The organism is Streptomyces sp. NPDC006923 (assembly GCF_040635655.1).
GTDB lineage: Bacteria > Actinomycetota > Actinomycetes > Streptomycetales > Streptomycetaceae > Streptomyces.
On sequence record NZ_JBEYIF010000011.1, the window covers coordinates 1 to 57,492 of the forward strand.

General features: G+C 69.9%; 52 protein-coding genes (1 of these 52 only partly in view). 20 read left to right on the forward strand and 32 right to left on the reverse strand.

All coding sequences use genetic code 11. The features are described 5' to 3' along the window. Nucleotides 1-212 precede the first annotated feature (212 nt). The 4 genes from ABZ707_RS22035 to ABZ707_RS22050 form a co-directional block, all read right to left on the reverse strand. Nucleotides 213-2,099, reverse strand: a complete 1,887-nt coding sequence (locus tag ABZ707_RS22035) for an alkaline phosphatase family protein (RefSeq protein WP_360177485.1) — start codon at nt 2,097-2,099, stop codon at nt 213-215. Between the two features lie 185 nt (nt 2,100-2,284). Next, a complete protein-coding gene (efeB, locus tag ABZ707_RS22040) occupies nt 2,285-3,502 on the reverse strand; it encodes an iron uptake transporter deferrochelatase/peroxidase subunit (protein ID WP_360178146.1) in 1,218 nt (405 codons plus the stop codon). A 137-nt stretch (nt 3,503-3,639) separates the two neighbouring features. Further along, entirely contained in the window at nt 3,640-4,929 is a 1,290-nt protein-coding gene (locus ABZ707_RS22045) for an EfeM/EfeO family lipoprotein (protein WP_360177488.1), read from the reverse strand. A gap of 113 nt (nt 4,930-5,042) precedes the next feature. Then, complete coding sequence (locus ABZ707_RS22050; protein ID WP_360177491.1) at nt 5,043-5,891, reverse strand: A24 family peptidase; 849 nt, start codon at nt 5,889-5,891, stop codon at nt 5,043-5,045. Between the two features lie 325 nt (nt 5,892-6,216). On the opposite strand from ABZ707_RS22050, the gene ABZ707_RS22055 reads away from it, so the two are divergent. Beyond that, on the forward strand, nt 6,217-6,588 hold the full coding sequence (locus ABZ707_RS22055; protein ID WP_360177494.1) for a DUF192 domain-containing protein: 372 nt from the start codon (nt 6,217-6,219) through the stop codon (nt 6,586-6,588). Here ABZ707_RS22055 and ABZ707_RS22060 read toward each other — a convergent pair. The 18 genes from ABZ707_RS22060 to ABZ707_RS22145 all read right to left on the reverse strand — a co-directional run bounded on the left by ABZ707_RS22060 (nt 6,581) and on the right by ABZ707_RS22145 (nt 23,304). Continuing rightward, nucleotides 6,581-7,384 (reverse strand): hypothetical protein, encoded by an 804-nt coding sequence (locus tag ABZ707_RS22060; RefSeq protein ID WP_360177497.1) that lies wholly within the window; start codon nt 7,382-7,384, stop codon nt 6,581-6,583. The genes ABZ707_RS22055 and ABZ707_RS22060 overlap by 8 nt on opposite strands. A gap of 123 nt (nt 7,385-7,507) precedes the next feature. Further along, complete coding sequence (locus ABZ707_RS22065) at nt 7,508-8,545, reverse strand: phosphotransferase (RefSeq protein WP_360177500.1); 1,038 nt, start codon at nt 8,543-8,545, stop codon at nt 7,508-7,510. Next, complete coding sequence (locus ABZ707_RS22070; protein WP_360177503.1) at nt 8,542-9,474, reverse strand: hypothetical protein; 933 nt, start codon at nt 9,472-9,474, stop codon at nt 8,542-8,544. Before ABZ707_RS22070 ends, ABZ707_RS22065 begins: the two co-directional genes overlap by 4 nt. Continuing rightward, the gene (locus ABZ707_RS22075) at nt 9,471-11,192 is read right to left on the reverse strand and encodes a Hint domain-containing protein (protein ID WP_360177506.1); all 1,722 of its coding nucleotides are present in this window, start codon (nt 11,190-11,192) and stop codon (nt 9,471-9,473) included. Before ABZ707_RS22075 ends, ABZ707_RS22070 begins: the two co-directional genes overlap by 4 nt. Nucleotides 11,193-11,317: 125 nt before the next feature. After that, nucleotides 11,318-11,884, reverse strand: a complete 567-nt coding sequence (locus ABZ707_RS22080) for an OmpA family protein (RefSeq protein WP_360178149.1) — start codon at nt 11,882-11,884, stop codon at nt 11,318-11,320. 83 nt (nt 11,885-11,967) lie between these two features. Then, nucleotides 11,968-12,564 (reverse strand): hypothetical protein, encoded by a 597-nt coding sequence (locus ABZ707_RS22085; protein ID WP_360177509.1) that lies wholly within the window; start codon nt 12,562-12,564, stop codon nt 11,968-11,970. A gap of 29 nt (nt 12,565-12,593) precedes the next feature. Then, complete coding sequence (locus ABZ707_RS22090) at nt 12,594-13,229, reverse strand: pilus assembly protein TadG-related protein (protein ID WP_360177512.1); 636 nt, start codon at nt 13,227-13,229, stop codon at nt 12,594-12,596. Continuing rightward, nucleotides 13,226-13,456 (reverse strand): hypothetical protein, encoded by a 231-nt coding sequence (locus ABZ707_RS22095; RefSeq protein WP_360177515.1) that lies wholly within the window; start codon nt 13,454-13,456, stop codon nt 13,226-13,228. The genes ABZ707_RS22090 and ABZ707_RS22095 overlap by 4 nt, the downstream gene beginning before the upstream one ends. A 221-nt stretch (nt 13,457-13,677) precedes the next feature. Then, nucleotides 13,678-14,751 (reverse strand): response regulator transcription factor, encoded by a 1,074-nt coding sequence (locus tag ABZ707_RS22100; RefSeq protein WP_360177518.1) that lies wholly within the window; start codon nt 14,749-14,751, stop codon nt 13,678-13,680. A 19-nt stretch (nt 14,752-14,770) separates the two neighbouring features. Next, the gene (locus tag ABZ707_RS22105) at nt 14,771-16,102 is read right to left on the reverse strand and encodes a histidine kinase (protein ID WP_360177521.1); all 1,332 of its coding nucleotides are present in this window, start codon (nt 16,100-16,102) and stop codon (nt 14,771-14,773) included. Nucleotides 16,103-16,191: 89 nt separating this feature from the next. After that, nucleotides 16,192-17,079, reverse strand: a complete 888-nt coding sequence (locus tag ABZ707_RS22110) for a DUF5936 domain-containing protein (protein ID WP_360177524.1) — start codon at nt 17,077-17,079, stop codon at nt 16,192-16,194. Between the two features lie 15 nt (nt 17,080-17,094). Next, nucleotides 17,095-18,036 carry a type II secretion system F family protein gene (locus ABZ707_RS22115; RefSeq protein ID WP_360177527.1) on the reverse strand — a complete coding sequence of 314 codons (942 nt, stop codon included), beginning with the start codon at nt 18,034-18,036 and terminating at the stop codon, nt 17,095-17,097. A 61-nt stretch (nt 18,037-18,097) separates the two neighbouring features. Next, on the reverse strand, nt 18,098-19,438 hold the full coding sequence (locus ABZ707_RS22120; protein WP_360177530.1) for a CpaF family protein: 1,341 nt from the start codon (nt 19,436-19,438) through the stop codon (nt 18,098-18,100). Nucleotides 19,439-19,506: 68 nt separating this feature from the next. Beyond that, nucleotides 19,507-19,872 (reverse strand): TadE/TadG family type IV pilus assembly protein, encoded by a 366-nt coding sequence (locus ABZ707_RS22125; RefSeq protein WP_360177533.1) that lies wholly within the window; start codon nt 19,870-19,872, stop codon nt 19,507-19,509. 2 nt (nt 19,873-19,874) lie between these two features. Further along, nucleotides 19,875-20,282, reverse strand: a complete 408-nt coding sequence (locus ABZ707_RS22130; RefSeq protein WP_360177536.1) for a TadE/TadG family type IV pilus assembly protein — start codon at nt 20,280-20,282, stop codon at nt 19,875-19,877. A 25-nt stretch (nt 20,283-20,307) separates the two neighbouring features. Further along, a complete protein-coding gene (locus ABZ707_RS22135; protein WP_360177539.1) occupies nt 20,308-21,555 on the reverse strand; it encodes an AAA family ATPase in 1,248 nt (415 codons plus the stop codon). A 7-nt stretch (nt 21,556-21,562) separates the two neighbouring features. Continuing rightward, complete coding sequence (gene cpaB / locus ABZ707_RS22140; RefSeq protein WP_360177541.1) at nt 21,563-22,270, reverse strand: Flp pilus assembly protein CpaB; 708 nt, start codon at nt 22,268-22,270, stop codon at nt 21,563-21,565. Nucleotides 22,271-22,422: 152 nt separating this feature from the next. Continuing rightward, entirely contained in the window at nt 22,423-23,304 is an 882-nt protein-coding gene (locus tag ABZ707_RS22145; protein WP_360177544.1) for a hypothetical protein, read from the reverse strand. Nucleotides 23,305-23,882: 578 nt separating this feature from the next. Here ABZ707_RS22145 and ABZ707_RS22150 point away from each other — a divergent pair. Then, nucleotides 23,883-25,595, forward strand: a complete 1,713-nt coding sequence (locus tag ABZ707_RS22150; protein ID WP_360177547.1) for a glycoside hydrolase family 18 protein — start codon at nt 23,883-23,885, stop codon at nt 25,593-25,595. Nucleotides 25,596-25,725: 130 nt separating this feature from the next. On the opposite strand, the gene ABZ707_RS22155 is transcribed toward ABZ707_RS22150, so the two are convergent. Continuing rightward, nucleotides 25,726-27,159 carry an Nramp family divalent metal transporter gene (locus ABZ707_RS22155; protein WP_360177550.1) on the reverse strand — a complete coding sequence of 478 codons (1,434 nt, stop codon included), beginning with the start codon at nt 27,157-27,159 and terminating at the stop codon, nt 25,726-25,728. Nucleotides 27,160-27,310: 151 nt separating this feature from the next. Continuing rightward, nucleotides 27,311-28,183, reverse strand: coding sequence for a serine protease (locus tag ABZ707_RS22160; protein ID WP_360177553.1), 873 nt, complete (start codon nt 28,181-28,183; stop codon nt 27,311-27,313). Nucleotides 28,184-28,388: 205 nt separating this feature from the next. Between ABZ707_RS22160 and ABZ707_RS22165 the strand changes: the two genes are divergently transcribed. Continuing rightward, on the forward strand, nt 28,389-30,464 hold the full coding sequence (locus tag ABZ707_RS22165; protein ID WP_360177556.1) for a serine/threonine-protein kinase: 2,076 nt from the start codon (nt 28,389-28,391) through the stop codon (nt 30,462-30,464). A gap of 84 nt (nt 30,465-30,548) precedes the next feature. Here the strand turns inward: ABZ707_RS22165 and ABZ707_RS22170 are convergent, their stop codons facing one another. The 4 genes from ABZ707_RS22170 to ABZ707_RS22185 form a co-directional block, all read right to left on the reverse strand. Continuing rightward, a complete protein-coding gene (locus ABZ707_RS22170; protein WP_360177558.1) occupies nt 30,549-32,021 on the reverse strand; it encodes a gluconate:H+ symporter in 1,473 nt (490 codons plus the stop codon). A gap of 129 nt (nt 32,022-32,150) precedes the next feature. Beyond that, entirely contained in the window at nt 32,151-32,561 is a 411-nt protein-coding gene (locus ABZ707_RS22175) for a RidA family protein (RefSeq protein WP_360177560.1), read from the reverse strand. Then, on the reverse strand, nt 32,558-33,319 hold the full coding sequence (locus ABZ707_RS22180) for an IclR family transcriptional regulator (RefSeq protein WP_360177563.1): 762 nt from the start codon (nt 33,317-33,319) through the stop codon (nt 32,558-32,560). The genes ABZ707_RS22175 and ABZ707_RS22180 overlap by 4 nt, the downstream gene beginning before the upstream one ends. Further along, the gene (locus ABZ707_RS22185) at nt 33,316-34,371 is read right to left on the reverse strand and encodes a sugar kinase (RefSeq protein WP_360177566.1); all 1,056 of its coding nucleotides are present in this window, start codon (nt 34,369-34,371) and stop codon (nt 33,316-33,318) included. Before ABZ707_RS22185 ends, ABZ707_RS22180 begins: the two co-directional genes overlap by 4 nt. A 153-nt stretch (nt 34,372-34,524) precedes the next feature. On the opposite strand from ABZ707_RS22185, the gene ABZ707_RS22190 reads away from it, so the two are divergent. Continuing rightward, nucleotides 34,525-35,844: an alanine racemase gene (locus tag ABZ707_RS22190; protein ID WP_360177569.1), complete on the forward strand. Its 1,320-nt coding sequence runs from the start codon at nt 34,525-34,527 to the stop codon at nt 35,842-35,844. Nucleotides 35,845-35,854: 10 nt separating this feature from the next. Continuing rightward, entirely contained in the window at nt 35,855-37,495 is a 1,641-nt protein-coding gene (locus ABZ707_RS22195; protein WP_360177572.1) for a D-aminoacylase, read from the forward strand. Nucleotides 37,496-37,500: 5 nt separating this feature from the next. Here the strand turns inward: ABZ707_RS22195 and ABZ707_RS22200 are convergent, their stop codons facing one another. After that, nucleotides 37,501-37,848, reverse strand: a complete 348-nt coding sequence (locus ABZ707_RS22200; RefSeq protein ID WP_360177575.1) for a DoxX family protein — start codon at nt 37,846-37,848, stop codon at nt 37,501-37,503. Between the two features lie 190 nt (nt 37,849-38,038). Between ABZ707_RS22200 and ABZ707_RS22205 the strand changes: the two genes are divergently transcribed. The 7 genes from ABZ707_RS22205 (at nt 38,039) to ABZ707_RS22235 (ending at nt 45,594) form a co-directional block, all read left to right on the forward strand. Further along, complete coding sequence (locus ABZ707_RS22205) at nt 38,039-38,899, forward strand: helix-turn-helix transcriptional regulator (RefSeq protein WP_360177578.1); 861 nt, start codon at nt 38,039-38,041, stop codon at nt 38,897-38,899. Nucleotides 38,900-39,089: 190 nt separating this feature from the next. After that, nucleotides 39,090-40,301: a pyridoxal phosphate-dependent aminotransferase gene (locus ABZ707_RS22210; RefSeq protein WP_360177581.1), complete on the forward strand. Its 1,212-nt coding sequence runs from the start codon at nt 39,090-39,092 to the stop codon at nt 40,299-40,301. Nucleotides 40,302-40,416: 115 nt separating this feature from the next. Further along, a complete protein-coding gene (locus tag ABZ707_RS22215) occupies nt 40,417-40,821 on the forward strand; it encodes a hypothetical protein (protein WP_360177584.1) in 405 nt (134 codons plus the stop codon). A 199-nt stretch (nt 40,822-41,020) separates the two neighbouring features. Beyond that, nucleotides 41,021-42,097: a hypothetical protein gene (locus ABZ707_RS22220; RefSeq protein ID WP_360177587.1), complete on the forward strand. Its 1,077-nt coding sequence runs from the start codon at nt 41,021-41,023 to the stop codon at nt 42,095-42,097. A gap of 83 nt (nt 42,098-42,180) precedes the next feature. Then, nucleotides 42,181-43,377, forward strand: a complete 1,197-nt coding sequence (locus ABZ707_RS22225) for a toxic anion resistance protein (RefSeq protein WP_360177590.1) — start codon at nt 42,181-42,183, stop codon at nt 43,375-43,377. Next, nucleotides 43,374-44,987 carry a VWA domain-containing protein gene (locus ABZ707_RS22230; RefSeq protein WP_360177593.1) on the forward strand — a complete coding sequence of 538 codons (1,614 nt, stop codon included), beginning with the start codon at nt 43,374-43,376 and terminating at the stop codon, nt 44,985-44,987. Before ABZ707_RS22225 ends, ABZ707_RS22230 begins: the two co-directional genes overlap by 4 nt. Beyond that, the gene (locus ABZ707_RS22235) at nt 44,974-45,594 is read left to right on the forward strand and encodes a hypothetical protein (protein WP_360177596.1); all 621 of its coding nucleotides are present in this window, start codon (nt 44,974-44,976) and stop codon (nt 45,592-45,594) included. Before ABZ707_RS22230 ends, ABZ707_RS22235 begins: the two co-directional genes overlap by 14 nt. A 95-nt stretch (nt 45,595-45,689) precedes the next feature. Here the strand turns inward: ABZ707_RS22235 and ABZ707_RS22240 are convergent, their stop codons facing one another. Together ABZ707_RS22240 and ABZ707_RS22245 are read right to left on the reverse strand one after the other, a co-directional pair. After that, the gene (locus ABZ707_RS22240; protein WP_360177599.1) at nt 45,690-45,854 is read right to left on the reverse strand and encodes a hypothetical protein; all 165 of its coding nucleotides are present in this window, start codon (nt 45,852-45,854) and stop codon (nt 45,690-45,692) included. Further along, a complete protein-coding gene (locus tag ABZ707_RS22245; RefSeq protein WP_360177602.1) occupies nt 45,851-46,222 on the reverse strand; it encodes an ATP-binding protein in 372 nt (123 codons plus the stop codon). The genes ABZ707_RS22240 and ABZ707_RS22245 overlap by 4 nt, the downstream gene beginning before the upstream one ends. A 277-nt stretch (nt 46,223-46,499) precedes the next feature. Between ABZ707_RS22245 and ABZ707_RS22250 the strand changes: the two genes are divergently transcribed. From ABZ707_RS22250 to ABZ707_RS22260, 3 genes are all read left to right on the forward strand, one after another. Beyond that, on the forward strand, nt 46,500-47,375 hold the full coding sequence (locus tag ABZ707_RS22250) for a helix-turn-helix transcriptional regulator (RefSeq protein WP_319680485.1): 876 nt from the start codon (nt 46,500-46,502) through the stop codon (nt 47,373-47,375). Continuing rightward, on the forward strand, nt 47,372-47,623 hold the full coding sequence (locus ABZ707_RS22255) for a DUF397 domain-containing protein (RefSeq protein WP_319680486.1): 252 nt from the start codon (nt 47,372-47,374) through the stop codon (nt 47,621-47,623). The genes ABZ707_RS22250 and ABZ707_RS22255 overlap by 4 nt, the downstream gene beginning before the upstream one ends. A 185-nt stretch (nt 47,624-47,808) precedes the next feature. Further along, nucleotides 47,809-49,299 (forward strand): substrate-binding domain-containing protein, encoded by a 1,491-nt coding sequence (locus ABZ707_RS22260; protein WP_360177606.1) that lies wholly within the window; start codon nt 47,809-47,811, stop codon nt 49,297-49,299. Nucleotides 49,300-49,349: 50 nt separating this feature from the next. On the opposite strand, the gene ABZ707_RS22265 is transcribed toward ABZ707_RS22260, so the two are convergent. Further along, on the reverse strand, nt 49,350-51,185 hold the full coding sequence (locus tag ABZ707_RS22265; protein WP_360177609.1) for a phosphoenolpyruvate carboxykinase (GTP): 1,836 nt from the start codon (nt 51,183-51,185) through the stop codon (nt 49,350-49,352). Between the two features lie 263 nt (nt 51,186-51,448). On the opposite strand from ABZ707_RS22265, the gene ABZ707_RS22270 reads away from it, so the two are divergent. The 5 genes from ABZ707_RS22270 to ABZ707_RS22290 all read left to right on the forward strand — a co-directional run. Further along, entirely contained in the window at nt 51,449-52,162 is a 714-nt protein-coding gene (locus ABZ707_RS22270; protein WP_360177612.1) for a hemolysin III family protein, read from the forward strand. A 496-nt stretch (nt 52,163-52,658) separates the two neighbouring features. Further along, nucleotides 52,659-53,318, forward strand: a complete 660-nt coding sequence (locus ABZ707_RS22275; RefSeq protein ID WP_360177615.1) for a TetR family transcriptional regulator — start codon at nt 52,659-52,661, stop codon at nt 53,316-53,318. 780 nt (nt 53,319-54,098) lie between these two features. Beyond that, a complete protein-coding gene (locus tag ABZ707_RS22280; protein ID WP_360177618.1) occupies nt 54,099-54,377 on the forward strand; it encodes an FtsX-like permease family protein in 279 nt (92 codons plus the stop codon). Between the two features lie 182 nt (nt 54,378-54,559). Next, complete coding sequence (locus tag ABZ707_RS22285; RefSeq protein ID WP_360177621.1) at nt 54,560-56,785, forward strand: glycoside hydrolase domain-containing protein; 2,226 nt, start codon at nt 54,560-54,562, stop codon at nt 56,783-56,785. Between the two features lie 62 nt (nt 56,786-56,847). Further along, a protein-coding gene (locus tag ABZ707_RS22290; RefSeq protein WP_360177625.1) for a M15 family metallopeptidase crosses the window boundary here: on the forward strand, nt 56,848-57,492 show its 5' portion. It continues 69 nt past the right edge of the window; 645 of the gene's 714 nt are visible here — the first part of the coding sequence; it begins with the start codon at nt 56,848-56,850; its stop codon lies off the right edge, out of view.

A 57,492-nucleotide genomic window follows, 5' to 3' on the forward strand; every position in this document is an offset into this window, starting at 1 on the left:
GGACCGGCAGCGACAGGGCCGAGACGGAAAGGCAGTCCCCGTGCGCAGTGTCGGAGTGGAGGAGGAACTCCTCCTGGTGGACATGGAGACCAACGGGCGAGAAGTCGCCACGCCGGGTCGTCACCCACAGGAGCGATCGCGGCACGGAGGGGCGGTGCGTGGACGCACCGCCCCTCCGGTCGTCCGCGGTCGTCCGGTCGCTGTACGAGCCGTCAGACGGCCGCGTGGTCACGGCGGCGACGGCGTATCAGGCCCGTCCCGCCGAGGACCGCGAGCAGACCGGCGCCGACCGCGGCGGGCACCGCCACGGAGGCCGGCATGGTGCTGGAGTCCGCCGCGAGCCGGGCGGAGTCGACGCCGCCGGCCGGGCCGGTGATGGGCAGCTCGACCGGCTTGGTGGTGTTCTTCCTGGGGATCGCCACGATCTTCGACACCGCGCCGTGCTTGTCGAGCAGCACCTGGACGTTGTTCGGCTTCTTGAAGTCGAAGGCGTTCAGCAGGGTGCCGGCGCTGGTGTCCAGCGAGCCGTCACCGATCGTCCCCGTCTTCCAGTTCCGCTCGATGAACGAGGTGATCGACGTCTGCTGGGTGAGCGTGTGGTCGATGTGGTTCACCTTGGAGTACGGCGAGATCACCAGCAGCGGCTGGCGCGGGCCGGGGCCGCAGCGGTCGGCGTAGCCGCCCTTCGCCTTGGGGCCCTGCCGGCACGCCGTGCTGTCGGCGGGCAGGCCGTTGGACCCCTGGGTGGTGTCCTTGGAGCCGTTGAGCACCGGCGGCGAGACATGGTCGTACCAGCCGTCGGAGTCGTCATAGGCGATGACGACGGCGGTGTCCTTCCACTCCGGCGACTTCTGGATCTTGTTGATCGTCGAGATCAGGAAGTTCTGCTCGTCGATCGGGTCCGAGTTGCCCGGGTGGCCGTCCTGGTAGGCGGCGGCCTTGAGGAAGCTGACCGCGGGAAGCCGCTGGGCGGCCAGCGCGGCGTCGAAGTCGGTGAGGTCGTAGTTGTGGTTGGCGCGGCCCTGGTGGCCGATCTCGTCGACGGAGGCCGGCGCCAGGTGGTGCGGGTTCGACGTCGACTTGTAGTACTCGAACGGCGAGTGGTGCGGGCTGTAGTCCACGACCGCGGCGCCGCCCACATTGGTGTGGGTGGTGTCGCACTTGGCGTAGGTGCCCGGCGTACCGTCCCAGGCGGTGCTCGGACGGAAGCCGCCCTGGAACCAGCCCCAGCTCACCTTCTGGTCGTTCAGCAGGTCACCGATGTTCTTGCCCCGCATGGCGGCGAGCGAGCTGGTGCTGGTGTGGTCCTTGCCTGAGCAGTCGTCGTACGCCGGGTCCGGGTCGTTGACGACCGTGCCGACGCCCTTGGCGTCGGGGGAGGACAGCACGGCGGTGTCCGGCCGGGCGGTCTTCTCCGGCTTCTCGGTGCCCGACGCGGGGTCGACGGAGACGGCGCCGTGCGTCTGGCCCGAGATGAGGTTCAGCGCGCCGGGCGTGGAGGGACCGAAGCCGGTGCTGTAGGAGTTGTCGCTCAGCGTGTAGTGCTGGGCGTAGTTCCACAGCGCGGTGACGGTGTTGCCGTCGTAGTAGTCCATGACCAGGCCCGGCTCGCCGAACAGACCACCGGAGCACTGCGAGGACTCAGTGTTCTCGACGAACTTGTCGGCCTTGCCGTTGTTGTACGCGAGCTGCTCGGGGCTGTAGCCGTGGTTCTGCGAGCAGGTCATGGCCTGGGACGGCGAGAGCCGCTTGGGCGCGTACTGGTTCGGGTTCTTCTTCAGCAGCTTCGCGTTGACCAGGTTGTTCACCGATGTGGCGGGGGTCTTCGACGACGCGGTGAAGGGTGTGCCGTCGGTGTTCGCCGCCTTCGGGTAGGTACCGAAGTAGTGGTCGAACGACTCGTTCTCGTCGAAGAGGACAACGAGGTGCTTGATCGGGGTCTCGGTCTTGGCGCTGTTGTCCTTGGCCTTCTCGATGACGGCCGCGGAGGCGGGGGCCACCGAGCCGCCGAGCGCGATCAGGGCCGCGGCGGCGGCGAACACGGCTGCTCGCCCCGTCCCGCGCCGGCCCGGCCGGGCCTTGGCTTCTGCACTGAACATGTGTTGCCTCACGGTGGGGTGCGCACCCACCCGCCCCCCCTCTGGTGTCGGGTCGTGCGCTCTCGGATTGACTCAGCGATGCTCGGCCACCGGTGCGGCCCCGGGCGTGACCCGCCCGTGGATCCGGAATGAACGCTTGGTCAGCGAACTGCCATATGTCCGTATCGGAAAGGTATTGCCGCAGGTCAGGCGAGTAGGGCCCGGCCCAGCCAATCGGTGTCGCCGCGCACTCCCGGCAGCGCGAAGAAATAGCCGCCGCCATAGGGCCTGATGTAGTCCACCAGCGGTTCGCCGGCGAGTCTCCGCTGTACGGCGGCGAACTGCCGGTCCAGGTCCTGCTGGAAGCAGCAGAACACCAGCCCGGTGTCGAGGTCGCCGTTGTCCCGCACGCCCCGGTCGTAGTTGTAGCCGCGCCGCAGCATCCGGCTGTCCGCGGACCGAGGGGTACGGGGGTTGGCCAGCCGGACATGGGCGTCCAGCGGAATGACGTCGCCCTTCGGGTCCTGCTCGAACCGCGGCGCGTCGCTCTCCCGGCGGCCGTCCAGCGGGGCGCCGGTGTCCCGGGCCCGGCCGATCATCCGCTCCTGCTCATGGAGGGAGACCCGGTCCCAGAATTCCACCAGCATCCGGATCAGCCGCACCACCTGGTAGCTGCCGCCCACCGTCCAGTCCGGCTCGCCGGTACCGGCGGGCACCCAGACCAGCGTGTCCATCGCGCGGTCGTCGCCGGTGTCGGGGTTGGCGGTGCCGTCCTTGAAGCCCATCAGGTTGCGGGGGGTACCGGACGGCCGGGGCGGTGAGACAAAGCCCTCCATCCGCCACCGGATCTGCATCGCGCCCCGGGTGTGCCGGGCGATGTCGCGCAGCGCGTGCGCCACGGTGTCGGGATGGTCGGCGCAGAGCTGGAGCAGCAGATCACCGTGGCACCAGGCGTCGTCCAGGTCGTCGTCCGGGAAGACGTCCATCGCCCGCAGCCGGCGCGGGCGCCGCGCCTCCAGCCCGTACCGGCCGTCGAACAGCGAGGCGCCCACGGCGACCGTCGCGGTCAGCCCGTCGGCGGGGACGACCGGTCCCAGGACGCCGGAGTCCGGCTGCGGCCCGGAGATGCCGAGCGGCTCCGGGACGCCGCCGCCGGTCAGAAAGCGCAGCCGCCCGGTCAGCGTCCGCATCAGCTCGGTGAGTTCGCCGCGGTCGCGGGCCGTGATGTCGAACGACGTGAAGACCGCGTGCCGCTGGAGGGGAGTGAGGATGCCGGCCTGATGGGCACCGTGGAACGGGACCACATGACCCTCGGAGGAGCGCTCACCGTCCGCCGCTCCGGCGGTGCCGATGCCGACCGCGCCGGCGGCCGCGCCCGCGGCTCCGGCGGCCAGCGCCCTCCGCAGGAAGGAACGCCGTCCCACCCCGCCCGGCGCGCCGGATCCGAAACCGGCCGGGCAGCCGGCGGAACCGCTTCCGGCCGGGGCGCCCGCCGCGCCGGCACCGCCGGTCGTACCGTCGTCCGCCGGGCCTCCGCCGTCTCCTCGCAGGGTGCCGCCGGTCACGATGTCCTCCGTACGTCGAAGATGACGGCCACCGGTGCCAGGCGCTCCGCCAGCTCACCGAAGTCGGCGTTGACGCGCTCCCGCTGGGCCCGGGTCAGCGAGCCGGGCGGGCGCCAGGCACCGTCGGAGCGCAGGGCGTCGAGATCCTGTCCGGCGGCCCGCAGTCGGCTGTCCAGCCCGGACAGCCCCGGGTCGCGTGGTGCGAGCAGCGGGCGCAGTACCTTCAGGAGTTCCGCCGTGCCGTCCAGGCCGGCGCGTGCCGTCGCCAGCGAGGTGCCGCTGCCGTAGTCGGAGCGGCCGGTGAGGTCGGCCTGGATGCTGTCCTCGGTGATCTCGTGGGCGCGCAGGCCGGTGTCGAGCGGGTCCATCCTGGTGTCCGCCCACTGGTCCCGCAGTGTGCGCAGGTCGTGGGCCAGCCGGTCGGCGGGGCCGCGCAGTTCCCGTGCGGACTGGCCGTGCCAGAGTCCGTACTCCACCCGGTGGAAGCCGGTGAACCCCTGGTCGCGCACGCCGTCGGGCAGGCCCGCGTCGGTGCCGTCCACGGCGGCGCCGAGATCGCCGAACGCGCCGTACGCGCCGCCGAGCCGGGTGTACGCCTCATGGGCGGGGAGCCACGCGGCGCGCGCGGCGGACAGATCGCCCCGGTCCACCGCGTCCCGCAGCGTGTCCGCCTTGTCCACCACGTCCCCGAATCGGTCGGCCACCCAGCGCTGGTAGGCGAGCGTCGGCGGGATCAGGTCGTGCCGGCTGGCCGGCCGCACGGCGGGGCCGCCCGTGGCCGGGCCACCGGTGATCCGCACGGCGGGCCCGGTGACGGCCGCGGTGTCCTCCACCAGACAGCGGAAGGTGTAGCTGCCGGTGCCCAGTCGCGCCTGGATCGGCCGGGTCGTGCCCGGGGCCAGTCCGTCCAGCTCGCCGAGGAGCGCGCCCGAGCTGTCGGTGAGATAGACCTCGGTGGCATCGGTCGTGACGTTGTGTACATCGAAGACCTGGAGTCCGGGCCGGGCGTCGTGCCAGCCCCGTCCGCAGTCGGCAGCCGAGTCGGACGCCTCCACGGCGGTGTGCGGCAGGCCGTCCGCGTACACCCGGGCCGGCGCGGGGCCCCGGTCCCCGTCACCGGTGAGCGCGAGCGCGAGGCCGCCTCCGGCACCCGCCACCACCAGGCACGCGGCAAGCAGCGCCCATCCGCGCCGGGAGCGGCGGCCCGGCCTCCCCGTAGGGGGCGCGGGCGCGGGCTCCGGCGGATGCTCCGAGGAGGAGTGACGGAGGATGCGGCGTTTCGGCACGGTAACGGATGCTAGTTCCGGCCCTTCGGGGCGATGCGGCTGGACGGTGAAGTTCCGCTTAAGTTCTGGTGCGGCCGGGTCCGGCAGGTCTCGCGCACGGACGTGAGCGCGCGCTATCCGGCGGCGAGGCCGCCCAGGACAACACCGAGCAGGGCGCCCAGGATCATGAACGGACCGAAGGGGATCGCCGATGTACGGCTCGCCCGGCGGAGCAGCATCAGGGTGACCCCGTACAGCGAACCCAGCAGAAACCCGGCGAAGGCGCCCGCGAACAGCACCGGCCAGCCGTACCAGCCGAGCACGACCCCGAGGGAGAGCGCGAGTTTGACGTCGCCGAAGCCCATCCCCCGGGGATTGATCACGAACAGCGCGAAGTAGCAGGCGCCCAGCACCACCCCGCCGAGCAGCGCCGTCGGCCAGGAACCGCCGTCGCCGGGCAGCAGCGCGGCCGGGCCGAGCAGCACGGCGGCAGCGGCGGCCAGCGGCAGGGTCAGCCGGTCGGGGAGCCGGTGCACATTGCGGTCGACGAGCGCGAGGAGCAGGGCGAAGGGCGCGAGGAGCAGCCAGACCGCGAGCTCGGGGCGGGGGCCGGTGGCCGCGGCGAGGGCCGCGCAGACCAGGGCGCCGATCACGGTGACCGGCAGGGAGGGGGCGTAGCGGACACGGGCGCCGCCGGTGGGCGCGTCGGCGCCCCGGCCCCCCGGGCCGCGGTCGCCGGTGCCGCTGCCGGGCCGCCACCGGATACGCGCGGGCCCCGGGCCGGCGGGCACGGCCGCGTCGCAGGTCGCGCATCCCGCGCCGCCGAGCCACCCGCGAGCGGGGCCGGTGATCGGGTGCCCGGCCGGGCAGCCGTCGCGCCACTCGTCGTCCGGCTCGACCGAGAGACGGTACGCGGCGCGCGGCAGCAGCCGCCCGGTGACGGCACCCCAGAGGACGGCGACGGCGATCAGCGTGGCGTACACAGCGACGACCCTAGGCGTGTTTCGAAAGGAGCGCCGCCCGTCCCCTGGGGCGGGGCTCGCGGCGCCTGGTGCGTGCGATCGCAAGGCGGAGGATCGTTCGCGTACTGGACATACTGTTACGACTGGGACGACTGGGACGACTGGGACGACCCCGACGACCCCGACGACCCCGACAACGCGGCGAGCGTGCGGGCCAGGTGTCGCGAGCCGGGCGGGACTTTCGCAACACGCCCGAGAGCGGAGGCCGGCCGCGGTCCTGGGTCCTGGGGCCCAGATCCGTCCGCCGGGGCCCGGCGCGGCACGCCGGGCGCTACGGTCTGGGGCCATGGGGAAATGGCGTGACGGACACGGGACGTTGACGGTCGCGGGGCGGGACGGATCGGTGGATCTGGAGATCGCCGCCTCGTACCGGGCCCGCAGGCGGGGGCTGCTCGGACGCGACGGGATCGACGGCGCGCTGCTCCTCACGCCGTGCAACAGCGTGCACACCTTCCGGATGCGCTTCGCGCTCGATGTGGCCTATCTGGACAAGGAGTTGAAGGTCCTCCAGGTCCGGACGCTCAAGCCGGGACGGCTGCCGCCGCCCCGTCTCCGGGCGCGCCATGTGCTGGAGGCGGAGGCCGGGACGATGGCGCGGTGGGGCGTACGGACCGGTGCCCGGCTGGGGCTGAGGGGGGACGACGGGCCGACTAAGTGAGTTTGGCGGCCTGCGCCGTGAGCAGGGCGTCCGGGATGCGCGGAGTCGTGCCGTCCTCCAGGTTGGCGGTGTAGAACGTCGCCACCGTGCCGCCCACCCGCAGGACATGGAAGACCAGCGGCACCGGATCGCCGTCGAAGTCGCCCGTCACCTGGTAGGCGAGCGTGTCGTCACCGGCCCTGGGCGCGGCGAGCCGTTTCACCCCGGTGTATGTGGAGGTGCCCTCACCGCCGGCGCCGCTGAAACCGTCCTCGCAGGCCGTGACCGCCGCGCGCAGCCTGCTGAACAGGACGGCCGCCCCCTGTGCGCCGTGTGTGGTGAGGAATTCGAAGACCGCGGGGCGGCCGTTCTCCGCGCCGATGAGCTGCCGGTACACGGCGGCCTTCGCGAGCGGCTCCGGGCGGCCGTTGATCACCGCCACCAGAGGGGCGCACTCGGACCTGTCGGCGCGCTCACCGCCCGCCGGCGGCGCCTCCGCCGGAGTGACCGTGAACTCCGGTACGTCGCCCGGCGCGAGCACCGCCCGGTCCAGCTCGGCCCTGGTCAGCACCCGCCCGCCGGCGGCGCCCGCGCCCGTCACGGCCGGCTGTGGCGACCGGGTGGCCGGCCGGTCCGGTGCGGGCGCTCCGGACCGGACCGGACCACTCGTACCGGTGTGCTTCGCGGGCCGGTCCCCCGCCGCGCTGCCGCCGGAAGTCTCCGCGCCTCCGCAGGCGGCCACGAGCCCCAGCGTGAGAGCGACCGCCGTCGCGGCGAAGGTGACGCGCTGCCCCATACCCACGGTGCCGGCCCTCATCCGTTGCTCCCTCTCCGCTTCCGCTGAGCGCCGCCGGGGTGACCGGCGGCGCTCAGCGGAAGCTAACAGCCCTTCTCACCGCCGCGCATGGGCCCAGGGGCCCAAAGCCGTCCGCGCTCAGCCCTACGGCCGCCGTTCCGGCACCGGCCGCAGCGCGGGCCAGCGCGCGAGCATCCTGGCCCTCAGTTCCGTACTGAGCCGGCCGAGCCCGCCAAGTGCGGCGCTGTCACCGGTCATCCGCGCGACCACGCCGAGGCGGTGCAGCAGCCGCTGCCGGGCCGTGGCCGTCCCCCACTCCCAGTCCTCGCGCGTGAGCCGGGCGAGTTGGTCCACGGTCTCCCGCTGGGCGCGCTGGACGAGCGCGTCGCCACGGATCAGCCAGCCCGCGCAGGCGTCGGCCAGGTCGCCTTCCGCTTCGAGGCCGGTCGCGTCGCGCCAGGCCGCGCGGTAGGCGGCCTCCGCCGTGTCCAGCAGCGGCTCCGGAGCGGCGGTGACACACCAGCAGGTCGGGAAGCCGATCCGCAGATAGGCGAGTTCCATCAGGCCGTCGCCCAGGGAAGCCTGTTCGAAGTCGACGAACCGGATCCCGTCCTCGGTGTGCAGATCGTTTCCCGGACAGGGATCACCGTGCAGCAGGGCGGGACGGCCCGGCGGCCGGCCGAGGCGCTCGGTCAGCGCGCCGAGTTCGTCACGGACGGCCGACGGTGCGGCGGCGCCGAACGCGCCGGCGAGCGCGAGGAAGGACTCGATGTCGTCGCCGGTCGGCCCCTTCCAGCGCGGCAGCGGCGCGGCACCGTCGGCGGGAGCGGCGGCGTGCAGCCGGGCCAGCGCCGCCGCGTACGCGACCTGCCATCCATTGGCCGGTGGCCGGTGCTCCAGCCACTCCAGGACCAGCACCCGTTCGCGCTCGTCCGTACCGAGCAGCCGCGGTACGACGGAGGGCCCGACCCGGCCCGCGAGCCGCAGCCCGGCGACCTCGCGGGCGTACCGCTCGGCGGCGCCGGGGCCTTCGGTGAGCTGTTTGACGACGGCGGGCGTGCCGTCCGCGAACTCGACCCGCCGGACCAGCGAACGCGGGCTGCTGCTGAGTTCGCGCACCCGCCCCGGGACGCCCAGCGCGGCCCGCAGCTCCGCCCCGAAGGGCACTCCCGCCACTCTCATCCGCCGCTCCCGGGGCCCTCGGGCGCCGACCCGCCGGGCGGTGGTGACGTGCCGGGCGGTGAACCGCCGGACTGCGAACGACCCGGTGATCCGGATCCGGCGGGCCACGGCAGCCGCCGCGGCCGTCGCCGCCACCACCAGCCGCCCCCGCCCGGTCCGGGCGCCCGCGACATCGATCCGGTGTCGTCCACCGTGTACCTGCGGAACAACTCGTCCAGCTCCGCCACGGCACGCAGCAGCGACTCCCGCTCCGGGGACGCGCATTGGCCGATCTGCCGGTCGAACGCGTCGCGCGCCGACAGATCCTCCGCGTACAACTCCGGCAGATAGCGGCCGGACGGCGCCCAGCCGCTCTCCATCCGCCGGCCGAGGCGCTCCCAGACGAAGAGCGACACGGCGGCCGGGCTGTCCGAGCCGAGGGCCTCGGCCACCGGGGCCGGGACCGGCTCGGACCGGAGGATCTCGGCGAGCGGAGTCACCTCGGCGCCGGGAAAGGCGGAGACCGCCGTCTCGACGGCGTCGACGGTGTAACGCGGCGGCTCGTCGTCCGACGCCACCAGCCGGGCCCTGGTCACCGTGCCCCACGGGTCCGCCAGCCAGTAGGTCTCCGGGTCGGCCCGGTCGTCCGGATAGAGGACCGCGACCCCCGTACGCCCGGCGAAGGCCGCCGCCAGCTCCGCCTCGCTCGACGGCGCGCCGGCCGGCCGGGCACCCGGCTCGTCCCGTACCTGGATGTCCAGGCTCATCACCACGTCGCCGCGCACAGAGTGGTACGTACAGAGCACCGGAGCCTGCCAGTCGCGCCCGGCCTGGTCGTCGTCCTCGCGGCGGACGTCCGCCCGCCCGGCCGGCACCCGCGCCGCGTCCGTGAGCCCCGCCGCGAGCTCGGCCGGCTCCAGGCGCCGGCCGAGCAGGAAATTGCAGATCACTTGTACGTTCCCTCGTAGATCTCTCTGGCCTTGGCGACCGCCTGAGGATTGTTGGTGAACTTCGGGTTCTTCTCAAGCTGCTGCAGCGACTTGGGATCACCCTTCGCGATCAACTGGAGCGCGGAGTATTCGACACGGTCCAGATTGACGAGTCCCGGGCCGTCCTTCGGGAAGACCGTGCCGTTCGGCTTCACCTCGTAGGAGCGGCCGTTGATGCGGTACGTGTTTCCGTCGGGGTCCAGTCTGGCCCTGCCCTCGGCGATGCCCTTGATGTCGTCGTCGACCTGCTTCTCCATCCCCCGGAGGATGATCGTGTTCGACGGCTTCACCTCGCCGTGCGCGGCGCCGCCGACCGTGTGGCGTTTGTTGGGCCGTTTGAGAGTCTTGCCCGCGGCGGGGCCCTGCACCCCCTCCGCCACGGACCACTCGCAGTCGTTGTTGTGGACGAGCGCCGCGGCCGTGCCGACACCGACGTAATAGGTGTGGATGCCTTCGACCGCCAGGTCGTAGGTCGTCTGCCGCTGGGTGTAGTGCCTGGTGGCGAGGACCTTCAGCGAGCCGCCGCGCTCGGTCCGCAGGACGTCGCCGGGCCGGATGCCACCGGCGGCGGCCCAGCGGCGCCGGTCGGTGAGCCAGAAGGGGTGGGTGTCCGTGGCGGTGACGAGCGCCGTACCGGAGCCGGTGCGCACCGCCAGCCGGGTGAACTCCTTGTCGGCGTGCGTCACAAAGGTGTCCGTCACACTCCTGGCCGTCGTCCGCCCGGTGACCGGGTCGGTGGCGCTGACCAGATCCCCGGTCCGTACCCGCTCGATGGGCCGGCGACCGCCGTCGGCGAGGAGCACCGGGGTACCGGAAGGGAAGCTGTGGCTGACCGGACAGGCCGGCGGTCTGTCGCCGTTGGCGCCGTCGTCGTCCTTCGGTGTGCCCTTGTGCTCGGCGTCGAGTTTCCGCTTCGCGTCGGCGAGCCTGTCCTCGGCCTCGCCGACCTTCTTGCGGTTCTTGAGCAGCCCGGTGAGTCCGTCGTACAGATCACCGCCGTGCTTCTTGAGCTTCCCGACCAGCTCGACGGCCTTCTTCCACTTCCACGGCGCTCCGTACTTCGCCGCGAGTTTGCCGACCGCGCCGCCGATGACACTGAGCAGCACATTGATCAGGGTTTCCGTGCACGCGCCCATGTCGCCCTGGGTGACACAGTCCAGGGCGTCGGTGATGCCCAGCTCGTCCGCCAGGATCTTCGCCAGCTCCTTGGCGGCCTCGGCCGCCTTGTCGGCGTCCGACTCCTCGGCGGCGCGGGCGTCCTGAAGCGCTTTCAGCGCGGCCTCGTAGTCCTGCTGAGCCGGCGTCCTGCCCTCACCGGCGACAGCGGGATCGCCCGCCGGGCCGGCGTCGGCGGGGCGGTCCTCGGCAGGGCCGGCGTCGGCGGGGCGGTCCTCAGCGGGGCTGTCCCCCGCGGCCCCGGCCTCGTTGGCCCCGCCACCGCCGCAGTCGCCGCCCGTGATCCGGCACACCTGCGTCCTGATGCCGTCCGCCAGCGCGGGGCCGACCCCTGTCGCGACCAGCGCACCGACGATCGCGATGACGACCGCGAGCAGACCCACGTACTCCACCGCGGTCTGCCCCGACTGCGCGCGGCGCAGCCCCAGCAGACGCGTATCGGTGCGCGGCAGGCGCTCCCGCGCGCGACGGCACAACCGGCCCACAACCCCCGTTGGCGACATGACCACGACGCTAGGCGGCGAAGGCCGCGCCGTCGTGGGCCCCAGGACCCAATCCCGGGCTCAAGCGCGGGCGTGGCGGGGGCCCGTCCGCGCCGGCACGCGGAACGGGCCCCTTCATGGATGTCTCAGTTCACGGCGGTCCCGCTCCCGCCCCGGGGGAAGGAGACCTCCACACGGCGGTTCTTCTTGCGGCCCTCTTCGGTGTCGTTGTCCGCGATCGGATACTGCTCGCCGTAGCCGCGGATCTCGTAGGTGATCCCGGCGGATGCCAGTTCCTGTTCCAGAATCCCGTGCACGGCCTCGGCACGTTGTTTGGAGAGCACGTCCCCGTGCGCGGCCGAACCGAGGTCGTCCGTGAAGCCGAAGACCCGGACCCTCGTCGCACCCTGCTGCTTGATCTCGTCGGCGATTGCGGCGATACGGGAGTTCGCGGCCGGGGAGAGCTTGGCGCTGTCCTTGCCGAAGAGGACCTCGGCCTGAAGCGCGAGCTTCACATTCTCGTTGGTGTCCTCGCGTCGCTCCTCACCGCCCTCGGACTCGATGACGGAGACGATGTCCAAGACCTTCGCGGGCGCGAGCGTGGCTCCTTCGGGCAGCTTGAGGTCCGAGTCGTTTGCGTCTACTTCGACGGGGGGCGCCGCGGACGCGGACGGATAGGGGTTGTCGTCCGCCATGGCGTTCGGGACGGCCATGAGCCCGAACACGAGGACGCCGGACAGAACGGCGCTTGCCGTTCGCACTCTGGCCCTTCGGCCGCGGACCGTGACGTCGCTCATCAGGAGATCTCAATCGGCGCGTTGGGGAAGCCGGGGAACTGGAGATCAACCTTGGTCGTCGACTGCGGCGGCGCCGGGAACTGCGCGAAGAAGGAGAGACTCTGTCCCGCCTTGATGCTGGGCGTGAAACCGCTCGTGGTCAGCGGCCGGTTGTCAGTGTCCCGCAGGACGTAGTAACGCTTCTTCTCCTGGGAGTCCACCAGTGTCATGGCGGCCACCGAGCGACCCGTCCCCGCGACGGCCTGTTCCTGGCCGCTCCACTGGACCGGGGTCGTGTAGACGCTGCCGCCGGTGTTCTTCAACTCGCCGCTCACCGTGAGGAAGCCACCGTCGTCACGCTTCGCCCCGTGGATGACCATCTCGATCCCCTGGTCGCCCTTCAGGGTCGCGAGGATCTCGCTGGTGTCCGGCAGTGTGGTGCCGCTGTCGGTGGGAGTCTTGTCCTTGCCGCTGTCCGCGGCCGCGGAGTCACCGGTCTCCCGCTGGGGAGGCTCTTCCCCGCCGCTGCCACAGGCGACCAGGGAGACGGACAACGTCAGTGCCGCGAGGGTGGCCGCCGCTGCCCGACGGGGAGTCGCTCCATGCCACATACTCATGAGTGATGTTCCTTTGCGTTCATTGGCGGTCAGTCCTCGGCCAGTCGAACGGCGAAGAGGTCGTTCATGTCGGGAAGGAGGTCCAGATGGGTCGGGTCGATGATCCAGGGCTTGCCGTCGCAGACGAACGTGCCCGGGGACGGCTTCTCGTCACCCCCTTCCTCGCCGCCGTCCGGCGGCTCTCCGGCGTCCTCGTTGGGCTCGAAGGCGCAACGAGGTTCGACGACGGCGGTCGCCTCGGCCTCCGCGTACATGCTCTCGGTGCCGCTCAGAACGGTGTCGCCGACCGGGTCCTGAGACCGCACACTGACCATGACACCCCAACGGCCGTCGTTCAGTGAGGCGCACCCGGTGACCTGGGCCTCGTTGCTCGCGGCGAAGGCGCCTGCCGCACCACAGCCGGGCGGCCCGGTGACATTTCCGTCGAAGATGCCTTCCAGGTAGCCGTCGTCCAGGATCTTCGAGAGGAAGTCGTCCCGTAGCTGATCCCGTGACTCCTGGGCGGCCGCCAGGGCTGCCGCGTCGGCCGCCGACTGGGCTCCATTGCGGACCACGTCGGCCTGGCCGAAAGCGAAGAAGGCCAGGGCGACAAAGAGCAGGCCCACCACCGTTGTGATGTACAGCGGTGTGGCCTGCCCTGTCTCGCTTTGTGGCGGTCGGCTCACCCGCCGAGGACCGAGTTGATCTGCGTGGTGAACGCGTTCGCGATGGTGGCGCCCAGGTCGGTGTTCAGCAGCGCGACGACGATTGCCACCACGAGGATCGTGATGCCTACATACTCGATCGCGCCCTGGCCCGCGTCCCGGCGGCGCTTCATGTGCTCGACCGTCGTGTTCGCCCAGCGGCCCACATAAGTCTTGGTGGCGGCGGCCTTCGTCGTGATGTTCGACATGGTGTTCCCCTCCAGTGTCGGCCGGCCGCTTGCCGGACGACTCGTATGAGTCTTTGTCGTCACTCGCGCTTCCGGCTTCCTCCCGGCCGGAGTCACTGGCGACATGAGAACCGTACGACGGCAAGGCGCTTCGCATCATGGGTCTCAGGACCCAAGTGCGGACCCAGTCGGCGGGCTGGGCCCCGGGCGGAACTCTTCGGGCCCGCAGGCCCGTTACCCGTTCAGACATTCCTTGCCGACCCCCCTCGGGCCATGCCGTGCCAGAGGGCGATGGCCTCGCCGCGACTCCCGGCATTCAACTTGGCAAAGATGCGGTTGATGTGGTTCTTGACGGTCTTCTGACTGATGAAACAGGCGGCGGCGATCTGCTGATTGGTCATTCCTGACGCGATCAGGTCCATGATCTCCACCTCCCTCGCGCTCAGCTCGGAGTACGGGGCACTGGACGGCAGCTTCCCCTGAGAAGAATGTGCCACGTCTGCTTGCGAATGCGAAGCGAATTGCGAAGATTCTTTTGGCCTCGACGCCGAGTCGACTTCCCTTTGGTGAGAACCTGTTGACCGGATCTGCTCGGAATGGCCCGGCGGCGAAGTATGTGCGGATGCAGATGGTTGCATCGGCGCCACGGGCGGCTGCCCGGGCGCTGTGAACGCCGTGCCCACACCCGCCGGAAGCGTTCCGCTCGCGCCCTCGGGTTCCCGGCCGCGTACGGTCGCCAGCAGGGCGCTGGACGCGGAGTACGTGAAGTGCGGCCGCCCCTGTCTGATGTCCCGCACCGCCGCGACCAGTTCGTCGGCCGTGAACTCACCGTGGACGAGGTAGCCGCCCGCACCCAGGCGCAGTGCCTCGTGGACGATCTCGGTCTCCCGGCTGTACGTCATCATCAGCACGGGCGCCAGACGGACCAGGTGCGGCAGGGCGGAGATCCCGTCGACCCCCGGCATCCGGACATCCAGCAGCACCACGTCCGGGCGGTGCCGGACAGTGGCTTCGTAGGCCTGACGGCCGTCGGCCCCTTCCCCGACGACCTCGATGTCGTCGCGGCCGGACAGCAGGGCCGTCAGGCCCGCGCGGACGACGGGGTTGTCGTCTGCCACCACCACCCGCAGCGGCGGGGCGGGGGTCATGTTGTCCGCGAAGACGGGAAGTTGCGGTGCTGCCGCGGGCGGCACGGGCGCGGCGGGTCCCGGCATGCGATCCGTGCTGAGCGGTGCGGGACGCGAGGACGTGTGCTGTGCACCATGGTTCCGCCGAGTCCGGGGCTGCCCAGAACTGTGCGAGATCTCATCCGTCATGGTTGCGGCCTCCTCTCTGTCAGGGAGCGGCGAAGGGAAGGGACAGTGGGGCGGCGTGCCGGACCGTCGGGCGCGGCTGAGCGGGGCCCAGCGCGGAGACGGGCAGATCCAGTCGGACCTCGGTGCCGTTCACAGCGCGGCCTCTGCCGATCCTGATGCGGGCGCCGATGGACGCGGCACGTTCGACCATTCCCACCAGGCCGAAGTGGCCCGCGCGTCTGAGGTCCGCCAGGGAGGTGCCCGGCGGCAGGCCCGCTCCGTCGTCGTAGACGCTGATCCGGAAGGCGTCGCCGACGACACCGGCCGAGACATCCACATGCGTGGGGTGCCCGTGGCGGTGGGCGTTCTCCATGGCCTCCGTGGCGATGGTCAGCGCGTGCCGGGCGATGACGTGCGGCATCGGCGGGACGGGCCCTTCGCCGAGCCGGCGGAAGGTCGCCTTCAGGCCGTGGCGGCGCATGAAGTCACCGGTCAGGGCGTCCAGCTCGGTCTGGACATCGACGCCGCCGTCCAGGTCCGATTCCCGGCGCAGGTCCGAGAGGAGCTCCCGGGACTCCGCGGCCGCTCTGCGGGCGGAGCGTGCGACAAGGGCCGCCTGGCGTTTGACCACGAGCGGGTCCAGACGGTCGGCCGTACCTGCGAGACCGTCGGCGGCCAGGGCGATGCCGTGCAGGGTCTTGGCCACCGAATCGTGCATCTCGCGTGCGAGCCTGGCACGCTCTTCCTCCACCGCCCCGGTGACGGCCAGCCGGGCGCGGGCCTCGGTCAGAGCGTGGGACGCGGCGCCGAATCCGAGCAGCAGGTTGCGCAGCGTACTGCCGACCGCTCCGGCGATCACGCACAGACCGGCTGTCAGTAAGGACGAGGCGTCCATGTCGACCCGGGCGTTGACCCCGTACGCGGCGCCGATCAGCAGCGCCTGAAGAGGCGCGAACACAGCGGCTCCGCGCCAGCCGTACACGAGGCCGGCCAGCAGCGGAGTGCAGACGGTCACATAGGTCAGCGTCGAGCCGGGAGAGGCGCTGAACAACAGCAGCGCTCCGAAGGTCATGTCGACGGCGAGCAGTGTGGGATGGCGCAGCAGCACCGGACCGAAGCGCTCCCAGTCCCGCAGCAGCGCGTAGGACATCATGACCGTGACAAGCACCGCGGCGCCGACGAGCCAGCCGCCCAACTCGGTGTCGACCCCGGCGAGGGCGAACGGCGCGGCGAGGGCGGTCATGGCCAGACGGAACCCGAAGACCTGCCTGCAGAGCGCCTGGAGGGCGTTCACCTGGATCGGCAGCGCGGGCACATGCCCGGGGGTGCTCTCGTCCGTGCCCGGCCCACCGGTCAGGGACGTGCGGCTCATCCATATGGGCATTGGCCCGGTCACCTCCTCCTCTCGGCCTTCGTTCCTCCGAGCCGGGTCTCCTTCAGTCCACTGCGGCTGCCGGTTCCTCAGCCTCCGAAGACGCTGTTGAAGTCGACCCCCGACGCGTAGTAGAAGCCGACAGTGATCAGGATCATCGTCCCGGGAAGCATGAAACTCGTGACGATGAGCGTGGCCTTCGGGACAGCTTTGGCCGCCTTGCGACGGGCGTTCTGGGCATCCGTGCGGCGCATGTCGTTGGCGATCTGGATGAGGGTGTCGACAATGGGCGCGCCGAGTTCCTCGCCCTGCTGGAGAGCACTGACGAACATGGAGACCTGCTCGGAGTCATTGCGCCGCCGCAACTGGTCGAAGGCGTCACGACGACTGACTCCCATGTCCATCTGGCGCAGCGTGATGCGCAGTTCGTCGGACCAAGGACCCTGGTACTTCTCCGAGACGCGTTCGAGGGCCTGGCGGAACCCGAGCCCGGCGGAGACCACGACCGCGAGCACATCCAGGAAATCGGGGAGGGTGCGCTCGATGTCCTCCTTGCGCCGGCCAATGGCGACCCGGATCAGGGCGTCGGTCCACAGAAAGCCGTAGACGAGAAAGATGACCGCGAGGACGACCTGCCCGCTCATGAACATGGTGAGGGCCGTCAGGGAACCGAGTCCGCTGTACACGGCGCGGCGCGCGGCGTACCGGTCGACCGTCATACCGCCGGGGTTGCCCGCCATGTCGAGCTTGCGCCGGACTTTGTCGACGCGCTTCGGGCCCATCATGCGCAGGACGGAGGGCGCGTACCGCATGCCCAGGCGGTCGATGGCGGAGCCCGTCGCGCTGGTGCGGCTGGCACCTACTTCGAGGGCCACCGCCAGATCGCCGGGGAGCTTGGCATCGGCCCGGTACATCCGGAGGCCGTGGAAGACCCCGTACACCGCGAGTGCGGCAACGGCGGCGAGCAGCAGTTCCATGTGCGAGCCCTCCTTTCAGGCGCGGACGCGGGTGAGTCTGTTGATGAGGAAGAATCCGAGGGCGTAGAGGGACGCGGACACGATCACCGCGATCTGCCCGAGGGTGGCGCCGGTCATGTCGTCGAGGGCGCCGGCCCGCATGCTGTTGATGATCAGCAGGAAGCCGAGGCCGAGCACCGGGACCATGACGGCGGTGACCTTGACCTGGGAGAGCAGCGTGCTGACCTCTCGCCGGGTCTCCTTGCGCTCCTCCAGCGTCTCGGTGAGATTGCGCAGCGAGGAGACGATGGTGCCGCCCGCCCGGTTCGACAGGATGAGGGTGGTGACCAGGACGGTCAGTTCGCGTGACGGCAGCCGCCCGACGAGTTCGTTCAGGGCGTCGTCCAGCGAGTGGCCGACTGCCAGTTGATCCGCGACCCTTTTCAGTTCCTCGCCCGCCGGGTCGTCCAGTTCCTCCGACGCCATGGCGAGGGCGGTGCGGAGTGCCAGGCCCGCCTGGGTGGCGTTGGCGAGGATCCGGGTGAGCTCGGGAAGCTGGTTGATGAATCCCTCGGTGCGCTTCTGGATCTGCATATTGAGGAAGGCGTTGCCGCCCCAGAGTCCGGCAACGGCTGCGAGAACCCCGAAGAACGGGGCGAAGACGGAACCCGCCACAAAATAGAGGCCGATCAGCGCGGCCAGGAGATAGACGAAGTACTCGCCCGGTGTGATGTCCAGGCCGGTGGCCGAGAGTTTGCGCTCGATGCGCTTGCCGAGCCCCGTCCGCCGCAGCCTGCGGTCGACCGCGCCGAACCGCCTGCGCCGGTACCCGATGTCCTCCAACTGCCCGGTCTGGGACATGCGCTGGACGAGCGCCTCCCGCTGGGCCCTGCCCGCGGAGAAGACGTGCACGCCGATGACAGCGAGCACACAGGCGAGCAGCGTGACTCCGACTGTCAGGAGCGGGAGATTATCCATGGCGGGCGGGACCTTCTCGGTGAGCGGCGGACGGGGACGGGCGGGCGGTGCGTGAAAGCGGTCAGGCCGCGGCTCTGCGCAGTACGAGCTGCTCCTCCGAGTGAGCGACGCCGAAGGCCGCGGGGATGGCCTCACTCCGCAGGTAGAGACGCTCGGCGACCCGGCGGGGCAGCGGGTAGTACTCGAAGTTTCCGTAGATCCGGCCGTCGGCTGCCATGGGCAGGGCGTTGTACCGGCAGACGGTGACGATGCGGTACTCCTCGCGGCCGTAGGAGTCGACGATCGCCATCTCGGTGATCCGGCGGGAGCCGTCGGCGTGCCGGGTGAGCTGCACGATGACGTCCACGGCGCTGTTGATCTGGTCCTTGATCGCCACGAACGGGATCTCGACCTCCGACATGGAGGCCAGGGTCTGAAGCCGCATCAGCGCGTCCTCGGCGCTGTTGGCGTGGACGGTGGCGAGCGAGCCGTCATGACCGGTCGACATCGCCTGGAGCATGTCCAGCGTCTCGCCGCCGCGGACCTCACCGACGATGATCCGGTCCGGGCGCATACGCAGGGAGTTGCGTACGAGGTCGCGGATGGTGACCTGTCCCTTGCCCTCGACGTTCGCCGGGCGGCTCTCCAGGGTGATGACATGGGACTGCTGGAGCTGGAGTTCGGCGGAGTCCTCGATGGTCACGATGCGCTCACCGTCGGGGATCAGCCCGGACAGGGCGTTGAGCAGGGTCGTCTTGCCGGTGCCGGTGGCCCCGGACACGATGACATTGAACTTCGCCCTCACCAGACCGGCCAGCATCATCATCATGTGCTCGTCCAGTGACCCCAGGCCGATCATCTCCTGCAGGGTGAAGGCGCGCGGGAAGCGCCGGATCGTGAGGACGGGCCCCGTCAGGGAGAGCGGCGGGATGATGACATTGACGCGTTCCCCGGACGGAAGGCGGGCGTCGACCATCGGATTCGCCTCGTCCACCCGGCGGTTGACCGTGGAGACGATCCGCTCGATGGTCTGCATGAGCTGTTCGTTGGAGGCGAACCGCATCGGCAGCAGTTCCAGGCGACCGCCTCGCTCGACGAAGACCTGATCGGGGCCATTCACCATGATCTCGCTGATGGACGCGTCTTCGAGCAGGGGCTCCAGGATGCCGAGGCCGAGGGCCTCGTCGACGACCCGCCGGATGAGCTGAGACCGTTCGGTCGTGGAGAGTACGGGCCCCTCACGGCTGATGATGTGGCCCAGCACCCGTTCGAGGCGCGCCCTGCGCTCGGCGGTCGCGAGCGCCGACATCTCGGCGAGGTCGATCTCCTCGAGGAGCTTGGCGCGGTAGACCCCGACCAGCCGGCTCTCCTCGCTGTGCCCGTTCGCCGGCTCGGGGCTGGTGATGCGCGCCCGAAGGCTCATGTCCTCAACTCCCTGGTGGTACTCGCGTGCTGCTGCTCACGACACTCTGATGGATCGCATCGGCTCTGTCAGTCGCGCGGCATGGTCGCGCTCCTCTCCGCGTCTCCGAACGTGATCCCAGGGAGAAGGGAGGGGATCCGCACCCTGGCCGTCACCGTGACCGCGTCACCGGCGGTCGGCGCGGTGAACTCCGCGTCCTGGGCGAGCCAGCCACTCATGGCGGTCCTTCCCGCGGTGTCGTAGTCGACATCGATGTAATCGCTCTGGGACGCCACCCTGGCCGCGGCCCGCGAAGCCGTACCGGCCTGCTGTACGGCGAAGATCGCGAGCCCGAGCTGGACCGCGGCCAGAGCGACGAGAAGCAGCAGCGGAATCCAGCCGACCAGTTCCACGGCGGCCTGGCCGCGGTCGTTGCCACGGGTACGGTTCCGCATGATCAGCTCTCCCTCGCGGCAGCGGACCTGCCCTGGACATCGAAGGGGAAATCGAGTCCGCCGGGAAAGAGGACGGGAACCGTGAGGGTGAATTCCGCCGTGACCAGATCGCCGTCGGAGAAGCACTCGATGGTGGCCGACTGGTCCCAGGCGGCCGGAAGATCCTCACGGCCGGCCGTCTCACAGGCGGCGTCCCGGTCGCCGCCCTCGGTCGCCGCGGCCGCGCGTACCGCCTTGTCCGCCGCGTTGCCCGCGAGTGAGAAGGTGTATCCGACCAGTGCGGCCTGCCAGAGCAGGATGAGGGTCACCAGGATGAGCGGAACCACCCCGGTGAACTCGATGACTGCCTGGCCGCGATCGTTCCACGGTCGCGGCTCTCTCTTCTTCGGGAGTGTTCCAGGTCCTTTCATACGTCAGGTCTCCCCCTCAGCCGTGTCACTTCGACCGTCCCCCGCGCATGCGGATGGACCCCCGGTCACCCTTCATCTTCCGCTGCCCCTCGCCCGCCGGGGGTGCCTTTACCAGACCCAGTTCTCCCGCCAGAGCCCACAACGCCTGTTTCACCGTCGACTTGGACTCCAGGTCCTGCATCCGCCCCGCGTCGACCACGGCCTGGAGTTCCTTGAAGTTGGCGGGAACGACCACCCGGGACACCCGGGTGGCGGTGATCCGTTCGATGAGAGGCGGCTGTATCTCGGTCCCGCGCGTGTAGCGGTTGACCACGACGACGGTCTCCTCCGCCTTGCGGATCTGGAGCCGGTCCCAGAGCCGGACCATGCGCTTGGCCGCCCGGACGGACACCACGTCCGGTGTCGTCACCAGCAGGGTCGTGTCAGCCATTTCGACCGCTGCCGCGTTCGCGGTGTTCATCTGCGTACCGCAGTCGACGACCACGACCTCGTACCGGTTGCGGAGCGCGCTGAGGATCTGCCGCGCGGACCGGTCGGTGATCTCCTCGCCCCGCTCGCCCTCTCCCGGTGCCAGCAGCAGCCCGATACCGCTCTCGTGGATGAAGACCGCGTCCTGGAGGACTCTGGGCGATATGTCCTGGATGGATGCGAGGTCCACGATCGAACGGCGGAACTGCACGTCAAGGTACGAGGCGACGTCCCCGGCCTGGAGGTCCAGGTCCACGAGCGCGGTGTTCATACCGGACGCCCGCGCCGCGAGCGCCAGTTGAACCGCGGTCAGGGTGGTGCCGACGCCGCCCTTCGCCCCGCTGACCGCGACGACGGTGCCGCCGGGACCGGTGAACACGTCGCCGCCCTGGCCCAGATGGCGTCGTACACCCACGGACCAGCCCGCCGCGGCCTGGACGCGCTGGGCCAGTTCCTCGTACGAGAGCGGAAGTCCGACCAGTCCTCGGGCGCCGGCGTCCATCGCGGCCGAGAAGAGGCCGGGGCTCGCGTCCACGGTGACCAGGACGACCCCGACCGCCGGAAACCGGAGGGCCACCTCCCGGATCAGTTCCAGGGCCGGCACGGGACCGATCCGCTCATGGACCAGTACGACCTCGGGCAGTTCGTCGATCGACTCGGCGGCCAGCCGTGCCAGGGTGTCGATCAGTGAGGTCGAGTCACCGATCGGCGCGGCCGGCTCCGCGTCGGGGAGCTGGCTGAGCAGAGTGGTGACGGACCGGGCCGCGTCGGCGTCGCCGACGACCGGCAGGATTCGGGTGGTCATTCGTCCCTCACTTGTCCCCTTCGAGGGTGTAGGTGTTCTCCCCGGGGCGCAGCGTGGACGGGCTGCCGTCGGCGAGGAGCGCGAGCCGTACGTGCTCCGCGAAGGATTCGGCGTAGGCGACGCGCTGGGCGTCCTTCGTCTTCAGCGCGAACGTGATCGGCACTGCCTGCTCGGGTCCGCTGGTCCTGTTGTTGTCCTTCGGCTCCAGTGCGGTGAGCCGGCCGACGTCGATGACCTTGGCATTGGCGACGATGATCCGGGACTGGGCCCTGGCGCCTTCGTCCTCAGCCGCGAAAGTGGCGAAGATATTGACCAGGGCGCCGGGAGTGATCTTTCCGGCGACGCCGGTGGCGGCGTCGATCATGATGGCGATCTCCTGCTCGTCACTGGCGAGCTCGGGGCGCTTGACGATCATGTCGTCCTGCAGCAGCGAGCCCTTTTTGAGCTGGGTGACCGCGATCTTTCCATTGACGACGGACAGGTCGGTCACGGCATTCTCGGAGAGCCAGCGCTTGGGCATCGTGATCTTCACGAACTGGCCTTCGCGCAGCGGTGTGTAAGGCGCCACATCGGACTTGATCTGATAAGCGGCCACTTCCGGCCCGACCTTCGAATTCACATCACTGATCACCGAGAGTACGCCCGCGAAGGCAGCGAAGGCACAGAGGACCGAAAGAAGAAGAAGTATGATGCCGCGGCGCTGCCGTGAATTCATGAGCGGGACAACCTCGTTCGGAGACGTCGGGGACGTGGGACGGGAACATCGGACAGGTCGCGGGAGATGGGCGGGCAGTGCGGACACGGGGCGGGCCGCTGGTGCGGCCTTCACCCGGAGGCGTCATCGGTCCATTCGAGGCCGCGTGCGGATTACGGGCCGTGGCGCACGGACTGTGTTCCGATGCTCAGGACACGGCCTGGCCGGGTTTGGTTCTCGGGCGGCACAAGCGGTGCCAGGCAGAATCCACAACGGTCACCTATGAGTTCGAAACCGCACCAGGAACACATCTCCCGTCGGACAGAGGAGACCAGTTGGTAGAGGACGGAGATGTCCGGCAGGTACGCCGCGAACTCGATCATCCTGGAAGTCCCCCACCAGCCCGGAGAATCTTTCGGCAGCGCACTCTCCTGGATTTTCTGGACGCGCCACGCGGGCGCGAGACTCGCAGTGACCCATTCCGACTGCAACTGACCTTTCGCGAAGATCAGTTGTGTGGCGAATTCAGGGCCCGCGAGTTCGCCGGTGCCGATCTTCACCAACTGCGGATCCGGGTTCGCCAGCACCGCGAACTGCGACCCCGGCACCCAGGACTTGGCGTGCGCCTTGAGGCTCACCGGAACACGGTCCAGCCTGGCGACGGAGCTGAGGAGCGCTCCGGCGTAGACATAGTGCGAGAGCAGCCGGGCGGCCGAGGCGACGACCCCGGCGCTGAAGTCGCAGATCGACAGCTGCCGGATCTGCCGGACGAGTACGGCGACGCCCAGCGGCGGCAGATCGAGTTTCAGGAGGGCGATACGGTCGCTCTCCATGACGGAGCGGATGGTGTGCAGCCGGCGCTCGTGCGCCACCGGGATATTGGCCGGATAGAGCACGATCACATAGCCGTGCTGCTCCAGAAGTACCTGCATGTCGGCGAGCGCGGCATCCAGCGGCTGGGTGTCCGGCGGCTGCAGCAGCGCCGCGCTGGGCGTCTGCTGATCCGTCGGTGGTAGCACCAGATCAGGGCTGGTGACAGCAATCGCGGTCGGCACGCTGGTTCCCCGTTCAGCTCCGGCCGCCGGAGTCCCGACGACCGCAGATCTCTCCTGCTCCGTGCTCCTGCCCCCTGCACTTTATCGGCGTCTTACGGTGCAGAGAACACTTTTCAGGTGTCCGTACGACAGCCCACGCATGGCAGGCACAGCCAAAATCGGGCGAAGCAGTCAGCAGTTGACTCCCGTTTCAATTGAGGATGCGTCCGGCACGGCTCGCCGGCCCAACTGAACTCGTTTTGGGCCCCGGTTGGGTCCACGGGCCCATGCCATGGCGGCCCCGCGTCCGTATCCTCCCCTTCCGATTCCGTGTGCGATGCGATCACGGCGCGCGGCCGGTGCGGGGCGGCGGACCCCCGGAGGAATGAGCGGCCCCGGGGCGGGCGCGGGTCGCGGGTGCCGGGGAGCCGCGCCCGGCCGTGCGGGGCGGCGCGGGCGGGGGCGGGAGGGCACCGCCGTATACGACCTGCTGCCAGAGGTCTTGACAACTTGATTGGTCTGGACCAGTTTTACGCCCGGCGGTGGCCACCGTTCCCCTCATCCCGTACCTCCATCCCCGAACCCAGCGGAGGCAGCAAGTGGAACGTGCACCAGGCGGCAGAGGACGCATAAGGACCTGGATCGGCGGGGCGGTGGCTGTGGTGGCCGCCGGTGCGCTGAGTCTGACCGGGCTGGTCGGGACGGCGCAGGCCGCCGACATCAATGTGGCCAAGAACGCGGGCTTCGAGTCCGGGCTCGGCAACTGGACGTGTTCCGCCGGCAGCGGGGCGACCGTCGGATCGCCCGTGCACGGGGGCGCCGCCGCGCTGCGCGGCACGCCGCAGGGGCAGGACAACGCCAAGTGCGCGCAGTCCGTGGCCGTGCAGCCCAACTCGACGTACACGCTGAGCGCCTGGGTGCAGGGCGGCTACGCCTATCTCGGCGCCGAGGGCACCGGGACGACCGACGTGTCGACCTGGACTCCGGACAGCTCCGGCTGGAAGCAGCTCACCACCAGCTTCAGGACCGGCGCCTCGACCAGGTCGGTGACCGTCTACACGCACGGGTGGTACGGGCAGAGCGCCTACTACGCCGACGACTTCTCCGTCTTCGGCCCCGACGGCGGCGGGGGCAGCGACCCCGGCCCGCAGGTGCCCGGGACACCCGCCGGACTCGCGGTCGGTTCCGTGACCTCGTCGTCCGTCACGCTCAACTGGAACGGCGTGTCCGGTGCGACCGGCTACAACGTCTACCAGGCCGGCACCAGGGTCCAGTCGGCGAGCGGCACGTCCACCACGGTGACGGGCCTGGCGGCCAACACCTCATACCAGTTCCAGGTGAGCGCGACCAACTCCGCCGGTGAGTCCGCGCGGTCCGCAGCGGTCACCGGGAAGACGGCCACGAGCGGCGGCAACCCGGGCAACCCCGCGGTCCCGAGGCACGCGCTGACCGGGTACTGGCAGAACTTCAACAACGGCGCGGCCGTCCAGAAGCTGCGTGACGTGCAGTCGCAGTACGACATCATCGCCGTGTCGTTCGCCGACGCGACGACGACGCCCGGCCAGATCACCTTCAATCTCGACCCGGCCGTCGGTTACGGCTCCGTCGCCGACTTCAAGGCGGACATCGCCGCGAAGAAGGCCGCCGGCAAGTCCGTGATCATCTCGGTCGGCGGCGAGAAGGGCAGCGTCTCCGTCAACAGTGACGCCTCCGCGACCGCCTTCGCCAACAGCGCCTACGCGCTGATGCAGGAGTACGGCTTCAGCGGTGTCGACATCGACCTGGAGAACGGCCTCAACTCGACCTATATGACGAAGGCGCTGCGCCAGCTCTCCGCCAGGGCCGGATCGAGCCTGGTGCTCACGATGGCGCCGCAGACCATCGACATGCAGTCCACGGCCGGTGAGTACTTCAAGACCGCGCTGAACGTCAAGGACATCCTCACCGTCGTCAATATGCAGTACTACAACAGCGGTTCCATGCTCGGCTGCGACGGCAAGGTCTACTCCCAGGGCTCCGTCGACTTCCTCACCGCTCTCGCCTGCATCCAGCTCGAAGGCGGCCTCGACCCCTCCCAGGTCGGCATCGGTGTCCCCGCCTCCACCCGGGGCGCGGGCAGCGGCTATGTCTCACCGTCCATCGTGAACAACGCGCTGGACTGCCTGACCAGGGGCACCAACTGCGGTTCCTTCAAGCCGTCCAGGACCTACCCCGGCCTGCGGGGCGCCATGACCTGGTCGACCAACTGGGACGCCACGGCCGGCAACGCCTGGTCCAACGCCGTCGGACCGCACGTCCACAGCCTTCCCTAGGCACGTTGCAACAGTCCCGGCCGGCCGCACCACGGGCCGGCCGACCGAGGCCCCCCACAGGGCCGGCAGCGCCGTCGAACCCCACCCGACGGCGCTGCCGCGCGTCCGGGCCCGGCCGGAGCGGGCCCTCCTACCAGGGCAGATCCCGTACCTGCTGGACGCACAGCACGACGAACAGCAGCCCGGCCGCCGTCAGCATCACATTGCTCACCATGCCGTTGCGCCACCGTGCCGGGGTGCGCGAGGAGTTGAGCAGCCAGAGCAGCGTCAGCGCCAGGAACGGCATGAAGAAGGCGCCCAGCACGCCGTAGACCACAACCAGGCCGAACGGCTGGTCGAGGAAGAGCAGGCCGATCGGCGGGAAGGTCAGCCAGAGCAGATACGCGCGGAACGGCAGCGAGCGCTCGCGCTCACCGGCCGCGACCTCCTGGACCATCCCCGTCGCCCCGTCCGCCGGCGTGCCCGCGCGCTCCTTCCTGATGCGCTCCACGAAGTCCGCGAACATCAGGCTCACGCCGTGCCACACCCCCATGAGCGCCCCGAAGGACGTGGCGAAGAAGCCGATCAGGAAGAGCTTGGCGGTGACCACGCCGAACCGGTCCTCCAGGACCGAGCCGAGATCGATCAGCCCCCGGTCGCCCGAGGTGAGCGCGATGTGGGAGGAGTGCAGCAGCTCGGCGCCGATGATCAGCATGGCGACGACAAAGAGTCCGGTGGTGATGTACGCGACGCGGTTGTCGAGGCGCATCACGCTCATCCAGCCGGAGTTGGTCCAGCCCTTGGCATTCACCCAGTAGCCGTACGCGGCCATGGTGATGGTGCCGCCGACACCGCCGATCAGCCCGAGGGTGTAGAAGAGCGAGCCGTCGGGCAGGGCGGGGGCGAGCCCCGCGAAGGCCGCGCCGAGGTCGGGCACCACACGGACCGCGACATACATGACGATCAGGAACTTCATCCCGATCAGCACCGTCATGACCTTCTCGAAGACCGCGTACCGGTTGAACCAGACGAAGACCAGGCCGGTCAGCCCGGTGATGACCGCCCAGGTCTTGAGGCCGGGCCCGTCGGGGAAGAGCGCGACGAGCGGCAGCGCGCTGGAGGACATGGCCGTCGCGCCGTAGACAAAGCCCCAGACGACGACGTAGATCGCGAAGTAGACGCTGGTCCAGTGGCCGAGGCTGCGCCAGCCCTCGAAGAGCGTGCGGCCGGTGGCGAGATGCCAGCGGCCGGTGGCCTCGGCGAGGGAGACCTTGACAAGACAGCCGATGATCGCGGCCCATAGCAGGGTGTAGCCGAACGTGCTGCCCGCGATCAGGGTGGCGACCAGATCGCCCGCCCCGACGCCGGTCGCCGCGACAACGATGCCGGGTCCGATGTACCGCCAGCTCGCCTTGCGGGGAGGGGCGTCGTCGTCGCCCCCGGGCGGACCCGGCTCGCCCGTGCCGGACACCGGGGAGTACGTTCCGCGCACCCCGCCGGCGCCCGTCTCGTCCGTACCGGCCCGGGGCGGGCCCGGCTCGCGCGTCTCCGCCGGCTCCGTACCACGGTCCGCGGTGTCTGCCATGCGTCCTCGCCTTCCACTCGTCCCCCTACGTGACCCACGTCACCAAAGCGGGGTACCGGTGATCGCGCAAGAGGGCGAACGGGACGACGCCCCGGACATCGGCTCCGGGGCGCCGGCGACGACCCGGCCGCGTGCGCCGGTTTCCCGGTGGTTACGGCTTGGGCAGGGCGCAGCCCGCGCGGTTCAGATCGATCCTGCTGCCGGTGCCCACGCAGGGCACGATCAGATAGGTCTCCTCGGCGTAGTTGATGCCCTGCCGCACGGTGACGGTGCCGTTCTCGTCGACCTCGCACGGGTTGTTGAGCGTGCAGCGGCCGCCGTCCTCATTACCGGTGTTGTTGACGGCGACCACCTTGCCCGTGGCCTCGTCGATCACCGGCGAGCCCGAGGTGCCGCCGATCGTGTCGCAGGCGGGGGTGTAGCGGATCGAGTCCTTCCAGGTCCACTCGCCTTCCTTCAGGCGGTAGACGAAGCCGTCGATGGCGCAGGTGTAGATGCGGTTCCAGTAGCCGGAGACGACCTTGATGGCGCTGCCCCGCACCGGGCGGGTGGCGTTGAGTTCCAGCGCGGTGATCCCGTACGCGCTCTGGATCTGCGCGTAGGTGCTGGTCAGTTGGTAGAGCGAGATGTCGGTGTCCGTCATCGTCGCGTACGAGAGCTTGCTCGCGCGCAGCGTCGCGACCCTGCTGCCCGCCGAGTTCAGCAGGCCGAAGGTACGGGTGGAGCGCTGGTCGACGACGACCTCCCCGGCGCCGGGGAAGCCGCTCTCCAGGCAGTGGCCGTTGGACAGGACCAGGGCGGGGTCGCCCGGCTGCGACCCGGGCACCCGGACAACGGAGCCGGAACAGTTGCTGAGCGCCACCGTTCCGGCGAAGTCGACCGCCTTGGCCCGGATCTGGGTCGTCCGGTCGGCCTCGGTGGTCCGGGTGGACGCGTTCGCCGGGCGGCTTGTGGCCGTCGCGGGCGCCGCTCCCGCTCCGAGGAGCAGGACGGCGACGAGCGCGCCGAGGAGAGGCTTTCTCATGTGGGGCCCCCTCTGTGGCCGAAGTTTCTCCGGCTTGTCATGCACATTGTGGATGGTCATGCGCATTGTTGACGCAAGCCGGGCGACCGGCAACCATGCCTCGTGGATTCCGGACGCGCGGGCGGGAACGGGGCGGCGGCGCCCGGCGTGTTATTCATCGCGCGGGGGACGCGGCGGAATCGCGTGCGGCAGGGGGAGCTGAGGCATGTCCGGGGTGAAGATCGAACGGCTGGGCACGGACGACCCGGTGACGCTGGGGCCGTACCGGATCATCGGCCGCCTCGGCTCGGGCGGAATGGGCCGGATATATCTGGCGCGCTCCGCCGACCGCGGACTGGTGGCCGTCAAGACGCTGCTGGCGGAGGGGCTCGTCAGCGCCACCGACCGGCGGCGGTTCGCCCGCGAAGTGGCCCTGGCCCAGCGGATCGACAGCAGCCGTACGGCGCGGGTGCTCGACGCCGACGCCGGTGCGCCGCGCCCCTGGATGGCGATCGAGTACATCGCCGCGCCGTCCCTCGCGGAGCTGGTACGGACGGCCGGGCACCCGCCGGCCTCGGCCGTCCGGTGGGTCGGCGCCGGAGTGGCGGCCGCGCTGGTCGCCCTGCACGACGCGGGCATCGTGCACCGGGACATCAAGCCGCCGAACGTGCTGCTCCCGCTGACCGGTCCGCGTGTCATCGACTTCGGGATCTCGCACGCCAGCGACCTCACCAGGACCAGCCTCACCCTCGGCACGATCGCCTTCACCTCGCCCGAGCAGGCCCGAGGTGAGCCGTCCACGGCGGCCTCCGACATCTACTCGCTGGGCGCGACGCTCTTCCATCTCGCGGTCGGCCGGCCGCCGTACGCCGACAACGGCGACACGCTGGGGCTGCTGGCCCGGGTGTCGCGGGGCGAGCTGGATCTGAGCGGACTGCCGCGCGAGCTGGAGCAGTTGATCCGCACCTGTCTGGCGGTGGACCCGGCGGGCCGCCCCCGGCCCGCCGATGTGCTCGCGCAGTTCACGTCGGGCCTCGTCGGGCTGCCGGTGTCGGAGAGCGGCACCCGCTGGCTGCCGCCGCGCTGGACGGCGCTGATCGAGGAGTACGAACAGCAGGGCCGGGCGCTGCGGGAGGGGCCTGACCCGGGGGCCGGCGGCGGCACCGACGCCGACGCGCCGACCGTGGACCAGCGCACCCGCGCGGTGCCGGACCCGGGGCCGACCCGGCAGTACACCCGGGCGCGCGCCGACGGACCCTCGGCGGACGACGTCGGCCGGCCGGGACAGGAGCGGGACGAGCAGGAGAGAGAAAAACAGGAGAAGGAGAAACAACAACAGGAGCGACAGGAACGGGAACGGCTGCGGGCGGCCCGCGAGCACGACCGCGCCGAACGCGAACGGGCCGAACGGCGGGCGCAGCGGGAGCAACTCGCCCGGGCCGTGGCCGCGAGGCGGGCCGACCAGGAACGCGCCGGGCGGGAGCGCGCCGGGCGCGAGTCGCGGTCGGCATCGGCCGCCGGTCCCGCCGCCGACGGGCAGCGGGCCTCGGCCGGTTCCTCCTCCGGGCAACGCTCCTCGGCGGGCTCCCGGAACGGCTCCGCGGCGGGAGCCGGGCCCGCGCCCGCCGTCGGCCCCGCCAAAAAGTCCTCCGGCTGGGGAGGCGTCTTCCTGGCCGCCCTCGCCTTCTTCGTCCTGGTGGTCTGGCAGCCCTGGGAGACCGAGGAGCCCACCAGCGGTCCGGTGGGCGGCGGTTCATACTCCAGCCCGTATCCCGGCAGGGACCTGCCGGACACGCCCGCCCCCAACCCCACGGATCTGGCGTTCCAGGCCGTGGTCACCGGGGACTGCCTCAGCTCGCACGACAACGGGCACGGCGGCTGGAGCGACGCCGCCCCGGAACGCGTCGACTGCGAATCGGCCGACGCCTACAACCGTGTCGTGTCCGTCGTCTCGGACAGCGGCCAGGACTGCGCGTCGGACGACGAGGAGCGCTGGACGAACGTCGGTGACGACGGTGCCGTCACCCGCCTGTGCCTGAAGCGTCAGTACCGGAACGGTCAGTGCTTCATCGCCAGGGCGGAGGGCGACGGTGTCGGCGACGGCAGCCTGATGACCGTCTGGAGCTGCGCCGCCGACTCCGTGCCCCAGGGCTACCGCTATGTCATGCAGATCACCAGCTACTACGCCATGCCGTCGGACGGGAGCGATCCCGAGTGCCGTGCCTTCGCGGGGGATTCCACCCGTTATTACTGGTACGAGGTGGACGACGGGGAGAACTACGTCTGCGCGAAGGCCGTCTGAGCCCGGCGCGGTACGGGCGGGAGGCGCGCGTCCCGCCGCGGCCTCCCGCCCGTACCGTCCCGGGCCCCCGTCCCCGGACGGCCCTCAGATGACCAGGCTGAGCAGCGCCGCGACCACGAAGCCCGCCACCGACAGGACGGTCTCCAGGACCGTCCAGGACTTCAGGGTGTCGCGCTCGGAGATGCCGAAGTACTTGGCGACCATCCAGAAGCCGCCGTCGTTCACGTGCGAGGCGAAGATCGAGCCCGCCGAGATGGCCATGATGATCAGGGCGAGATGCGCCTGCGAGAGGTCCTGGCCCTCGACCAGCGGCACGACGATGCCCGCGGTGGTGACAATCGCGACCGTCGCCGAGCCCTGCGCGACACGCAGCACGACCGAGATCAGCCAGGCCAGCAGGATGACCGGCAGGCCCACGTCGTTGAAGGTGTCGGCCAGCGCGTCCGCGATACCGCTGCCCTTGAGGATCGCGCCGAAGACTCCGCCGGCGCCGACGACCAGCAGGATGTTGCCCACCGGCTTCAGGGAGGCGGTGGAGACCGTCTCCAGCGACTTGCGGGACCAGCCCCGGCGGACTCCCAGCAGGTAGTAGGCGAGCAGCAGGGCGATGGTCAGCGCCACAAAGGGGTGGCCGAAGAACTCGATGACGGAGCGGCCCGTCGACGGGTCGAGGGCGATGGACGAGAAGGTCGCCAGCAGGATCAGGACCAGCGGTGTGCCGATGATCGCGAGGACCGTGGCCAGCGAGACCGGCGTCTCGCGGGGAGTGACGCCCGAGGCGCGCTGCTCGGCGGCGACCGCGCTCTTCGCCTCCGCCGCGGCCTCGACCATGTCCTGCGGGACCTCGACGAAGATGCGCTTGCCGATCCAGGCCGCGTAGGCCCAGGCGGCGAGGACGGACGGGACGCCGACGACGATGCCCATCAGGATGACCCAGCCGAGGTCGACCTTGAAGAGTCCCGCGGCGGCGACCGGCCCCGGGTGCGGAGGCAGGAAGGCATGGGTCATCGAGAGGCCGGCCAGCAGCGGCATCGCGTACAGCAGGATCGATTTTCCGGAGCGCTTGGTGGCGGCGTAGACGATCGGCGCGAGCACAAAGATGCCGACGTCGAAGAAGACCGGGATGCCGAAGACGACACCGGTGACACCCATGGCGAGCGGCGCGCGCTTCTCGCCGAAGAGGTTCAGCAGCCGGGAGCTCAGCACCTCGGCCCCGCCGGACACTTCGAGGATCGCGCCGAGCATGGTGCCCAGCCCGATGATGATCGCGACATGGCCGAGGATGCCGCCCATGCCGGATTCGATCATCGAGACGGCGGCGGACTTCTGGACCGTGCCGAAGAGTTCGGTGACGGAGAGACCGGCGGCGAGGCCGACGGCTATGGAGACGCCGAGCAGCGCGACGAACGGCTGTAGCCGGACCTTGATGATCAGGATGAGGAGCAGGGCGATACCGAGAGCGGCGACGGTCAGCAGACCGGCGGTGCCGTCGATGAGGAGCAGCAGGCCACCGGTGTGGGGTGGGGCTTGCGGTGGCGCGTCAGCGGCGAGCGGCATGAGGGGGACCTTCTGTTCTGGGCAGCGGGAACCGCGGCACGGCGCCCCGGAGGCGGGCGCGCCGTGCCTTGCGGCGCGGGGTGCGGGAAGACGGCGGGCCGAGTCCGGCGGTGCGGGCGCGCGGGAGGGTCAGCCGAGCACGGCGAGGGCGTCGATCTCGATCAACAGGCCCTTGGGCAGACCGACATAGACCGTCGTCCGCGCGGCGGGGGCCTCCTTCAGCCCCTGCTCCTCGAAGTACGCGTTGTAGATCGCGTTCATCTCGGAGAAGTGGTCGACATCGGTCAGGTAGACACGCATCATCATGACGTCGTCCCAGCTCGCGCCGCCCTCCTCCAGGATCGCCTTGACATTGGCGAAGGTCTGGAGAGTCTGCTCACGCAGGGTCGGGCCGGCCGTGGTGGGCGCCTGGCCATCGACGGCGGGGAGGAAGCCGACCTGGCCCGCGACCTGCAGGATGTTGCCCTTGCGGACGCCGTGCGAGAACTTCGCCGGCGGGGCGGTGTGGGTGGCAGGGGTGAGTGCGGTCTTGTCGCTCATGACGCTTCCTTGGGGTGGGTGGTGCCGGAGTACTCCCCGCTGATCGCGGCGGCGGTGCGGCGCAACAGCGGGAGGAGGGTGAGGAGTTCCTCGGCGGTGACGACGACATTCGGCGCGGAGACCGACATGGCGGCGACGGCCCGGCCGTCCGCACCGCGGATGGGGGCCCCGATGCAGTTGATGGACTCCTCGTGGCCGCCGAGATCGGTGGCCCAGCCCTGTTCGCGTACGGTCGCCAGTTCCTTGAGGAAGGCGGCCGCGTTCGGGATCGAACGGGGTGTGTACATGGGGAATTCAAGGCGCTCGGCCAGGGCGCGGCGCTCCGCCTCGGGAAGGTCGGCGAGCAGCAGCTTGGCGACGGCGGCGACGGTGATCGCGACCGGCTTGCCGATCCTGGAGTACATCCGGACCGGGTAGCGGCTCTCGACCTTGTCGATGTAGAGGACCTCGTTCTCCTCGTACACCGCGAGATGGACGGTGTGGCCGCACTGTTCGTTGAGCGCGACGAGATGCGGGTGGGCGATGTCGCGTATGTCGAGGTTCTCGACGGCTTCCTGGGCGAGCGCGAAGAGCCGGGCGCCGAGGCGGTAGCGGTTGTCCTGCTGGCGGTAGACGAGCCCGTGCTCGTGCAGGGTACGGAGCAGCCGGAGCGCGGTGGACTTGTGGACGCCGAGCCGGTCGGCGACCTGCCCGAGGTCGGCGGGTCCCTGGGCGAGCAGCGGAAGAATGCTCAGCGCTCGGTCGACTGTCTGGCTCATGGGGTACGTACCTCCTGCTCCGTGGCCGCCGTCCAGCCGGGGCCGAGACGAAGTCTCCCCCAGTCGGCCGCGGCGAGGTCCGCGAGCCGGTCGGCGTGAGCCCGGGAGGGCGGGGTGCCGAGATCACCGGGCGCGGTGAGGGCGGCGGCGGCCATCAGATGGCCGTGCCGCAGCCGGGCGGCGGCGGGCAGATGGCGCAGGGTCGCGGAGAGGAACCCGGCGGCGAAGGCGTCTCCGGCGCCGACCGGCGCGACGACCTCGACGTTCAGCGCGGGCACGGCGGTGACGGTGTCCCGCTGCCCGGGGCCGGCCTCCCGGGCGTACAGGGTCGCTCCCGCGCCGCCGCGCTTGACCACCAGCGCCTCCGGCTCGGGCAGCGCCCGCCGGATCGCGTCCGCACCGCGCAGGTCCCAGGCGAGCGCCGCCTCGTCCTCACCGACGAAGACCAGGTCGGCGCCGCGTGCGAGATCCAGCAGCACGCGTGCGCCGGACCCGTCGCGCCACAGTCCCGGCCGGTGGTTGACGTCGAAGGAGACCAGCGGGCGGCCCGGCCTGCGGGCCGTGAGCTCCCGCGTCAGGGCGAGGCAGTCGTCCGAGAGCGCGGCGGTGATGCCGGACAGATGCAGGACACGGCCCGACCAGGGCCCCGCGGCCCGCATGTTCTCCGGGGACATCGCGGACGCCGCGGATCCGGCCCGGTAGTAGGCGACCTCATGGGCGTCGGTGGCCCGGTCCGTCGCCGTACGGAAGTAGATGCCGGTCGGCCGGGCGGGATCGCGGCGGACGCCCGACGTGTCGACGCCGTACGCGGCGATCGCGTCGACGAGGTGGTCACCGAAGCCGTCGGCGCCGACCCGGCTGATCCACTTCACCGTGTGTCCCGCGGCGGCCAGCGCGCAGGCGACATTGGACTCGGCGCCGCCGATCGTACGGGCGAAGGACGGGACGTCCGCGAGGCGGCCCGGCCGGGAGGGCAGGAAGGTGACCATGGACTCACCGAGACAGACGACCTCCACGCGCGGGGGGATGTCCGCCTCTACCGTTCCGGTCACTCCACAGCTCCTCGCGCTCGACGGTCGACGGACGGGTCACCATTGACCTGGTGTCGGCTCGGATGTTAGACAGCGACAAGCGATACGCGCAATGGTTGTTGCAAATGTTGCAACGCCTGGGGCATTGCAACGCCACTGACAAGGGGAGGGCCCATGGCCGCCGACCGACGCCCGGACGAGCGACAGGACGAGCCACTCGGCCCGCGAACGGCCGACCGGCTGGGCGACGAGCGTGTCGACCACCGCTTCAAGGCGCTGCCGCCCGACGCCGAGGGCCTGACGGTCTCCGCGCTCGCCGCGCAGCGCCGCGATCTGTTCACCGGTGGCTTCACCACCCCCGTCCTCGCCCTCTCCGCCGAGTCGGTCGAGCACAACCTCGCGCTGCTGGAGACCTACTCCGAGCGCCACGGTCTCGCCTTCGCGCCGCACGGCAAGACCTCGATGTCGCCCCAGCTCTTCGAACGCCAGCTCGCGCGCGGCGCCTGGGGCATCACGGCGGCCGTCCCCCACCAGGCCCGCGTCTACCGCGCGTTCGGCATCGGACGGATCTTCCTCGCCAATGAACTGGTCGACGCGGCGGCGCTGCGCTGGGTCGCCGGCGAGCTGGACCGCGATCCCGGTTTCCGCTTCGTCTGTTACGCCGACTCCGTGCGCGGCGTGGAGCTGATGGACGAGGCACTGCGCGCGGCGGGCGCCGGCCGCCCGGTGGAGGTCGTGGTCGAACTGGGCGCGGGCGAGGGCGCCCGCACCGGAGCGCGTACGGAGGCCGAGTGCGCCGCCGTCGCGGACGCGGTGGCCGCCGCGCCCACCCTGCGCCTGACCGGAGTCGCCGGATACGAGGGCGAGGTACCGGCGGCCGACGGCGCCGGTGTCCGTGCCTGGCTGCGCCGGCTCACCGCGCTGGCCGCCGAGTTCGACAAGGCCGGCCGTTTCGCCGGTACGGACGAGATCGTGGTCAGCGCGGGCGGCAGCGCCTGGTTCGACGCGGTCGCGGACGTCTTCGCCGAGATCCCCGCGCTCTCCCGCCCGGTGCTGAAGCTGCTGCGCTCAGGCGCGTACGTCTCCCACGACGACGGCCACTACCGCCATCTCACCCCGTTCAACCGGATCCCCGAGGAAGGAGCGCTGCGGCCCGCCTTCCGGCTCTGGGCGCAGGTCATCTCGCGGCCGTCCGCCGGGCAGGCGTTTGTCAACGCCGGCAAGCGGGACGCCGCGTACGATCTCGACCTTCCCGAGGTTCAGGTGGTCCGGGACGGCCGCACCGGCGAGATCCGCCCGGCGGCGGGCGTCACCCTGACGGCCCTGTCCGACCAGCACGGCTGGCTGTCCACCTCGGACGAGGCGGAGCTGGCGGTCGGCGACTGGGTCGGGATGGGCCTCTCGCATCCGTGTACGTCCTTCGACAAATGGCAGCTCATCCCGCTGGTGGAGGCGGACGGAACGGTCACGGACTTCCTCCGCACCTTCTTCTGAGAGGCCGGACATGGATCTCGTCATACGCGGCGCGCGCGTCGTCGACGGCACCGGGGGCCCGTCCTACCGCGCCGATGTCGGCATCACGGACGGCCGTGTCACCGCGATACGGCGTGAGACCGGCGCCCCGGGCGGGACCGGCGGTCCCCGCCTCACCGGCGCCCGTGTGCTGGACGCCACCGGTCTCGCCCTCTCCCCCGGCTTCATCGACATGCACGCCCACAGCGATCTCGCGCTGCTGCGCGACCCCGACCACTCCGCGAAGGCCGCGCAGGGCGTCACGCTCGAAGTGATCGGCCAGGACGGCCTGTCGTACGCGCCCGTCGACGAACCGACCCTCGCCCAGGTCCGGCAGACGATCACCGGCTGGAACGGCGGAGCGCCCGGGGACACCACCGTCGACTTCGACTGGCGTACGGTCGGCGAGTATCTCGACCGGCTCGACCGGGGCTTCGGCGGCGAGGGCATCGCGGTCAACGCCGCGTATCTGGTCCCGCAGGGCACCGTCCGTATGTACGCGGTCGGCTGGGACGACCGTCCCGCGACGGAGGCCGAACTGGCGCGCATGAAGCGCCTGGTGGCCGAGTCCCTGGAGCAGGGCGCGGTCGGCATGTCCTCGGGGCTGACCTACACGCCGGGGATGTACGCGGACGACGCCGAACTGACCGAGCTGTGCCGGGTGGTGGCGCGCTACGGCGGCTACTACTGCCCGCACCACCGTTCCTACGGCGCCGGCGCGCTCCGGGCGTACGAGGAGATGGTGACGCTCACGCGGCAGGCCGGCTGCGCTCTCCATCTCGCCCACGCCACCATGAACTTCGGCGTGAACGAGGGCCGCGCGCCCGAGCTGCTCGCGCTGCTGGACCAGGCGCTGGACGCGGGCGCCGACATCTCCCTCGACACCTATCCCTACACTCCGGGCTGCACCACGCTGGTCGCGATGCTGCCGAGCTGGGCGAGCGAGGGCGGCCCCGACGCGATTCTCGGCCGGCTCCGCGACGACGCGACCGCCGAGCGGATCCGCCACCATCTGGAGGTCGTCGGCTCCGACGGCTGTCACGGCGTGCCGATCGAGTGGGACACCATCGAGATCTCCGGTCTCTCGGCGGCGCCGGAGCTCGCGGACCATGTCGGCAGGACGGTCGCCGCGTCGGCCCGGCTGCGCCACGAGAGTCCCTGGGTCACCGCCCGCAGGCTGCTGATCGAGGACCGGCTCGGTCCGACGATCCTCCAGCATGTCGGCCACGAGGAGAACGTCCGGCAGATCATGCGCCACCGGGTCCACACCGGCGGCAGCGACGGCATCCTCCAGGGCGCCAAGCCGCATCCGCGCGCCTACGGCACGTTCCCGCGCTATCTGGGCCGGTACGCCCGGGAGCTGGGCGTCCTCACCCTGGAGGAGTGCGTGGCCCATCTGACCTCGCGCCCGGCCGCCCGCCTCCGGCTGCCGGACCGCGGTCTGGTCCGCGAGGGCTACCGCGCCGACCTCGTCCTGTTCGACCCGGACACGGTCGCGGCCGGCTCGACCTTCGACGCACCGCGCACCGCGCCGACGGGCATCCCGCATGTCCTGATCGACGGCCGCTTCGTGATCGAGGACGGCCGCCGCACGGATGTCCTGGCGGGCCGCTCCGTCCGCCGGACCGGCTGACCGGGTCAGGCCGAGGCGAGGCGCAGCACCAGGGCCGCGACAGCCACCAGGAGGATGATCACGACCGGGGCGATCGCGTAGTCCTTGGCGCGCAGATGGAAGATCGCGGCACCGATGAAGTAGAGGATCACGCCGATCGCGGCGGCCACGCCGATCGGCGTGATCCAGAGCCCGGCCAGCAGCCCCAGCGCGCCCAGCGCCTTGAGGGTGGCGAGGCGGGGAAGCCACGAGTCCGGGACTCGCACGTCGCGCATCGACGCGACGATCTTCTCCTGGCGGGTGAAGGTGCCGATGGCGGAGAACGTCAGCAGTGCGGCGAGCAGGATGCCGACGACGGCGTAGGCGATGAACACGAATGATCCTTCGGAAGGTGTGAGGGGTGGCCGCGCGGAGGGCCGCGGCCGGCCGGCGGATACGGGTACGGGTACCACTGGTCATGGCCCCGGCACAGGCTGCCTGGGCCGGGCCCCCGGAGGAAGACCCGGCCCAGGCTGGTACTGGCAGGGCCACGATCCGGCGGCCCGGGGCGGGTACATTCCCTGGGTGAGCGAGAACGAGCTGGGCCTGTTCCTGCGGGGCCGCCGGGAGGCCATGTCACCCGCCGAGGCCGGTCTTCCGCACGGCAGCCGGCGCCGTACGCCCGGTCTGCGCCGCTCCGAGCTGGCCATGCTCGCCGGGATCAGCGTCGAGTACCTGGCGCGGCTCGAACAGGGCCGGGACCGCCATCCGTCACCGCAGGTGCTCGCGGCGCTCGCCGACGCCCTGCGGCTGACCAACGACGAACGGCTGACCCTGCTGCACGCCGAGAAGCTCTCCACCGGCACGGGCCAGCTCTGCCCCGGTGCCGGACTGCCGCCGGCGCGCGTGGTGCGGCCCACCGTGCGCGCCCTGCTCGACCGGCTGGAGCCCACCCCCGCCGTCCTGCTGAACAGGCTGAGCGAGGTGATCGCGTACACGACGGGTTACGAGCAGCTCGTCGGTCCCCTCGGGCTGCTGGAGGCTCCCGTACCGAGCCTCGCGCGGTATCTCTTCACGGATCCCCGGGCCCGCGCGGCCCACCCGGAGTGGGACCTCACCGCCGACGAACAGATCACCCGGCTCAAGGCCGACTCCATCCCGGACGATCCGCACCTGGCGGACCTGGTCCAGGAGCTGGCGCTCACCGCCGGGGCGCCCTTCAGCGACCGCTGGTCGACCGGCTCCCGGATGTCCCGCCACCTGGGCGCCCAGCGGCTGACGCACCCGGACGCGGGCGAGCTGCGGCTGGCCCGCGAGACGCTCACGCTGCCCGACGCCGACGGACAGCGTCTGCTGGTCCACCTGCCCGCCGACGACGCCACGGCGGCGGCGCTCGACTCCCTCACCGGCCGCCGTCCCGGCGCGCTGCGCGCGGTGGCGGGCTGACGCGCAGGCGGTGCCGCCGAGCGCGGTGTCACCCATAGGGGTGAACGGGAATCCGCACCCCCGGGACGGGCCCGGCAGGGCACTGCCGGGCCCCGACGCGCGTGCGGCGAGTGCCCTGCAAGGGCCCGTTCCGGATGACGTGGCCGAAAACACCAGGCAGCGCGCGTTACGCGGTCGTAAGCTCGCGGACATGCAGGTGATCCAGTCCACGAAGCTCGCCAATGTCTGTTACGAAATCCGGGGCCCGGTCCTCGATGAGGCGATGCGGCTGGAAGCAGCAGGCCATCGCATCCTCAAGCTCAACACCGGCAACCCGGCCGCCTTCGGCTTCGAGTGCCCGCCCGAGATCCTTGAGGACATGCTCCGCAATCTCGGCGACGCGCACGGCTACGGTGACGCGAAGGGGCTGCTGTCCGCGCGGCGCGCGGTCATGCAGCACTACCAGACCAAGGGCATCGAGCTGGACGTCGAGGACATCTACCTCGGCAACGGCGTCTCCGAGCTGATCCAGATGTCGATGCAGGCGCTGCTCGACGACGGCGACGAGGTGCTCGTACCGGCTCCCGACTATCCGCTGTGGACCGCGTCGGTCTCGCTCGCGGGCGGCACGGCCGTGCACTACCGCTGCGACGAGGGCGCCGACTGGATGCCGGACCTCGCCGACATCGAGCGCAAGATCACCGATCGCACCAAGGCGATCGTGATCATCAACCCGAACAATCCGACCGGCGCGGTGTACGGCGAGGAGATGCTCCGCTCGCTCACCGAGATCGCCCGCCGCCACCGTCTGATCGTCTGCTCGGACGAGATCTACGACCGGATCCTGTACGACGGCGCCACCCACACCCCGACCGCCGCCGTCGCTCCCGATCTGCTCACCCTCACCTTCAACGGTCTCTCCAAGAACTACCGGGTGGCCGGTTTCCGCTCCGGCTGGATGGCGGTCTGCGGCCCCAAGGGGCACGCCGCCTCGTACATCGAGGGCCTGACGATCCTGGCCAATATGCGGCTGTGCGCCAATATGCCCTCGCAGCACGCGGTGGCCACGGCCCTCGGCGGCCGGCAGTCGATCAACGACCTGGTCCTGCCGGGCGGCCGGATCCTGGAGCAGCGGAACGCGGCGTACGACCTGCTGACCCAGATCCCGGGCGTGACCTGCGTCAAGCCCAGGGGCGCGCTCTATCTCTTCCCGCGGCTCGACCCGAAGGTCTACAAGATCAAGGACGACCGGCAGATGGTGCTCGACCTGCTGCGGTCCGAGAAGATCATGGTCGTGCACGGGACGGGCTTCAACTGGACCGAGCCCGATCACTTCCGCATCGTCACCCTGCCAGCGGCGCAGGATCTCGTCGACGCGGTGACCCGGATCGGGAACTTCCTGGACGGCTACTCCCAGCCATAGGCTCCCCAGGCCGCAGGCTCCACAGGCCGCAGGCTCCACAGGCCGTCGCGACTCCACTCAACTTTAGACTCGATCCAAGGTAGGATGGTCTCCTGACCACGCCAGGAGGCCATCCATGTACGAGCCGATCCGCACCAAGTCGGTCCACTCGATGGCCGACGCCGACTTCCCGCACCGCAGCCGTGAGGAGGAGCTGGACATCCAGCTCGCCGGGCATCTCTCCGCGCTCCTCGCCGTCACCGAAGAACTCGGTCTCGACACGGCCGCCGAGTGCGTCGCGGGACAGATAGCCAGACTGCGCGGCACCCCGCCGGCGCGCCGTCCGGGTGTCACCACCGGCGCCGACCCCGCCGAACTGCACCGCCGCGCGCTCGCCCTCGCGGGCCGCGCCCTCGTCGTCGCCGCCTCGCGCGCCGACACCGCCGCCGCGATCATCTCGGCCGAGCGGATGGACGCGCACACCGCCGCCCTCCAGGAGCTGGCGGACCTGCCCGGCCAGCGCCTGATCGGCGCCCTCTGACGGCCCCGGTCCGCGGGCCGCGGAGGCGCGCGGACCGGGGCTCTTTCCTTCGCGCGCCGGAGCCCGGCTCCCAACACGCGGGCGCGCGCACCGGTCGCCACTGAACGTATCCCTCCGGTTCCTTACCGGGATGGGTACTTCACCTGCCGTCCACCCAACTCCGTCCGGAATGTGGGTTTCCGCGAGCACGCTCTTTCCCGTGAGACGCATCGTGGGAATCGTCCTGGCGGTGCTGCTGATCGGCGGAGTGGCAGCAGCCGTCGTGGCAGGCCGGCAGAACCAGGGCACGAGCACGGCAACGAAGACCGTGCGCGGAGTGATCGGATCGGAGAAGGCCGAGTTCTTCTCCGACCCCGAGGTGGTGAAGGCCCTCGCTGCCAAGGGCTTCACAGTGAAGGCGGAGACCTCCGGCTCCTGGGCCATGGAGGACCTGCTGCTGGACGGCTCCGACTTCGCCTTCCCGGCGTCCAAGGCGCCGGCCGACGGACTGGTCAAGAAGTACAAGGTGCAGGGCGGACCGCTGCGGCCGTTCTACTCGCCGCTGGTCGTCGTCGCGCACCGCTCCGCGGCCGAGGTCCTGGCCGGCAACGGGCTCGCCGTACTGGACGCCAAGTCCCGCGGCACCCTGCGGATGGACGCCTATCTCGACGCGGCCCGCGCGAAGCGCACCTGGCAGCAGCTCAAGGGCGCCTCGGACCACACCGAACTGACCGGGACGGTCTTTGTCACCAGCACCGACCCGCTCGCCTCCAGCTCGGGCGCGCTCTATCTCGCGGCGGCCTCCTATGTCGCCGACGGCGGGCAGGTCGCCGTCGACGACGCCGCCGTGGCCCGTACGGCTCCGCTGCTCAAGCGGCTGATCTCGGTGCAGGGCGCACAACAGCCCGGCTCCGACGCGCCGTTCAGGGACTTCATCAGCGGCGTCGGAAACCCGCTGGTGCTGGTGTACGAGTCGCAGGTGGCCTCGCTCCTGCTGCGCGGGGAGGACACCGGTGACCTGGTGGTGCTCTATCCGGACACCACCGTCAGCAGTGACCACACCCTCGTACCGCTCACCGGGAACGGCCGTGCGCTGGGCGAGCTGCTCTCCACCGACACACGCCTGCGCGAGCTGGCGGTACGCCACGGCTTCCGCCCGCAGGGCGCCGCCGCCGAGTTCACCGCCGCGACGGCCTCCCTCACGGCCTATCTCAACCAGACGCTCACCGGCGTCCGCCAGGCACCCGTGCCCACCACCGAGGTGCTGCACGCGATGGCGCGGCGGGCCCGGTCCTGATGCCACCCCGGGAAAGCCCGGTCCGGTACGGCACACCAGCCCCGTCGGGGCACCAGAACTTTTCACGTCCCAGGGGGGACCGCATGCCCGCAGAGAACGGCCTGGAGCCCGGAGGGCCCAGTGAGCTGATCCTCACCCCACCGGAGCCCGTCGCCCCGGTCCGCGCCGAACAGGCGGCGGGGCTGGTTCCGCTCGACGACTCCGTACGCGCGGAGATGACACAGCGCGCCACCGACTACGTGGGGGCGCTCTCGGCGCTCGATGTCCGCTCGCCCGAATTCACCTCGCGCGTCGGCGAGATCGCCGCGCTGGGCTCCGGTGACATCCGCGCCGCCGCCCAGCAGTCCAACCGGATGCTGGACCGCACGGTCCGCTCCCTCGGCTCCGGCGGTGAGGACGCGCAGTCCCGGGTGGCGTCGTCCCTGGTCGAACTGCGCCGTACGGTCGAGGACCTGGACCCGCGCGAGGTGCCGGGCAAGGGCGCCCGCCGTCTGCTCTCCAGGCTGCCGGGCGGCAACAAACTCCGGGACCACGCCGCCAGGTACGCCTCCTCGCAGTCCACCCTGACCAGGATCGTGGGTTCGCTCAGGGGCGGCCAGGACGAACTGCGGCGTGACAACGCCGCGCTGCACACCGAGCGCACCCGCCTCTGGGAGACCATGGGCAAACTCCAGGAGTACGCGGTCCTCACCGAGGCGCTCGACGCGGCGATCGAGGAGCGCGTCGCCGGGGCCGACGCGACGGACCCGGTCCAGGCCGACGCGCTGCGTGCCGATGTCCTCTTCCCCGTACGGCAGAAGCACCAGGATCTGCTGACCCAGCTCGCGGTCTGCGCGCAGGGTTATCTGGCGATGGACCTCGTGCGCCGCAACAACGACGAGCTGATCAAGGGGGTCGACCGGGCCGCGACCACCACGGTCTCCGCGCTGCGCATCGCGGTGATGCTGGCCTCGGCCCTGGACAACCAGCGCAAGGTGACCGAGCAGGTGAACGTCCTGCGCACCACGACGGAGGACCTGATCCGCGGCAACGCGGAGATGCTCGCCACCCAGAGCGGTGAGATCCAGCGCATCGCCGCCGACCCGGCGGTCGGAGCGGAGACGCTGCGGACGGCGTTCCAGCAGATCTACCGCACGCTCGACGCGATCGACACCTACAAGATCCAGGCGACGGAGTCGATGGCGGCGACGGTGGAGTCCCTCACGGCGGAGCTGCGGACGGCGGGCGCCCATCTGGAGCGCACCCGGTCGGCGGGCGCGCTGGAAGGCGGCCTCCAGTGAGACGACCGCTGAGCCGACCGCGCCTCGCCGCCGTACTGGTCGCGGCGCTGCTGACCGCCACCGCCTGCTCACCGGGCGACGGGCCGGACAAGGACAGGGGCGGCGCGGACACCAGGGACCACCAGGGCACCCTGCGGGTCCTCGCCTCCAGTGAACTCGCCGACATGCGGGGTGTGCTGGACCAGGCGGAGCAGAAGACCGGTGTGCGGGTACGGGCCACCTGGACCGGCACCCTGGACGCCGCCGAACTGATCGCGTCCGGCGGGGCGGACGGCAAGTACGACGCGGTGTGGCTGTCGTCCAACGACTATCTGCGGCTGCACCCCGGCGCCGCCAAGCGCCTCACCAACGAGACTCCGGTGATGTCGTCGCCCGTCGCCCTCGGCGTCAAGGCGTCGGCCGTCGAGCGCCTCGGCTGGCGGCCGGACCAGGTCACCTGGTCACAGGTGCACCAGGCGGTCGCGGCCGGCAAGCTGACCTACGGCATGACCGACCCGGTGCGCTCCAACTCCGGTTTCTCCGCGCTGATCTCGGTCGCCTCCGGGCTGTCCGGCGCCCAGTCCGCGCTCACCGACGCCGATGTGCGCCGGGCGGCGCCGAAACTGAAGGAGTTCTTCACCGGGCAGAAGCTGACCTCGGGTTCCTCCGGCTGGCTGGCGACGGCCTACACGCGGCGCGGCAGCGTCGACGCACTCGTCAACTACGAGTCCGTGCTGCTCTCCATGAACCGGAACAGCGACACCGGACTCACCGTGATCCGCCCGAAGGACGGCGTGGTGACCGCCGACTACCCCTTCACCCTGCTGACCTCGGCGCCCCGGGAGGCGCGGGAGGCGGGCCAGGCCCTCACCGCGTATCTGCGCGGCCCGGAGGCCCAGCGGGCGCTGACCGAACAGACGTTCCGCCGGCCGGTCGTACCGTCCGTCGAGCCGGCGGCCGGTCTCGCCGCCGACAAGCGACGCGAGCTGCCCTTTCCCGGTACGCGCTCGGTCGCCGACGGCCTGCTCGACTCCTACGAGAACCAGCTTCGCCGCCCCTCGCGCACCGTCTATGTCCTGGATACCTCGGGCTCGATGCGGGGCGACCGGCTGTCCAGCCTGAAGACGGCACTCGCCGGACTCACCGGGACCGACGACTCGCCCACCGGCGACCGCTTCCGGGACCGGGAGGAGGTGACGCTGATGCCGTTCGGCTCCGAGGTGAAGCGGGTCAGTACCCATACGGTCGACCCGGCCGATCCGGCCGCGGCGCTCGACGCGATCCGCGCGGACGCGAGGTCCCTGACCGCCTCGGGCGACACGGCCATCTTCAGCAGCCTGTGGGAGGCCTACGCCCATCTCGGCGCGGGCGGACGCGACGCGTTCACCTCGATCGTCCTGATGACGGACGGCGAGAACACCACGGGTGCGAGCGCCGGCGCCTTCGAGCGTTTCTACGCCGGACTGCCGGCCGCGCAGCGCGCCACCCCCGTCTTCCCCATTCTCTTCGGCGACTCGGACCGCGCGGAGCTGGAGCACATCGCCTCACTCACCGGCGGACAGCTCTTCGACGCGACGGGCGGGCAGGAATCGCTGGACGGAGCCTTCGAGGAGATCCGTGGCTACCAGTAGGACACCCGGCAGGGCACTCGCGTATCTGGAGTCCCGCAAGAACCTCACCGGCAGCGTCTGCGGACTGGCGGGCCTGGCACTCACCTTCACCGGGCTCGCCGGCGCGTACTGGCCCGTGGTGATCGCCGGGCTGTACGGCGCGGGCGCGCTGATCGCCCCGCCCGAACGGCCCGGCGCACCGGAATTCACCGATCCGACGGAACAACTGGACGCATTGCGCGGCGACTTCACCACGCTCAGGACCTATCTGACGGAGGTGGAGCTGCCCCCGGCGGCGGCCGGCCGGCTGACCGAACTGGACGACGTACTCGAAGCGCTGCTCGAACCGGGCTGGGTCGCCGACGCGCTGGCCCTGGACCCGGAGGCGGTGCACGCGCTGGGGCGGGCCATCCGCCAGGACATCCCGGAGTCGGTGGACACCTATCTGCGGACCCGCTGGTGGACCCGGCTCCAGCCGGGCGCCGAACCGCCGGAGCGCCATCTCGAACGCCAGTTGACCGTGCTGTACGACGAGGCCCGCGCCTACGCCTCCGCGCTGCGCGAGGCGGAGGCCCGCCGCCAGGAGACACACACCCGCTACCTGGAGGAGCGCAACCGCCCGTCCTGACGGCGCGGGCGGGAGGCGGGTCGATGTGAGTCGCGCTTGTCGATGCTTGTCGATGTGGGAGAGGGCCGGCGAAGCTTCGCCGGCCCTCTCCGCCGTCACCGCCCGTCTTTCCCCTTGCGCCGGGCGGCGGCCCTACGCCCCGGATTTTCACCGGAGTTGTCTTCGGCGGAGATCTCCTCGACGGCCATACGGACGCTCCCGCCCAGACCCGCCAGCAACAGCGTGAGCAGCCGCAGACAGGCGGGGTCGTCAGGCGTCACCGGGTGGTCGGAGGGGGAGAGACTGTCTCCGTGCACGGCTTCGCCTCCAGACTGAAGATCAGGCCTTTTCCGGTCAGGGTGGGAACCACGGACCAGCCCGGGGCGAGAAGGTCAAGCAGTTCCAGGCCCCTGCCATGGCTGTCCCACACTGTGTGCGGGCGCCGCAGTGGTTCGATCCTGCTCCGGTCGTGCAACTCGATCTGGATCGAACCACCCATCGGGGAGTGGCAGATCAGGTCGAATCCGCCACCGCCGGCGTGGAGCACCGCGTTGGTGGCGGTCTCGCTCACCAACAGTTTGACGACCTCGTGGTCGATCCAGGGGAAGGGCGCGTAAGCGCGCCCCGCGAAGGCTCTTGCCCGACTCACGGCTGTGGCCGTACAGGGATAACGCTCAACTGCCAGGACATGACCACGCGGATCCATAACCCACACCTCCGGACGCGGTCCCGGAGAGCACCGGCCGCGCACAACTAGGACTACACACCGCAGCCAGTCGCTTTCGCAGCGTGCGCAGCCCAGTTTGGGTCACGTGACCTGTCACGCGCAACCCAAAATGCGAACCTGGGCCCGGAGAGTCATGGGGCGGATCGGCTGAGCGATACCCTGACGACATCGGGAGACCGCCCCACTCGGAGGGAAAGCCGTGGTCGTCAGCGTCAATGCGAACGCGATCTTTGCCATGCGACGCGTCGGCGAAGAACTCCAGCGTCTGCGTACGGAAGCCGGCCTCAAACAGGAGGCGGCCGGGGAGGCACTTGGCGTCTCGCGGTACACCGTGGGCAAGATCGAGCGCGGCAAGGCCTTCCCCACTGACGAGCAACTGCCCACGCTGCTCAAGCTCTACGGGGCGACCCCGGAGGAACGCGCGGGAATCGTCGCGACGATCGAACAGGGAAGGTCGTACGGTCGCACCTGGTACGAACGCCCCGAGATTCAGGCACTGTTCACCGGAGATTCCTACCGCTACCTCTCCCTCGAAGACGCCGCAGAACGCATCTCGACGCAATCGGGAACGTACGTACCAGGACTTCTTCAGACGCGGGAATACATCGAAGCGATCGTCGCCTTCGGCCAGAAACACGAAAGCGCGGAGCACCGAGAGGCATTCGTGGAAGCCCGGCTGCGGCGGCAGGAAGTCCTCACCCGCCGAAACCCTCTGACTCTGGATGCCGTTTTCCTGGAGTCCGCGCTTCGAGCCACCGTAGGTGGCTCCGAGGCGATGCGCGCGCAGCTTCGGCACCTGGTGTCGTATGCCAACCAGCAGAACATCACTCTGCGAATGATCCCTTTCACCGCTGGAGCCGCAAGCATCTCAAGCGCGCTGTTCACCATTATCGACTTTCCTGGTGCCGACAACCGAAGCGTCGTCTCGCAGGAGCAGTCCCGAGGCGAGACTCTCCAGGACGACCCGGCCGAGGTGCGGCGCATACGCCGGAAGTTCACGGACCTGACCGACCACGCACTGAACGCGGAAGAAACCGTCCGTCGCATCGAAGAGATGGAGAAGGAACTCACATGAACGACCCGAAGGACACGCTCTACGCCGTGCCGCTCGACGGCGCATGGGAGAAGTCCTCATTCAGCGCCGGCTCGGGAAACGACTGTGTCCTGATCATGCCGATCGCCGGCGGTGTCGCCTTCGGTGACTCCAAGCGCCGGGAGCTGGACGGTGCCCTTCGGTTCACGGACAAGGAGATGCTCGCCCACATCCTTGCCGTCAAGGCCGGTCAGTACGACCACCTGATCCCCGAGGGCACCGAGCTCTGAGACCCGTCGGCCCGGCTCCTCGAACCGGCGTGAATCGGCAACATGAATGGTGATGCCACGTTGGCGTGGCGTTCAGGCTTTCGCCTTCCGGCGGTTTCCCGATGTCTCGACACTTCATCCTCACGCGTGAGTCGGGTCCACACGCGTGAGTCGGTTTCACACGGGGGAAAGCCATGGGTTCTGCCATGCACACTGAGGCGTCCGGATTACTGACCGAACTCAATACGGTGATCGACAGCCGGGAGATGCTCACCACTCTGGTGTGCGCGCTGGTCACCGGCGCGATCGGCCTGTTGATCGCCGCGGTCCGGCGGCGTCGCCGGCTGAGCTGGAGCGTACTTTTCGACGAGCCGATCAACCGGGGTCCCGCGCCGCCCAACGGCCTCAACATGTGGGAGATCAGCTCGCAGGGCCGGGAGATCGAGGACGGCAGTCTCGTCGTGCTCGACATACGGAATTCGGGCGGCCAGGACATCGAGGAGAGCCACCTCGCCGTTCCGCTGCATTTCACCTTTCCCGGCCGGGAAGTCGTGCATTTCAAGGTGCGCGACTCGGACGACCTGCACGATCTCATCGAACGCAGCACCGACACGCTTCCGCCGGACGACGCGTCCAAGATCGCACTGCCCGCGCTGCCGCTCAACCGGCGTGCGGGGTTCAAGCTGCTGGTCCTCCTGGTCGGATCGGGCAGCGGCGTGCGGACGGGCGGCATCATACGCAGCGGCCGGATCGTCCAGAGGGCCAAGCGCTCAGTGCTGTACCAGGTCGCGGCGGCCGGCGCCGTCATGGCGCTGCTGACCGGCGTCTCCGGCGGAGTCTGGCTGGCCAACCAGGCACTCAACCCGGTGGCCGCCTGCACCAACGGCACACTCCGTGTGGAGGGATCCACCGCTTTCGCGCCGATCGCCACGCAGGTCAAGAACGCCTACGAGCAGAGCTGCCAGAACGCTTCCATCACGGTCGTGGCCAATGGCAGCGGCACCGGTCTGCAGGAACTGAGAACGAGCAAGAGCACCAGGATGATCGCCATGTCCGACGGACGGCCCACGCAACTCACCGAGGACGCCGGCCTCACCCGGCGCGCGGCGGGAGTGGTCGTGTTCGCCGTGGTGGCCAATCGCCAACTGGAGAGCACGGACCCGGGACTGTTCAACGAGGGACTGACGACCAGGCAATTGCGGGCGGTCTTCAGCGGCGCGAAAGGCTACAAAGCCGTTGGCCGCTCCGCCGATTCCGGTACCCGCGCGGCCTTCGACAGCGCCTTTCTCGGGGGGCAGTCCTCGTCGTTCGACGCGGCGCCCGCCTGCGACGCCGTCCGCGCCGGTGACAAAGAGACCGCGTGTACCGCGGAGACAACGATGGACCTGCTCAACTACGTCAACGCCACGGACAACGCGATCGGCTACGCGGAGGCCGACGCGCTGGCCTTCTTCCCCAATATCGGAGTCGTACCGGTCAACGGCCATGAGCCGGTCCGCGAGGACGCCCTGAGCGGGGACTATCCCTTTGTCGCGACGGAGTATCTGTACACCGCGGGCGCGGCGACCGGCCTGACCGCCAACTACCTCGATTTCCTGACCAGTGACGCGATGACGGCTCAATTGCGCGGCCACGGCTATATCGGCTGCTCCGACCTGGGCGACACCAAGCTCGACGGGGCGTGTACCGACCACTGACGCCGCACGCCGGGGCCCGGCCGGACGGCGACGTCCGGCCGGGCGGAGCCTCACCCCAGGCGTTCGACCAGCGCGTGGTACTCGTCCCACAGTTCCTTGGGTGTGTGGTCGCCGAAGGTGTTGAGGTGCTCGGGGACGAGCGCCGCCTCCTCGCGCCAGACGACCTTGTCGACCGAGAGCAGGAAGTCCAGCTCGGCTTCGGACAGCGCCAGGCCGTCGGTGTCGAGGGCCTCCCTGGTCGGCAGGATGCCGATCGGGGTCTCGACGCCCTCCGCCCGGCCCTGGAGCCGCTCCACGATCCACTTCAGGACGCGGCTGTTCTCACCGAAGCCCGGCCAGACGAAGGTGCCCGCCTCGTCCTTGCGGAACCAGTTCACGTAGTAGATCTTCGGCAGCTTCGACTCGTTTCCGTGCCGCGCCGCCTCCTGGCCCAGCTCGATCCAGTGGCCCATGTAGTCGCCCATGTTGTAGCCGCAGAACGGCAGCATGGCGAACGGGTCGCGGCGCAGCTCGCCGACCTTGCCCTCGGCAGCGGCCGTCTTCTCAGAGGCGACATTGGCGCCGAGGAAGACGCCGTGCTGCCAGTCGAAGGACTCCGTGACCAGCGGTACGGCGGAGGCGCGACGGCCGCCGAAGAGGATCGCGGAGATCGGGACGCCCCTGGGGTCCTCCCACTCGGGCGCGATGATCGGGCACTGGCCGGCGGGCACGGTGAAGCGGGCGTTGGGGTGGGCGGCCGGTGTGCCGGACTCGGGCGTCCAGTCGTTGCCCTTCCAGTCGGTGAGGTGCGCGGGCGGCTCCTCGGTCATGCCCTCCCACCAGATGTCGCCGTCGTCGGTGAGCGCGACATTGGTGAAGACGGAGTTGCCCCACATGGTCTTCATCGCGTTGGCGTTGGTGTGCTCACCGGTGCCGGGCGCGACGCCGAAGAAGCCCGCCTCAGGGTTGATCGCGTAGAGCCGGCCGTCCTCGCCGAACCGCATCCAGGCGATGTCGTCGCCGATGGTCTCGACGCTCCAGCCGGAGATGGTGGGCTCCAGCATGGCGAGATTGGTCTTGCCGCAGGCGGACGGGAAGGCCGCCGCGACATACTTCGGCTCGCCGTGCGGGGGTGTGAGCTTGAGGATCAGCATGTGCTCGGCGAGCCAGCCCTCGTCCCGGGCCATCACGGACGCGATGCGCAGCGCGTAGCACTTCTTGCCCAGCAGGGCGTTGCCGCCGTACCCCGATCCGTACGACCAGATCTCGCGGGACTCCGGGAAGTGCGAGATGTACTTGGTCGAGTTGCAGGGCCACGGGACATCGGTCTGGCCGGGCGCGAGCGGTGCGCCGAGGGTGTGGACGGCCCTGACGAAGTCGCCGTCGTCGCCGAGCGCTTCGAGCACGGCCCTGCCCATGCGCGTCATCGTGCGCATCGAGACGGCCACATACGCGGAGTCGGTGATCTCGACGCCCATCGCGGAGAGCGGGGAGCCGATCGGGCCCATGCAGAAGGGCACGACATACATGGTCCTGCCACGCATCGAGCCCCGGAAGACGCCGTTCTCGCCGGTGAAGATCTCCCGCATCTCCGCCGGGGCCTTCCAGTGGTTGGTCGGGCCCGCGTCCTCCTCCTTCTCGGAGCAGATGAAGGTGCGGTCCTCGACACGCGCCACGTCGGAGGGGTCGGAGGCGGCGTAGTACGAGTTCGGCCGCTTGACCGGGTCCAGCTTGGTGAAGGTGCCCTTTTCCACGAGCTCCCCGCACAGGCGGTCGTACTCGCTCTCGGAACCGTCGCACCAGACCACGCTGTCCGGCTGCGTTATTGCCGCGATGTCGTCAACCCAGGAAATCAACTCCTGATGGCTGGTGGGAACGGTGCTGGGAGCCGCGATGTCGCGCGCCACGATTGCTCCTTGATGAGGGTTTTTGGACATGTGCCCCTTGGGGGCTCCGACCCGGATGCTTCGTAGCCGCTCATCCGGTGCCGGTCGCACTCATTTGATCATCCGACTCCCGCGCCCATCTGTCCAGAGGGCCTCACATGTGAGCATGGACACTCAAAGGTGAGCACTATGAGGGACGCGTTCCACTTCCGCATCCACACAGCCACCTTTCCTACTGATTTGCCCGGGAATTTAACCTACGGTCGCGTAGGTAGCATGAACCTATGACTCCTGCCGCGCCCGACCCGTTCACGCACCCCCGACAGCCCGAAGGGGGGCCGGTCGAGATCGAGTTGCCGAGTCCGGTCAAGCCGAAACTGCGCGGCTGGCTGCACGCGGGGATGTTCCCCGCCGTCCTGGTGGCGGGCGTGACACTGATCGTCCTCACCGACTCGGCCCGTGCCCGGATCGCTTGCGGCGTCTATGTCCTGACGGCCTGTCTGCTCTTCGGAATCAGCGCGATCTACCACCGGGGCACCTGGGGTCCGCGCGGGGAAGCGGTGCTGCGCCGGCTCGACCACGCCAATATCTTTCTGATCATCGCGGGCACCTATACGCCGCTGACCGTGCTGCTGCTGCCCGACTCCACCGGCCGGAACCTGTTGTGGGCCGTATGGGCCGCGGCCGCCGCCGGCATAGCGTTCCGGGTGTTCTGGGTCGGTGCGCCCCGCTGGCTCTACACCCCCTGCTACATCGCGATGGGCTGGGCCGCCGTGTTCTATCTGCCGGACTTCATGCACGCCGGCGGGATCGCCGTGCTCGTCCTGGTGGTCGTCGGCGGCCTGCTCTACAGCGCGGGTGGCGTGATCTACGGCCTCAAGCGCCCCAACCCCTCACCCCGGTGGTTCGGCTTCCACGAGGTGTTCCACTCCCTCACCCTGGCCGCGTTCGCCGTGCACTTCGTCGGCATCTCGCTCGTGGCCCAGCAGAGCTCCTGAGCCGCGGCGGCCACTGCGCCAGGACGGCGATCGCAGCCGCGGACGCGACCGCGGCAGCGTCGCCGTCGCCACGCTCCAGGTCACGCTCGCCACCACCAGCAGGACCACCCCGGCCACCGCGGCGGCGCCGCCCAGCAGGAATCCACCGATGCAGAGCGCCGCCACGGCCACGACCAGCACGTGAATGACATGTCGCATTCCCGGCCTCCCCTTCCGTATGCCCCCGTGTACGCGCCGCCGCGCGGTCCCGCGCGGCGGAACGATCACTTTCCGTTCGGACAGCCACACTCATAGTGACACGCGCCTCCGACAATCGGCCTCCTGTCCGGGAGATACCGGGGGACGCTCGCTTCTGACACCCACAGGTGTGTGCCGGTGACTGTCACTTTTGCCGGTGACCGTCACTTCGTGCCCGCCGATCGGCGCGCACCAGCGGTTCCGGGCATGGCCCGGCCGGGGATCCGTACGTGATCTCCGCGCTCACCGATGCCCGACAATGAGCACCATGGCCGCCACCTCACCCAGCCCCGTCGGAGAACACCAGCCCCAGCCGGGACTGCGCGAGCGGAAGAAGATCAAGACGCGTATCGCGATCCGCCGGGCGACCTGCCGGCTGATCGCCGAGCAGGGATACGACGCGACGACCGTCGAACAGATCGCGGAGGCGGCCGAGGTCTCACCGTCCACGGTCTTCCGCTACTTCCCGACGAAGGAGGACATCGTCCTGGCCGACGAGCACAGTCCGGCCATGGCGGCCCTGCTGCGCTCCCGTCCGGCCGGCGAATCCCCGCTGGAGTCGCTCCGCCTCCTCATGGTCCAGTCGCTGAACGCGGTCCTGGCCGGCGAGTGCGACGAGACGGTCCAGCGCGCCAGGCTCATGGTCGAGATCCCCGCCGTCCGCGCCCGGATGACCGAGAGCCTGTCGGTGACGGCCGGAATGCTCACCGAGGTCCTCGCGGAACGCACCGGCCGGGATCCCGGAGAACTGGAACTGCGGGTCTTCACCGCGGCGGCGCTGGGCGCGCTGCGCGAGGTCACCCTGTACTGGGGCGAGCGCGGCTGCCAGGGCGATCCGGTCCCGCTGGTCGACCGCGCGCTCGCCACCCTCGAAACCCTGGGCAGCGGCCCGCGCCCCCAGGACATGCCCCCGAGGTAAGGGCTGTCCCGTCCCGCACGGACGGCTCCGCCCTCCCGGCTACGCGGAAAGGGCTGCCGGACAGATCACGCCATCCTGATCATCCAGGCGCATCACCCTCACCGGCGGACGAACATATGCGGGCCGTTTCTTGAGCGGCACGACTCCTATCTCCGCATTTTCGGTCGCTTTCCACGCCGCTTCCACGCCGACGTTGCACGCCCAGGCAAAAGCGGATTCACATCCACCACTTTACCGGACCTTTTCAATCCGGCCCCGGATCTTCGCTTACTTCTGATCAAAATCCGCAAACCACCCGCCACACTTCACAAGATCGTGACATGGGTAACACTTCGAGAGAGTCATTTTGGCGCTCTTCGATACCTTTGCCCCAAAAGAATATCCTGGCTCGATCCACCGGCTTCGCTTAGTGTCTTGCTGCTCTCAGAAAGAAATAGAGACCCGCCTATACGCGGGTCTCTCAGGGCTGCACCCACATGTATTGATTCATGGCGCACGCCGTGATTCAGACCGCAGTGAAGGGACCCGTAAACCGGACCTGCTTTCGCCGTACTCATCCCCGTGCTCGCCCGCCGAACGCAACTGGGGGACGCCTCGCGACAAGCGCACGCACATGCTTGTCTCCACACGCCTCGGCGCGGCCAATCAGATCGCGGACCGGTCCGCGCCGGCCCTGTCTCCGCCCATCCCGAATATGTCAGGACCATTCCTCCGCCCGACCCTCGCGCGCCGCGCTCCGGTGCGGGCCAAAACCTCGGCCGGCTCTTCCACGTCCTGGCCGTGGCCTGTCTCGTCATCGGCGGGGTCGGTATCGCTAACACAACCTTGGTCGCTGTCATGGAGCGGACCTCGGAGATCGGACTGCGCCGCGCTCTCGGCGCCCGCGGCCCGCACATCACCGGCCAGTTCCTCGTCGAGTCGGCGGTCCTCGGGCTGCTCGGCGGGCCGGCGGGCACCGCCCTCGGGACACTCACCATCGTCTCGGTCTCCGCCGTCCCGCACGGGACGCCCGTCCTCGACACCACTGCCGTGGTCGCGGCCCCGCTGCCCGGGTCATGACCGGGCTCCTCGCCGGGACCTATCCCGCCCGGCGTGCCGGCCATGTCCGGCCGGCGGACGCGCTCCGCCGCTGACGCCGGCCGCGAGCGGACCGCCGCCGGTCCGTCGAAGCGGCCTCCCGCCCGTTCCTCACGCACCTTCCCGACGCACGGAAACAGCGTGCACAACAGAAAGGAACCGCCATGGCCGACGATATGGTGAAGCAGGCGCAGCGTTTCATCAACAGGACGTACGGCACCTACCCCGGCATCCCAAGGGTCGAGGAGGACGGCAAGACCGGCTGGTCGACGATGTACGCGTTGACCCGGTGTCTCCAGTACGAACTCGGCATCAGCGCGCTGTCGGACAGTTTCGGTCCGACCACCCTTTCGACACTGACGTCGAGATGGCCGTCCATCAACGCGAGCACCGCGCCCTCGGCCAATGTCGTCCGCATCATCCAGTCGGGTCTCTACTGCAAGGGATACGACGGCGGAGAGATCGACGGCATCTACAACTCGCGCGTGTCCGCCGCCGTGCAGAAGCTGAAGTCGGAAGCGGGTGTCGCCGGCGCCTATCCCGGTGACGCGATGGTGCCCAAGTTGTTCAAGGCGCTGCTCAACATGGACCCGTATGTCACCATCAGCGGCGGCAGCGACACGGTCCGGTCCATCCAGCAGTGGATGAACTCGAAGTATGTGAACCGGCTGAACTACTTCATCGTGCCCTGTGACGGCTTCTTCTCGCGAGACGTCCAGAAGGCGCTCATGTTCGCCATCCAGTACCAGATCGGCATGACCGACGACGTGGCGAACGGTGTCTTCGGCCCGGGAACACAGTCCGGTCTCAAGGCGAATACGCTGTCGGCCGGCTCTTCCGGTACGTGGGTGCAGTTGTTCTCCGCCGCGATGATTTTCAACCAGCGCAGCGGTGTCGCCTTCACCAGCTCGTTCGACTCGAATCTCTCCTCCCGGGTCAGCACCTTCCAGAGCTTCGTCAAGCTGCCGGTCACCGGCCAGGGCGACTTCCAGACATGGGCCTCCCTGCTCGTGTCCACGGGCGATCCGACCCGCCCGGGAGCGGCGCTGGACTGCGTCACCGAGATCACCCCGGCGCGCGCGCAGTCACTGAAGGCAGCCGGTTTCCAGGTCGCCGGACGGTACCTCTGCAACGTGGCGGGCACGGACCTCGACAAGATAATCAAGCCCGGCGAACTGGCGGTCATCGCCGACAACGGCATGCGGGTCTTCCCGATCTACCAGACCTACGGTGGTTCCGCGAGCTACTTCAACGGTCCGCAGGGCGCGTCCGACGCGCTGGACGCCATGTACTGGGCCAACTACCACGGCTTCAAGCCCGGTTCGCGCATCTATTTCGCGGTTGACTTCGACGCCCTGGACTACCAGGTGACCGACAGCATCCTGCCGCATTTCCGGGGCATCAAGTCCACGATGGACTCGTACACCAGCGGCTACCAGATGGGTGTCTACGGACCTCGTAACATCTGCAGCCGCGTGGCGGCCGAGGGACTGACCTCCGCCAGCTTTGTCTCCGACATGTCCACCGGCTTCTCCGGAAACCTCGGTTATCCGATGCCGGAGGACTGGGCGTTCGACCAGATCGCGACCATCACCGTGGGCAGCGGGAGCGGCTCGATCCAGATCGACAAGAACGTCTACTCGGGACGCGACGCGGGGCAGAGCAGCTTCAACCCGCCGGCGCCCTCGGACCAGCTCGACGTCGGGTTCGACAAGACGCAGAACGGCGCGTTGCTCGCGGAGATCCAGCACTATCTGGAGAGCAAGGGAATCCCGGAAGAAGGCGGGAACATAGGCGAGGACGCCATCCAGGTCAACACCACGACGGAAGCCTTCAATGTCGTCATGGGCTACGACGCGGTGTTCACCGGACTGGCCAGAGCCCTCAGAATGCGTAAGGCATTGATCATGATCCCGGTCTTGTGGGAGTTCCGTAAGTGGAGCACCCTGGACGCCCTCGCGGACACGGGTGTGGAGACCTATTACACCAGTGGCGACTGGGACCCGTTCGACATATGGATCAAGAACGACAGCAGCACCGGTATCGCTCAGATCTTCGCGAAGACGGCCATCATCGCCCGCAATTACGCCATTCGTCAGGGAATCATCAACGGCACGATCATGGATGAGACGAAGGACGCCGATCTCTGGAACATCTGGCAGAAGCTGCACGACGACGACGCCTTCAGCATGGGCACCACCGCTCATGTCCTCATCCAGGGCGCCGACGACGTAGGCATTCCGCGCCCGAATCTGACGTACAGCCAGGAAAATTCGCGGCTCGTGCTGAAGCGATTCCGCGGATTCGGTGAAGAGGCCGAGACGGACAGCCAGATCCAGATCGGCCTGTACCAGATCCTGGAGAAGTACTTCGCTCCGCTGCGCGGCTGAACGGTCTTGAGCTGCGGCAACCAGGCCGCCGTCAATCCGCATGACACGGAAGGAAAAGCCACATGGCAACATCACGACGTGTATTTCTGCGTTCCGCTGTGGGTGTCGCAGTCGCCGCCGGTGCCGGTATGGAAATCCTGACGGGAACGGCCACCGCGGACAGCCGCGTGCCCACACGCCTGCCCAAGCCTCTGCCCGAACCCCGGAAGATCATTCCTTCCGACAATGGATGGCCGGTCGACACCGCGCCCAATTCCGGTGGCAGCGTGTGGACCCGCCCGGTTCCCGGTGCGAGTTTCGACGTGGACGTCTCCATCGGCGATGTGGAGACCGTACTCGTCCACGTCGTCCGCCGCTTCAACTACGAAATCGACACCCTGCGCCCCGGCGATGTCGTCGGATTCAGACCCTTCGGAAAGGTCAAGAAGGGTCTGGAATACCAGACGAACCACTCCTCCGGTACAGCAATCGACATCCGCCCCGACTGGTATCCGGTCGGAGTCGCCGGAGGATTCTATCCCCAGGAACTGGCGGTGATCCGTGACATCCTCGCGGAGTGCGAGGGCGTGGTGACATGGGGCGGTGACTTCCCGACGCCCGATGAGTCGCACTTCCAGATCGATGTCCCGCCCTCCTCGGACCGGCTGAAGCTCCTCGCGGCCAAAATCAGGAATTGGAACAGCGTGCCCGGGCTGGGCGCCGGTGTC

Bases quoted from the DNA above. Each gene is read 5' to 3' on its own strand.
- ABZ707_RS22035 (WP_360177485.1), bottom strand. From the start codon at position 2,099: ATGTTCAGTGCAGAAGCCAAGGCCCGGCCGGGCCGGCGCGGGACGGGG.
- ABZ707_RS22055 (WP_360177494.1), top strand. From the start codon at position 6,217: ATGGGGAAATGGCGTGACGGACACGGGACGTTGACGGTCGCGGGGCGG.
- ABZ707_RS22060 (WP_360177497.1), bottom strand. From the start codon at position 7,384: ATGAGGGCCGGCACCGTGGGTATGGGGCAGCGCGTCACCTTCGCCGCG.
- ABZ707_RS22065 (WP_360177500.1), bottom strand. From the start codon at position 8,545: ATGAGAGTGGCGGGAGTGCCCTTCGGGGCGGAGCTGCGGGCCGCGCTG.
- ABZ707_RS22075 (WP_360177506.1), bottom strand. From the start codon at position 11,192: ATGTCGCCAACGGGGGTTGTGGGCCGGTTGTGCCGTCGCGCGCGGGAG.
- ABZ707_RS22080 (WP_360178149.1), bottom strand. From the start codon at position 11,884: ATGGCCGTCCCGAACGCCATGGCGGACGACAACCCCTATCCGTCCGCG.
- ABZ707_RS22085 (WP_360177509.1), bottom strand. From the start codon at position 12,564: ATGAGTATGTGGCATGGAGCGACTCCCCGTCGGGCAGCGGCGGCCACC.
- ABZ707_RS22095 (WP_360177515.1), bottom strand. From the start codon at position 13,456: ATGTCGAACATCACGACGAAGGCCGCCGCCACCAAGACTTATGTGGGC.
- ABZ707_RS22100 (WP_360177518.1), bottom strand. From the start codon at position 14,751: ATGACGGATGAGATCTCGCACAGTTCTGGGCAGCCCCGGACTCGGCGG.
- ABZ707_RS22105 (WP_360177521.1), bottom strand. From the start codon at position 16,102: ATGAGCCGCACGTCCCTGACCGGTGGGCCGGGCACGGACGAGAGCACC.
- ABZ707_RS22110 (WP_360177524.1), bottom strand. From the start codon at position 17,079: ATGGAACTGCTGCTCGCCGCCGTTGCCGCACTCGCGGTGTACGGGGTC.
- ABZ707_RS22115 (WP_360177527.1), bottom strand. From the start codon at position 18,036: ATGGATAATCTCCCGCTCCTGACAGTCGGAGTCACGCTGCTCGCCTGT.
- ABZ707_RS22120 (WP_360177530.1), bottom strand. From the start codon at position 19,438: ATGAGCCTTCGGGCGCGCATCACCAGCCCCGAGCCGGCGAACGGGCAC.
- ABZ707_RS22125 (WP_360177533.1), bottom strand. From the start codon at position 19,872: ATGCGGAACCGTACCCGTGGCAACGACCGCGGCCAGGCCGCCGTGGAA.
- ABZ707_RS22130 (WP_360177536.1), bottom strand. From the start codon at position 20,282: ATGAAAGGACCTGGAACACTCCCGAAGAAGAGAGAGCCGCGACCGTGG.
- ABZ707_RS22135 (WP_360177539.1), bottom strand. From the start codon at position 21,555: ATGACCACCCGAATCCTGCCGGTCGTCGGCGACGCCGACGCGGCCCGG.
- cpaB (WP_360177541.1), bottom strand. From the start codon at position 22,270: ATGAATTCACGGCAGCGCCGCGGCATCATACTTCTTCTTCTTTCGGTC.
- ABZ707_RS22155 (WP_360177550.1), bottom strand. From the start codon at position 27,159: ATGGCAGACACCGCGGACCGTGGTACGGAGCCGGCGGAGACGCGCGAG.
- ABZ707_RS22160 (WP_360177553.1), bottom strand. From the start codon at position 28,183: ATGAGAAAGCCTCTCCTCGGCGCGCTCGTCGCCGTCCTGCTCCTCGGA.
- ABZ707_RS22165 (WP_360177556.1), top strand. From the start codon at position 28,389: ATGTCCGGGGTGAAGATCGAACGGCTGGGCACGGACGACCCGGTGACG.
- ABZ707_RS22170 (WP_360177558.1), bottom strand. From the start codon at position 32,021: ATGCCGCTCGCCGCTGACGCGCCACCGCAAGCCCCACCCCACACCGGT.
- ABZ707_RS22175 (WP_360177560.1), bottom strand. From the start codon at position 32,561: ATGAGCGACAAGACCGCACTCACCCCTGCCACCCACACCGCCCCGCCG.
- ABZ707_RS22180 (WP_360177563.1), bottom strand. From the start codon at position 33,319: ATGAGCCAGACAGTCGACCGAGCGCTGAGCATTCTTCCGCTGCTCGCC.
- ABZ707_RS22190 (WP_360177569.1), top strand. From the start codon at position 34,525: ATGGCCGCCGACCGACGCCCGGACGAGCGACAGGACGAGCCACTCGGC.
- ABZ707_RS22195 (WP_360177572.1), top strand. From the start codon at position 35,855: ATGGATCTCGTCATACGCGGCGCGCGCGTCGTCGACGGCACCGGGGGC.
- ABZ707_RS22210 (WP_360177581.1), top strand. From the start codon at position 39,090: ATGCAGGTGATCCAGTCCACGAAGCTCGCCAATGTCTGTTACGAAATC.
- ABZ707_RS22215 (WP_360177584.1), top strand. From the start codon at position 40,417: ATGTACGAGCCGATCCGCACCAAGTCGGTCCACTCGATGGCCGACGCC.
- ABZ707_RS22225 (WP_360177590.1), top strand. From the start codon at position 42,181: ATGCCCGCAGAGAACGGCCTGGAGCCCGGAGGGCCCAGTGAGCTGATC.
- ABZ707_RS22255 (WP_319680486.1), top strand. From the start codon at position 47,372: ATGAACGACCCGAAGGACACGCTCTACGCCGTGCCGCTCGACGGCGCA.
- ABZ707_RS22260 (WP_360177606.1), top strand. From the start codon at position 47,809: ATGCACACTGAGGCGTCCGGATTACTGACCGAACTCAATACGGTGATC.
- ABZ707_RS22270 (WP_360177612.1), top strand. From the start codon at position 51,449: ATGACTCCTGCCGCGCCCGACCCGTTCACGCACCCCCGACAGCCCGAA.
- ABZ707_RS22275 (WP_360177615.1), top strand. From the start codon at position 52,659: ATGAGCACCATGGCCGCCACCTCACCCAGCCCCGTCGGAGAACACCAG.
- ABZ707_RS22285 (WP_360177621.1), top strand. From the start codon at position 54,560: ATGGCCGACGATATGGTGAAGCAGGCGCAGCGTTTCATCAACAGGACG.